At 69.2% G+C, this 57,671-nt stretch carries 49 protein-coding genes (2 of these 49 running past the window's edge); 25 read left to right on the top strand and 24 right to left on the bottom strand.

All coding sequences use genetic code 11. The features are described 5' to 3' along the window. The 4 genes in view from JRI60_RS03450 to JRI60_RS03465 are tightly spaced (at most 45 nt apart) and all read right to left on the bottom strand, a layout consistent with a single transcriptional unit that may run on beyond the window. Positions 1 to 32, bottom strand: partial view of an acyl carrier protein gene (locus tag JRI60_RS03450; RefSeq protein ID WP_204224445.1) — the start only. It extends 181 nt beyond the left edge of the window; 32 of the gene's 213 nt are visible here — the first part of the coding sequence; it begins with the start codon at positions 30 to 32; its stop codon lies off the left edge, out of view. 45 nt (positions 33 to 77) lie between these two features. Then, positions 78 to 1,088, bottom strand: coding sequence for an acyl-CoA desaturase (locus tag JRI60_RS03455; RefSeq protein ID WP_239470318.1), 1,011 nt, complete (start codon positions 1,086 to 1,088; stop codon positions 78 to 80). Beyond that, positions 1,085 to 2,032, bottom strand: coding sequence for an acyl-CoA desaturase (locus JRI60_RS03460; protein WP_204224446.1), 948 nt, complete (start codon positions 2,030 to 2,032; stop codon positions 1,085 to 1,087). The genes JRI60_RS03455 and JRI60_RS03460 overlap by 4 nt, the downstream gene beginning before the upstream one ends. After that, entirely contained in the window at positions 2,029 to 3,786 is a 1,758-nt protein-coding gene (locus JRI60_RS03465) for a fatty acyl-AMP ligase (protein ID WP_204224447.1), read from the bottom strand. The genes JRI60_RS03460 and JRI60_RS03465 overlap by 4 nt, the downstream gene beginning before the upstream one ends. A gap of 302 nt (positions 3,787 to 4,088) precedes the next feature. On the opposite strand from JRI60_RS03465, the gene JRI60_RS03470 reads away from it, so the two are divergent. Both JRI60_RS03470 and JRI60_RS03475 read left to right on the top strand, forming a co-directional pair. Beyond that, positions 4,089 to 4,634, top strand: coding sequence for a sterol desaturase family protein (locus JRI60_RS03470; RefSeq protein ID WP_239470749.1), 546 nt, complete (start codon positions 4,089 to 4,091; stop codon positions 4,632 to 4,634). A gap of 156 nt (positions 4,635 to 4,790) precedes the next feature. After that, entirely contained in the window at positions 4,791 to 6,092 is a 1,302-nt protein-coding gene (locus JRI60_RS03475) for a PQQ-dependent sugar dehydrogenase (RefSeq protein ID WP_204224449.1), read from the top strand. A gap of 130 nt (positions 6,093 to 6,222) precedes the next feature. On the opposite strand, the gene JRI60_RS03480 is transcribed toward JRI60_RS03475, so the two are convergent. Next, positions 6,223 to 7,725, bottom strand: coding sequence for a glycoside hydrolase (locus JRI60_RS03480; protein WP_204224450.1), 1,503 nt, complete (start codon positions 7,723 to 7,725; stop codon positions 6,223 to 6,225). 159 nt (positions 7,726 to 7,884) lie between these two features. Here JRI60_RS03480 and JRI60_RS03485 point away from each other — a divergent pair, with 159 nt between their 5' ends. Continuing rightward, on the top strand, positions 7,885 to 9,009 hold the full coding sequence (locus JRI60_RS03485) for an isoaspartyl peptidase/L-asparaginase family protein (RefSeq protein WP_204224451.1): 1,125 nt from the start codon (positions 7,885 to 7,887) through the stop codon (positions 9,007 to 9,009). Positions 9,010 to 9,198: 189 nt separating this feature from the next. After that, on the top strand, positions 9,199 to 11,706 hold the full coding sequence (locus JRI60_RS03490) for an alpha-amylase family glycosyl hydrolase (protein ID WP_204224452.1): 2,508 nt from the start codon (positions 9,199 to 9,201) through the stop codon (positions 11,704 to 11,706). Positions 11,707 to 11,721: 15 nt separating this feature from the next. Here the strand turns inward: JRI60_RS03490 and JRI60_RS03495 are convergent, their stop codons facing one another. Further along, positions 11,722 to 12,171 carry a thioredoxin family protein gene (locus tag JRI60_RS03495; protein WP_204224453.1) on the bottom strand — a complete coding sequence of 150 codons (450 nt, stop codon included), beginning with the start codon at positions 12,169 to 12,171 and terminating at the stop codon, positions 11,722 to 11,724. Positions 12,172 to 12,448: 277 nt separating this feature from the next. On the opposite strand from JRI60_RS03495, the gene JRI60_RS03500 reads away from it, so the two are divergent. Then, on the top strand, positions 12,449 to 13,741 hold the full coding sequence (locus JRI60_RS03500) for a universal stress protein (RefSeq protein ID WP_204224454.1): 1,293 nt from the start codon (positions 12,449 to 12,451) through the stop codon (positions 13,739 to 13,741). A gap of 24 nt (positions 13,742 to 13,765) precedes the next feature. On the opposite strand, the gene JRI60_RS03505 is transcribed toward JRI60_RS03500, so the two are convergent. The 5 genes from JRI60_RS03505 to JRI60_RS03525 all read right to left on the bottom strand — a co-directional run bounded on the left by JRI60_RS03505 (position 13,766) and on the right by JRI60_RS03525 (position 17,123). Then, a complete protein-coding gene (locus JRI60_RS03505) occupies positions 13,766 to 14,068 on the bottom strand; it encodes a DUF2087 domain-containing protein (RefSeq protein ID WP_204224455.1) in 303 nt (100 codons plus the stop codon). An 18-nt stretch (positions 14,069 to 14,086) separates the two neighbouring features. After that, on the bottom strand, positions 14,087 to 14,770 hold the full coding sequence (locus tag JRI60_RS03510; protein WP_204224456.1) for a hypothetical protein: 684 nt from the start codon (positions 14,768 to 14,770) through the stop codon (positions 14,087 to 14,089). 14 nt (positions 14,771 to 14,784) lie between these two features. Then, complete coding sequence (locus tag JRI60_RS03515) at positions 14,785 to 15,198, bottom strand: hypothetical protein (protein WP_204224457.1); 414 nt, start codon at positions 15,196 to 15,198, stop codon at positions 14,785 to 14,787. Between the two features lie 211 nt (positions 15,199 to 15,409). Then, the gene (locus JRI60_RS03520; RefSeq protein WP_204224458.1) at positions 15,410 to 16,069 is read right to left on the bottom strand and encodes a metallophosphoesterase; all 660 of its coding nucleotides are present in this window, start codon (positions 16,067 to 16,069) and stop codon (positions 15,410 to 15,412) included. A gap of 70 nt (positions 16,070 to 16,139) precedes the next feature. Then, entirely contained in the window at positions 16,140 to 17,123 is a 984-nt protein-coding gene (locus JRI60_RS03525; RefSeq protein ID WP_204224459.1) for a lysophospholipid acyltransferase family protein, read from the bottom strand. Positions 17,124 to 17,216: 93 nt separating this feature from the next. Here JRI60_RS03525 and JRI60_RS03530 point away from each other — a divergent pair, with 93 nt between their 5' ends. Together JRI60_RS03530 and JRI60_RS03535 are read left to right on the top strand one after the other, a co-directional pair. After that, the gene (locus JRI60_RS03530; RefSeq protein WP_204224460.1) at positions 17,217 to 19,958 is read left to right on the top strand and encodes a M1 family metallopeptidase; all 2,742 of its coding nucleotides are present in this window, start codon (positions 17,217 to 17,219) and stop codon (positions 19,956 to 19,958) included. A 144-nt stretch (positions 19,959 to 20,102) separates the two neighbouring features. Next, positions 20,103 to 20,336, top strand: a complete 234-nt coding sequence (locus JRI60_RS03535; protein ID WP_204224461.1) for a hypothetical protein — start codon at positions 20,103 to 20,105, stop codon at positions 20,334 to 20,336. A 9-nt stretch (positions 20,337 to 20,345) separates the two neighbouring features. On the opposite strand, the gene JRI60_RS03540 is transcribed toward JRI60_RS03535, so the two are convergent. Next, entirely contained in the window at positions 20,346 to 21,095 is a 750-nt protein-coding gene (locus JRI60_RS03540) for an enoyl-CoA hydratase (RefSeq protein ID WP_204224462.1), read from the bottom strand. A gap of 152 nt (positions 21,096 to 21,247) precedes the next feature. On the opposite strand from JRI60_RS03540, the gene JRI60_RS03545 reads away from it, so the two are divergent. Further along, positions 21,248 to 21,922, top strand: a complete 675-nt coding sequence (locus JRI60_RS03545; RefSeq protein ID WP_239470319.1) for a DUF1361 domain-containing protein — start codon at positions 21,248 to 21,250, stop codon at positions 21,920 to 21,922. Between the two features lie 30 nt (positions 21,923 to 21,952). Further along, positions 21,953 to 23,503, top strand: a complete 1,551-nt coding sequence (locus JRI60_RS03550; protein ID WP_204224464.1) for an ATP-binding protein — start codon at positions 21,953 to 21,955, stop codon at positions 23,501 to 23,503. A 3-nt stretch (positions 23,504 to 23,506) separates the two neighbouring features. On the opposite strand, the gene JRI60_RS03555 is transcribed toward JRI60_RS03550, so the two are convergent. Beyond that, the gene (locus tag JRI60_RS03555) at positions 23,507 to 24,421 is read right to left on the bottom strand and encodes a ribose-phosphate diphosphokinase (RefSeq protein ID WP_204224465.1); all 915 of its coding nucleotides are present in this window, start codon (positions 24,419 to 24,421) and stop codon (positions 23,507 to 23,509) included. A gap of 136 nt (positions 24,422 to 24,557) precedes the next feature. Here JRI60_RS03555 and JRI60_RS03560 point away from each other — a divergent pair, with 136 nt between their 5' ends. From JRI60_RS03560 to orn, 5 genes are all read left to right on the top strand, one after another. Continuing rightward, positions 24,558 to 26,435, top strand: a complete 1,878-nt coding sequence (locus tag JRI60_RS03560) for a hypothetical protein (protein WP_204224466.1) — start codon at positions 24,558 to 24,560, stop codon at positions 26,433 to 26,435. A 124-nt stretch (positions 26,436 to 26,559) separates the two neighbouring features. Further along, positions 26,560 to 27,255 (top strand): phosphoribosyltransferase, encoded by a 696-nt coding sequence (locus JRI60_RS03565; protein WP_204224467.1) that lies wholly within the window; start codon positions 26,560 to 26,562, stop codon positions 27,253 to 27,255. A gap of 19 nt (positions 27,256 to 27,274) precedes the next feature. Further along, complete coding sequence (locus JRI60_RS03570) at positions 27,275 to 27,949, top strand: dienelactone hydrolase family protein (protein ID WP_239470320.1); 675 nt, start codon at positions 27,275 to 27,277, stop codon at positions 27,947 to 27,949. 135 nt (positions 27,950 to 28,084) lie between these two features. Further along, positions 28,085 to 29,371 carry a bifunctional alpha/beta hydrolase/OsmC family protein gene (locus JRI60_RS03575; RefSeq protein ID WP_239470321.1) on the top strand — a complete coding sequence of 429 codons (1,287 nt, stop codon included), beginning with the start codon at positions 28,085 to 28,087 and terminating at the stop codon, positions 29,369 to 29,371. Between the two features lie 24 nt (positions 29,372 to 29,395). Continuing rightward, a complete protein-coding gene (gene orn, locus JRI60_RS03580) occupies positions 29,396 to 29,968 on the top strand; it encodes an oligoribonuclease (protein ID WP_204224470.1) in 573 nt (190 codons plus the stop codon). A 3-nt stretch (positions 29,969 to 29,971) separates the two neighbouring features. Here orn and JRI60_RS03585 read toward each other — a convergent pair whose 3' ends face one another. The 3 genes from JRI60_RS03585 to JRI60_RS03595 form a co-directional block, all read right to left on the bottom strand. Next, positions 29,972 to 30,328, bottom strand: a complete 357-nt coding sequence (locus JRI60_RS03585) for a response regulator (protein ID WP_204224471.1) — start codon at positions 30,326 to 30,328, stop codon at positions 29,972 to 29,974. Then, positions 30,325 to 31,854 carry an ATPase domain-containing protein gene (locus JRI60_RS03590; protein ID WP_204224472.1) on the bottom strand — a complete coding sequence of 510 codons (1,530 nt, stop codon included), beginning with the start codon at positions 31,852 to 31,854 and terminating at the stop codon, positions 30,325 to 30,327. Before JRI60_RS03590 ends, JRI60_RS03585 begins: the two co-directional genes overlap by 4 nt. Before the next feature lie 123 nt (positions 31,855 to 31,977). Then, positions 31,978 to 33,519, bottom strand: coding sequence for an AMP-binding protein (locus JRI60_RS03595; protein ID WP_204224473.1), 1,542 nt, complete (start codon positions 33,517 to 33,519; stop codon positions 31,978 to 31,980). A 98-nt stretch (positions 33,520 to 33,617) separates the two neighbouring features. Between JRI60_RS03595 and JRI60_RS03600 the strand changes: the two genes are divergently transcribed. The 4 genes from JRI60_RS03600 to JRI60_RS03615 all read left to right on the top strand — a co-directional run bounded on the left by JRI60_RS03600 (position 33,618) and on the right by JRI60_RS03615 (position 36,104). Further along, positions 33,618 to 33,836, top strand: coding sequence for a DUF3185 family protein (locus JRI60_RS03600; RefSeq protein WP_204224474.1), 219 nt, complete (start codon positions 33,618 to 33,620; stop codon positions 33,834 to 33,836). A gap of 175 nt (positions 33,837 to 34,011) precedes the next feature. Next, complete coding sequence (locus tag JRI60_RS03605; protein WP_204224475.1) at positions 34,012 to 35,100, top strand: GRAS family protein; 1,089 nt, start codon at positions 34,012 to 34,014, stop codon at positions 35,098 to 35,100. Continuing rightward, on the top strand, positions 35,097 to 35,594 hold the full coding sequence (locus tag JRI60_RS03610; RefSeq protein ID WP_239470322.1) for a CinA family protein: 498 nt from the start codon (positions 35,097 to 35,099) through the stop codon (positions 35,592 to 35,594). The genes JRI60_RS03605 and JRI60_RS03610 overlap by 4 nt, the downstream gene beginning before the upstream one ends. A gap of 120 nt (positions 35,595 to 35,714) precedes the next feature. Continuing rightward, on the top strand, positions 35,715 to 36,104 hold the full coding sequence (locus tag JRI60_RS03615) for an STAS/SEC14 domain-containing protein (protein WP_204224476.1): 390 nt from the start codon (positions 35,715 to 35,717) through the stop codon (positions 36,102 to 36,104). A 132-nt stretch (positions 36,105 to 36,236) separates the two neighbouring features. Here JRI60_RS03615 and JRI60_RS03620 read toward each other — a convergent pair whose 3' ends face one another. Next, complete coding sequence (locus JRI60_RS03620) at positions 36,237 to 37,802, bottom strand: S8 family peptidase (protein ID WP_239470323.1); 1,566 nt, start codon at positions 37,800 to 37,802, stop codon at positions 36,237 to 36,239. A 260-nt stretch (positions 37,803 to 38,062) separates the two neighbouring features. Further along, entirely contained in the window at positions 38,063 to 38,698 is a 636-nt protein-coding gene (locus tag JRI60_RS03625) for a hypothetical protein (RefSeq protein WP_204224478.1), read from the bottom strand. 179 nt (positions 38,699 to 38,877) lie between these two features. Here JRI60_RS03625 and JRI60_RS03630 point away from each other — a divergent pair, with 179 nt between their 5' ends. From JRI60_RS03630 to JRI60_RS03645, 4 genes are all read left to right on the top strand, one after another. After that, complete coding sequence (locus JRI60_RS03630) at positions 38,878 to 41,730, top strand: CRTAC1 family protein (protein WP_204224479.1); 2,853 nt, start codon at positions 38,878 to 38,880, stop codon at positions 41,728 to 41,730. Between the two features lie 7 nt (positions 41,731 to 41,737). After that, a complete protein-coding gene (locus JRI60_RS03635; protein WP_204224480.1) occupies positions 41,738 to 42,511 on the top strand; it encodes a hypothetical protein in 774 nt (257 codons plus the stop codon). Positions 42,512 to 42,630: 119 nt separating this feature from the next. Beyond that, entirely contained in the window at positions 42,631 to 44,439 is a 1,809-nt protein-coding gene (locus tag JRI60_RS03640) for a GH3 auxin-responsive promoter family protein (RefSeq protein ID WP_239470324.1), read from the top strand. Then, positions 44,436 to 45,623, top strand: coding sequence for an aromatic ring-hydroxylating oxygenase subunit alpha (locus JRI60_RS03645; RefSeq protein WP_204224481.1), 1,188 nt, complete (start codon positions 44,436 to 44,438; stop codon positions 45,621 to 45,623). Before JRI60_RS03640 ends, JRI60_RS03645 begins: the two co-directional genes overlap by 4 nt. A 12-nt stretch (positions 45,624 to 45,635) precedes the next feature. On the opposite strand, the gene JRI60_RS54335 is transcribed toward JRI60_RS03645, so the two are convergent. Next, positions 45,636 to 48,560: an ATP-binding protein gene (locus tag JRI60_RS54335; RefSeq protein WP_204224482.1), complete on the bottom strand. Its 2,925-nt coding sequence runs from the start codon at positions 48,558 to 48,560 to the stop codon at positions 45,636 to 45,638. A 142-nt stretch (positions 48,561 to 48,702) separates the two neighbouring features. Here JRI60_RS54335 and JRI60_RS03655 point away from each other — a divergent pair, with 142 nt between their 5' ends. Then, positions 48,703 to 50,064, top strand: coding sequence for an MFS transporter (locus tag JRI60_RS03655; RefSeq protein ID WP_239470325.1), 1,362 nt, complete (start codon positions 48,703 to 48,705; stop codon positions 50,062 to 50,064). Positions 50,065 to 50,244: 180 nt separating this feature from the next. Next, the gene (locus tag JRI60_RS03660) at positions 50,245 to 51,861 is read left to right on the top strand and encodes a sensor histidine kinase (protein ID WP_239470326.1); all 1,617 of its coding nucleotides are present in this window, start codon (positions 50,245 to 50,247) and stop codon (positions 51,859 to 51,861) included. A gap of 10 nt (positions 51,862 to 51,871) precedes the next feature. On the opposite strand, the gene JRI60_RS03665 is transcribed toward JRI60_RS03660, so the two are convergent. From JRI60_RS03665 to JRI60_RS03680, 4 genes are all read right to left on the bottom strand, one after another. Beyond that, positions 51,872 to 52,408, bottom strand: coding sequence for a VOC family protein (locus JRI60_RS03665; protein WP_204224484.1), 537 nt, complete (start codon positions 52,406 to 52,408; stop codon positions 51,872 to 51,874). A gap of 127 nt (positions 52,409 to 52,535) precedes the next feature. Continuing rightward, a complete protein-coding gene (locus tag JRI60_RS03670; RefSeq protein WP_204224485.1) occupies positions 52,536 to 53,210 on the bottom strand; it encodes a calcium-binding protein in 675 nt (224 codons plus the stop codon). 141 nt (positions 53,211 to 53,351) lie between these two features. Further along, positions 53,352 to 54,089 carry a glutathione S-transferase C-terminal domain-containing protein gene (locus tag JRI60_RS03675; protein ID WP_204224486.1) on the bottom strand — a complete coding sequence of 246 codons (738 nt, stop codon included), beginning with the start codon at positions 54,087 to 54,089 and terminating at the stop codon, positions 53,352 to 53,354. After that, positions 54,086 to 55,345, bottom strand: coding sequence for a saccharopine dehydrogenase family protein (locus JRI60_RS03680; RefSeq protein WP_204224487.1), 1,260 nt, complete (start codon positions 55,343 to 55,345; stop codon positions 54,086 to 54,088). The genes JRI60_RS03675 and JRI60_RS03680 overlap by 4 nt, the downstream gene beginning before the upstream one ends. Positions 55,346 to 55,546: 201 nt before the next feature. On the opposite strand from JRI60_RS03680, the gene JRI60_RS03685 reads away from it, so the two are divergent. Next, the gene (locus tag JRI60_RS03685; protein WP_239470327.1) at positions 55,547 to 57,196 is read left to right on the top strand and encodes a phosphatidylinositol-specific phospholipase C domain-containing protein; all 1,650 of its coding nucleotides are present in this window, start codon (positions 55,547 to 55,549) and stop codon (positions 57,194 to 57,196) included. A 42-nt stretch (positions 57,197 to 57,238) separates the two neighbouring features. On the opposite strand, the gene JRI60_RS03690 is transcribed toward JRI60_RS03685, so the two are convergent. Then, positions 57,239 to 57,671 carry the 3' end of a TIM44-like domain-containing protein gene (locus JRI60_RS03690; RefSeq protein WP_204224488.1) on the bottom strand. The gene runs 1,169 nt beyond the window's last position, so only the last 433 of its 1,602 coding nucleotides appear in the window; the start codon falls outside the window, past its right edge; its stop codon occupies positions 57,239 to 57,241.

Consider the following 57,671-nt stretch of genomic DNA (forward strand, 5'->3'; position numbering starts at 1 on the left):
ACCGCCAGGAGCTCCGACAGGTTCGAAATCATCCAATTCTCAATCATCTTGCCCGAAAGAGGAGTGCCTTCCATTGTTCAGTCCATCTCCATGTTCTCTGTGTCGTCAGACGCGCTGTCGGAGGTCTGGCTCGCGGCCCATCGCGCGCGCAGCGCCTCCCTGCTCGGAACCTTGACCTGCGATACGAGGCCCATCTTCTGCAACGCCCAGATCAGCCGGTAGCCCGGATCCAACTGCCACCACCTGAGCCCGGTCGCCGCCGAGCCGGGGAATGCATGGTGATTGTTGTGCCAGGCACCGCCCAGGGTGAATGGAGCCAGCCAGAAGTTGTTCGTGCTCCGCTCGGTGGTGTCATAGGCACGGTTGCCAATACTGTGCCCCAACGAGTTGACCGCATAGGTCAGGTGCTGCACCAGGAAGATTCGCACGGGGCCGCCCCACAGGAAGCAGAAGAACGCTCCCGACCAGGTGCCCGTCACCACTCCGCCGAGGACCGCCGGGAAGGCCAACCCGAGGGCGAGCCACCAGACATAGTGCCGGTTCAGGCGGACCATCAGCGGGTCGCGCATCAGGTCCTTGGCGAGCACGGCCGTATTCGTCAGCTCCAGGCGAAGCACCCACCCCAGGTGCGCGTGCCACATTCCCCGGAGCGTGCTCCACCGGCCCGGGGAAACAAGATGCGGCGAGTGGATGTCTCCGGGGCGATCACTGAACCGGTGATGCCTGCGGTGTGTGGCGACCCAGTAGATGGGAGGACCTTGCAGCGCCATCGAGCCCAACACCGTCAACAGGACCTTGATGGGCTTCGTCGCGGAGAAGGCCCGGTGCGACAGGAAGCGATGGTACCCGACCTCGATTCCCACCTGGGTGAGGAGCGCCATGCCGACGAGCAGCCCGGCTTCGAGCGGCTGGATGGGCCGTACCCAGAGAAGCGCGAGCGCCACGGCGGAGGCCAATGCCGGCAACGCGATGGCGAGCCAGATGCGCCGCTGGTGTGGCCCGCTCACCTTCCCCAGGGACACCTTGCCCGGCCTGGCGGCTCGGGGGCTCGGCACGACGTCCGCCGCGTCGACAGGCTGAAGGTTCATGGCTCGGGCACCGTCGGATGCGGGTCGGCCTCGAGCGACTTCTTCTTCTCCAGGATGCGGTCCTCCGAGGGGCGTCGCACATCCCATACGAGCCCCAGCCTCGCGAGCATATCGATCACCCCACCCCCGATGTCCCACTGCCACCACTCGAGCCCGAAGCGCGCCGAGCTCGGAAAGGCGTGATGATTGTTGTGCCACGACTCCCCGAGCGTCGGGATGGCCAGCCATGCATTGTTCCGGCTCTCCTCGCGCGTGTCGAAGCCGCGGCTGCCATAGCTGTGCGCGATGGAGTTGACGCTCCAGACAGCATGCGCCTCGAGAAACAGGCGGACCGGCCCCCCCCACAGGAAGCACTGCACCACCCCCGCCCAGTCCCTCCGCACGAGGCCTCCGATGAGCGCGGGCAACACGAGCCCCAGCAGCGCCCACAAGGGATACAACCTGCTCACCTTGTTGATGAGCTTGTTGCGCAAGAGGTCCGGCACATAGCGGCTCGGGTTTGGAATCTTGTGGTTGAACATCCAACCCACATGACTGTGCCACAGGCCTCGCAGCCGCCCCAGGGACTCCTCCCCCCGCATCCAGGGCGAGTGCGGATCCGGGCCCGTGTCGCTGTATTCGTGATGGCGTCTGTGCAGGCTCGCCCAGTAGAGCAGGGGGCCCTGTATCGCCATCGACCCCAGAATCACGAGCACGACCTGAACGGGAGCACTCGTTTGAAAGGCACGGTGGGTGAAATACCGGTGGTAGCCGACCGTCACGCCCAATCCACTCAAGAGCCACATCCCGAGCAGCAGGGCGACTTCCAGCCAGTCGAAGTACAGCACCGGCAGCAGCGCCAACGCCACGCACGTTCCCAGGGGAGGCAGGAGCAGCAGGGCCGTCACGTGGACCCAACGCCCGCGGAGCAGTCGAGGGCTCTCGATGGTTTCCACGTGGCTCATGGCTTGCCTCCCGCGGACCGCGCGGCCTGCAGCGGATGCTCCGTGGCGCTTCGCCCCGGCTGGCGCCGCACGGGCTCCCAGGCCTCGAGGTTCCCGGCCACCCACTGCTCCCGGCAGGCGCCGCGCCGGATCTTCCCGCTCGGCGTCCGAGGAACCTTTCCGGGAGCGACGAACCTGACCTCGTGGACCCGAACACCGTGGTCCTTGGTGACGGCCTCCTGGATGTCACCGCGGAGCTCGGCGTAGCTCTTGTCACCGATTTTCGCGCTCTCGATTTCATGCACGAGGACCAGGCGGGGCTCCGCCTCGCCTGACTCCACCAGGAAGGCGGCGCCCCCGTTGGGTCTCAGCGCGGCATGGCAACGCTGAGCGGTGAGCTCGATGTCCTGGGGAAAGACATTGCGGCCGCGAATCACCAGCACTTCCTTCAAGCGGCCCGTGACGAACAACTGCCCGCCGGCGAGGAAGCCCAGGTCTCCCGTGCGAAGGAACTCACCCTCGACAGTACCCTTGCACCGGGCTCGAAACACCGCCTGCGTCTCCGCTTCCCGTCCCCAATACCCCTGCGCGACACTCGGCCCGGACACCCATATCTCGCCAATCTGTTCGTCCACGCAGGGCTCCAGGGTTTCGGGATGGACGATCAAGACCCGCTGCCCGCGGGGAGTGCCGCAACTCACGACTTCCAGTCGAGGCCCCGCGGGCGTCTCCCCTTCGGCCGGAGGGGACGAGGGCATGACCCGAATCTCTGGCGGGCGCTCCCGGGTATTCCCCGCCACGAGCAGGGTCGACTCCGCCAGCCCGTAGCAGGGAAGGAAGGCCTCCGGGCGAAAGCCACAGGACCGGAACGTCTCGGCGAACCGCGCCAGGGTGCTCGCGCGCACCGTCTCGGCTCCGCTGAAGGCCACCCGCCAGTGGCTGAGATCCAGCCGGGCCCGCTGCTCGCTCGTCACCTTGCGAATACACAGGTCGTAGGCGAAGTTCGGGCCACCACTCACCGTGGCGCGCTCTTCCGAGAGGGTCTCCAGCCAGCGGAACGGCTGCTGGATGAAATCCATGGGAGAGAACAGCGTGACGGGAATCTGGCTATACAGGGGGCTCAAGATTCCTCCGATGAGGCCCATGTCATGATAGGGAGGCAGCCAGATGACGCCCCTGTCGCCACGGCTGTGGCCGAAGCACTGATGTATCTGCTCGAGGTTGTACAGCAGGTTGGAGTGACTGGCCTTGATGCCCTTGGGCGTGCCGGTGGAGCCCGACGTGTATTGAATCAGCGCAATGCTTTCGCCCGTCAGGTCCGGCTTGCGCCAGGCCGCGGCACGGTCCTCGGAGATCAGGTCCAGGTCGATCCACTTCAACCCGCCAGAGGGCTCCCGCAAGTGCAGGCGAAGCTTGTCGGTCCGCAGCTTCGAGGGCGCCAGGATGACCGTCGCACCGGAGTCCTCGATGACCATGTTCAAGCGCTCGAAGTCCGCCTCCCGGTGTGGCGGAGAGGCCGGAATGACAATCACCCCCGCATACAGGCACCCCATGAAACCGGCCAGGAACTCGGGACCGGGCGGCTGGAGCAGGATGACCCGCGTGCCCGGCTCCGCATGGGCTTGCAGCTCGGCCGCTATGGCCTCCGCCTGGTTCGCCAGGGTCCGGTACGAGAGCGTCCTGTGCTGCCCCGCGGAGTGCGACTTGAAACGATACCCCTCGAACCCGGGCAACCGAGTGGAGCGAGCGCACAACAACTCCACAATCGTAGTCACACCTTCTTCGACCGCATCAGTATCGAGCAAACTCGCATCCCTTCTGCAGGCGGCCAAGGACTATACGCCGCCATGCTTCCCGGGCAAACTAGGGACTTCTTTATTTTCGTGATGAGGAGGTGATTCGCGACATGGCTCTCAAGAAGGAGCTCCTCCAGCAGTCCGCCGGGCAGCAGGCGGCGTTGCACGTCGCACGGAGAACGAGCCCCGTGCGGCTGACCGAGGCCGCTCGTGAGTTCCTGCGCTACGGGAGCCCACGCATTTTGATAGGAGTGGTCATTTGCCTTTGGACCGTACGTGTCATGGTTGGCGGAGCGTCACTGAAGGATGGGCTCGTGGTGGCCTTGATCCTTGCCCTCTGGCCATTCCAGGAATGGTTCATTCACAATCTCGTGCTCCACGCCGCCATGCGAGAGGGCTCCACGAGCGGGCGCTCGACGTCGCGCCTCGCCAGGGTTCATAGGGAGCATCACCGTCAACCCTGGAGGCTCGACCTCGTTTTCATTCCGGCCTCCGTGTACCTGTACTCGCCTCTCACGCAGGGACTCTTGTGGTTCGCACTCTTCCCGAGGCCTCTCGCCGTCACGGCCCTGAGCGTCAGCTTCGCGCTCTCCCTGTTCTACGAGTGGATCCACTTCCTGATGCACACGCGGTATGTCCCCCGGAGCGGCTTCTGCCGGGGTCTCTGGCGCAACCACCGCCTCCATCACTTCAGGAACGAGAACTTCTGGTACGGCGTATCCGCCCTCTCCGGTGATCGGCTCTTCGGAACGGCCCCCGACCACCGGCAGACGGAGCGCTCGACCCTGTGCAAGTCGCTGGGCTCCTCGGCGGCGCGACTGGACTGAGGTTCTTTGACACCTTCTCTGCAGCTTGATGGCAAACCGTGTCTCCCCTGGTTATTTGAACAGCAAGGAGGCATACGAGCCTGCCCCCGCATGGACGCTGAACCCGCATCGTTCACCGCCCCCGTGCGGCCCCATCACCACCGTGGAGAGAATCACATGCGAACGTTGTCGATGACCTTCATCCTCGCCGCCCTCCTGTGGGGTTGTAGCCACCAGACCCCGGACCCCACGGGCGGCACGCCGCAGGAACCCGCCGACGCGGGTGTCACGCCGCAGGAACCCGCCGACGCGGGCGTCACACCGGAGGAACCCCTTCCCAGCGGACCCCCGGTCGATACGGATCCTCCGAACGTGCCCGAGTTCCAACCGGCCTTCCCCGGTCAGACGCGCGTCCCGGCCATCAAGACGAAGACGGCCTTCCAGGTCACCCAGATTGCCTCGGGCTTCAGGAATCCCTGGGCCATCGCCTTCCTGCCCGACCAGCGCATGCTGGTGACGGAGAAGCCCACCGGCGCGCTCTACATCGTCACGCCGCAAGGCGCGAAGTCCCCCGCGGTCTCGGGTCTGCCGCCCGTGGATGGCCGCAACCAGGGCGGTCTGCTCGACGTGGAGGTCGGTCCCGACTACGCCCAGAGCGGCCTCATCTACTGGACCTATTACGAGCCGCGCCAGGGCGGCAATGGTCTGGCGGTAGCGCGCGCCAAGCTCGTGGACGGCGCGCAGCCGCGCGTGGAGGGCGTGCAGGTCATCTTCCGGATGATGCCCACGCTCGAGTCGACGCTGCACGCGGGCGGACGGCTCGTGTTCACCCCCGACAACAAGCTGTTCGTCACCCTCGGTGAGCGCTCCATCCTCGAGGGCCGCGTCCAGGCGCGGGACGTGAAGAGCCACTTCGGCAAGGTGGTCCGCATCAATCCCGATGGAACGGTGCCCCAGGACAACCCCTACGTGAACACCCCGGGGGCCAAGCCGGAGATCTGGTCGGTGGGTCACCGCAACATCCTGTCGGCGGCGCTCGACAGCCAGAAGCGGCTGTGGATCGTGGAGATGGGGCCGCGCGGGGGTGACGAGCTCAACCGGCCGGAGGCCGGCAAGGACTACGGCTGGCCCACCATCGGCTACGGCGAGGAGTACAGCGGCGCTCCCATCCACCAGAGCCCCCAGGGCCCGGGCATGGAGCAGCCCGTGTACTACTGGGATCCGGTGATTGCCCCGTCGGGCATGGCGATCTACACCGGGGACCTCTTCCCCGAGTGGCGCAACAACGTCTTCATCGGCGGCCTGGCCAGCCAGGCGCTGGTGCGGCTCATGATGAGGAATGACCGCGTGGTGGGCGAGGAGCGGCTGCTCACGGATTTGAAGGTGCGCGTGCGCGAGGTGGTCCAGGGTCCCGAGGGAGCGCTCTACCTGCTCACCGACGCCACCGACGGCAAGCTGCTCAAGCTCACGCCGCGCTGACGTCCCTCGTCACTCGGACCCGCGCGCAGGCGGCGCGGGACGCGGGGGCGCGGCGGGAGGAGGCAATGGCCGCGCCCTCGCGGCAATTACACACGGTGGGGCCATACGTGATGCCACCCATCGACCACGGTCAGGGGGAGATGCCCTGGACCTCGAAGGTCTGGACGGTGTTGGCGGGGAACCACGACCAGAAGCGCTTCCCGCTCAGGTTCGTGTCGTTGTAGCGCGCGTACCGGTCTCCTCCGCTCGCGGTCACCGTGGCCCAACGGGTGATGGGGCCGCTGACCGTGCCGAACCGGGACAGGTCGTAGTCGATCCACTGGGCCGTTCCGAAGTTCACCGTCACCACGACCAGCTTGCGGGCCGTGGCGTCATGGGCGAACACGGTGTTGGGATCCGTGCCACCCAGGAGCGTCATGCCCGGCCGGATGTGCCGGCTGAACTGGGCCATGACGTACCACTTGGCATTGGGCGTTCCGATCCAGTTGTCACCGGGATTGGACTGGATCAGACCCCAGCCGCCACTGTCGAACGGCTGCCAGTAGACCCAGGCGCTCGGGTGGTACTCCCACAGGTCGCGCACGATGGAGTCCGCCATCGGCATGCCGCTGTCGTAGCCGTCCCCGTACTCGGAGACCCAGCGCCGCTTGCCGCTCGTGGCCGAGTAGAGGGGACCCCGGTTCGGTCCCCGGTAGGGTTCGAGGCCGCTGTAGCCGTGCACGTTGATCTGATTGACCAGCCCCTTCGTCGCCGTGTCGAAGGCGTTCCAGGTGCCGAGGGCCTGGTCCGGAGAGTTCTCATCCGAGGCGGCGATGCCCACGCTCTGGAGTCCCCGGTTGTTCAGCTCGGTCCGGAGCTGGGCGAGGACCTGGCGTTGTGTGGCGTTGTCGAAGTGACAGCCTTCCTGGTTCTTGGGGTACGTCCACCAGGATTCCGCCGGCTCGTTGAAGGGCTCGACGGTGGTGAAGTTCACGCCCCAGTGGTCCTTGGCGTACTTGACGACGGTGGCCAGATAGCGGGCGAAGTCTCCGTGGTTCCAGGACTGGAGGTTGTTACCGCCGCCGTTACTGCCCGCGGAGCTCTTGTTGTAGTTCATCCACCACATGGGTGAATTGGAGAACGCCTCGAAGACGTTCGCGCCGCGATCCCTCGCCTTCCACATCATGTTGCGCTGCGGGGCGTCGGCGTACCAGTCGAAGCTGGAAGAGGAAGGATCCGTGCTGTACCAGTCGAGCCAGTAGCCAGGGATGCGCCTGAAGTTCGGGAGGGTGCTCGTGGCGGGATAGACGGGAACGGTCGTCCCGACGGGCCGGGTGCCGTAGCCCCCGATGTTGTAGCGGACCACGTTCATCCCGAGCCCCGGCACGGAGTAGGTCCCCGCGTTGGTGGACAGGCTCACCGAGGCGTTGGTGGTGAAGACGGCATCCGCCAGGTCATCGCGGTCCCCGAAGGCATTGGCCCACCAGGCCAGGGAGCAGCCCCACCCCTGCCACGTGCCGAAGTTGCTGGAGGGATTGGGCGTGGCGACATAGTCGGCTCGCGCCTGTGTTCCTCCTCCGAACGTCAGGGCCGCGACGAGCGAGGCCGCGACACGGGTCGCCGCTACGAAGGACTTCCTTGCTTGAATCGACATGTCATCTCCCTGTGAGCCCGCCCGATTCTCGCCGATGCTCCCGCTCAGATGTTCACTTCACCGCGGTTCAGAGCCACTGGAATTCCGTGACCCGCCAGTGGCTCGGGCTCGGCATCTTGGAGGAGTGCGGCGGCGCGAGTTGGAGTAGACCCTTGCCCCATGCCCGTTCCGCTCCGCCGTGCCCTCTCCGCCGCAGCCCTGACGGCCCTGCTCCTGCCGCTCGGGTGCTCCACTTCCCTCTCCACCCGACGCGAGGATGAGAAGCGTATGAGCTCTAACGACGACGTTCCCAAGCCGGCCCCTCGTTGGGGCATCGTCATCCACGGTGGCGCGGGCGTCATCAAGCGCGAGGCCCTCTCCGCCGAGCGCGAGGCGGCCGTCCGCGCCGTCCTCACCGAGGCCCTCCAGGCGGGTCATTCCGTCCTCGCGAAGGGTGGCTCCAGCCTGGATGCCGTCACCGCCGCCATCCGCGTCATGGAGGACTCGCCCCTGTTCAACGCGGGCAAGGGTGCCGTCTTCACCCATGACGGGAAGAACGAGCTCGACGCCGCCATCATGAACGGGCGCACCCGCGAGGCCGGCGCCGTGGCGGGCCTGCGTCACGTGAAGAACCCCATCACGCTCGCCAGGGCCGTGATGGAGAAGTCCCCGCACGTGATGATGATCGGCGAGGGCGCCGAGGAGTTCGCGAAGCAGCAGGGCGTGGAACTCGTGCCCGAGAGCTACTTCTACACGGAGGAGCGCTGGGAGTCCCTGCAGCGTGCCCTGGAGGCGGAGAAGAAGCAGCAGCAGGCGCCGCCCGAGCAGGGCCAGCCCCGGGGGCCCTCCACCTTCTACGAGACTCCCGCCGGGAGCGACCACAAGTTCGGCACGGTGGGCGCGGTGGCGCTCGACCAGGCTGGCAATCTCGCCGCGGGCACCTCCACCGGTGGCATGACGAACAAGCGGTTCGGCCGCGTAGGCGATGCTCCCATCATCGGCGCCGGCACCTACGCCGATCCGCGCTGCGCCGTCTCCGCCACCGGGCATGGCGAGTACTTCATCCGCTACGGCGTGGCCCGCGACATCTGCGCCCGCGTCGAGTACCAGGAGCTGCCAGTGCTCGAGGCCGCCAACCAAGTCGTGCTGGACGTGCTGGTGAAGGCCGGTGGCGAGGGCGGTGTCATCGCCATGGATAGCCAGGGCAACATCGCCACGCCCTTCAACTCGGCGGGCATGTACCGCGGCTACATGGGGCCGGAGGGGACTCCCTCCGTCGCCATCTTCAAGGACAAGGAGGAGTGACGGAGCGGGGAAACCCGCACCTGAGCTCGGGCTGGTCTTCTCACCCGGCGGAAAAGACCGGGCACTGGCTGTGGACTGTCCTGCCCCCGCGTATGGTGAGGCGCGGAGTGAGCGCGGCTCGAACCGCACCCTCTCGACCGTGGACCAGGAGTACACATGCACCGGTGCCTTCGCTATTCATTGACCCCCTTGTTGGTCGGCCTGCTCGCGCTCGCTGGCTGTGATTCGCACGATGACCCCGATTCGGGTGCCGACGCCGGCTCGGACGCCGACGCCGGCTCGAACGCTGATGCCGGCTCGAACGCTGACGCCGGGTCCGTCGACACGACCCCCTTCATCCGGATCCACTACCGCCTCCAGGAGGGGGGAGATCCCAAGACGTGGGGTGTGCACTTCTGGGGAGCCGGCTCCACGTCTCCCGAGTGGGGGGCGCCGCGGCTGTTCGACAAGACGGACGACTTTGGCGCGTATACCGACGTGAAGGTCAGCGTGACGGCGGATACGGACGAGGCGCTGCTGGGCCTGATCCCCGTCCAGTGCTCGGGCGGCAATTGCAAGCGGGACATCGAGACGAGCGTGCGCTTCGTCGACCTCGCCAGGGACGCGGCCACTCCGAACATCGCCGAGTGTTGGATCACCCAGGGACAGGCCGTCCAGACGACGAAGCCCGCCTCGAGCAAGCCGTCGTTCAAGATCCTCCGCGCGAAGGACTTCATCGACCTGGGCAACGGCGGTGTCCGCCTGATGTTCCATGTGGCACCGGGCTCGACGGGCACGGTGCGGTACGGGGTGGCTCGGGACGCGCTGGACCAGGAAGTCACGTGGGCGGCGACCGACGACATCAACAAGAAGGGCCTGCTCCTCGGCCCGCTCGCCCCGGGAAAGACCGTCTATTACCAGATCCACTCGACCCTGCGGACCGCGACGGAGGTGCTGGAGGACGAGACGCCCGTGCTCGAGCTCCTGCCCCTCCGGTTCTCGACCGTCTCCGCCGCGGCCGACTGGGCGACGTGGGGCGGCAAGGGCATCATGTATCAGCTCATCGTCCGCACGTTCGCGGATGGTGGCGCGCCCAGGGTGGTCTCCGACTCCAGCGGGGAGAGTGGCATCGATCCCTCCACGCGGGATGGCGTGGGAGATCTCGTCGGCCTCAAGAGCATGCTGCCCTATCTCAAGCAGCTCGGAGTCGACGCCATCTGGATGACGCCCGTGTTCAAGGCGAAGAGCTACCACGGGTACGACACGACCGACTTCTATGACATCGATCCGGCGCTCGGCACGCGGAAGGACTTCACGGACCTCACGGCGGCCGCGGACGTCCTGGGCATCCACATCATCCTGGACCTCGTGCAGAACCACGTCGCCGACGTGAATCCCTGGTTCGTGGCGGGCTCGAATCCGAAGGACCCCCAGTTCGCGAAGTACCACGACTGGTTCGTCTGGTCGGATGAGCACTCGAACATGCTGGCCGACAAGCACCCCTGGGACGATGCGGCGCTCGTGTGGGCCTGCAAGAACTATATGTGCTACCACCAGATCTTCGGCACGGCGATGCCGGAGCTCAACTTCCGCAACCCGGAAGTGCGCGCCGAGATGAAGAAGATCGCCGAGTTCTGGGTCAAGCTCGGAGCGGACGGCTTCCGCCTCGACGCCTCGAAGCACATCGATCAGTTCGACGACAACCATGGCATCTCGCTCGCCACGCACGGCACGCACGTCTGGTGGAAGGAGTTCAACGCCTTCGTGAAGAAGGGCATCCCCCTCCCCGCCGGTGCTCCGCCGGTGCTCCTGGCCGGAGAGAACCGCTGGGACGAACCGCGCCTCATCGGGAACATGGTGCCGTACGCCAGCGACATGGATTCGCAGTTCGACTTCCCCTTCCGCGGGCTCGTCGGCAATTTCCTGCGCGGAGAGGTCGGTGACGATGCCGATTTCGTGAAGTACATCCAGACGCTCAATCAGGCGGCTGGCGATACGGCGGCGGGCGGCAATCCCAATCACTACTTCGAGCGCTTCCTGTCGAACCACGACCTGAACCGGCCGGCGACGGACATCGAGGAGGCCGGAGGCTTGGTCTTCGCGATGCAGAAGCAGGCGGCGACCATCGTCTTCACGGTGCCCGGGATGCCCGTCCTCTATTACGGCGAGGAGTTCGGCAAGAAGGGCAAGGCGGACAAGTTCCTCGGCAACGAGGGCTGGGTGCACGACGAGCTCGTCCGTGAGCCCATGAGCTGGTTCCAGAAGGTGAGCTTCACCGGCGACAAGCAGTCGTCGTGGGACATCGACTTCGCCCGGACGAACGCCGCCAACGCGGAGCTCGGGCTGCCGGCGGGGGTCTGCAAGGCGCCCAACCCGGAGTACCCCTACATCAAATACATGTCGGAGGATGACCCGCACTCGTGGGCCGCCCAGAAGGATGACCCGGACAGCCTCTTCAACTACTACAAGAAGCTCATCGCCATCAGGAAGGCGAACGCGCTCATCACCGACTCGAGCACCCGGTTCGTGACGGTCCAGAACACCGCCGAGACGTTCGAGTACACCCTGACCAAGGATGGCAAGTCCCTGACGGTGGTCCTCAACCGTCTGCCCGAGGCGCGGAAGATCTCCCGCACGTCGGAGGCCACGGACCTGCTCACCGGCGCGAAGGGCACGTCTTTCGATGTGCCCGAGTTCGGTGCGTTGATCCTCCAGTAGGCCCGCCAGAGGCCCTCACGCCGAGGCCCAGGGTCCTCCACCCTGGGCCTCGGACAGGGCCCAGCGCTCCAACTCCTGTTGCGGCATCAGCCCGCTGCGTCGCGTCACCTCGCGGCCGCCCGAGAAGACGACGAAGGTAGGAATGCCCCTCACGCCGAGCTGGGCGGAGGCCTGGGGGTTCTCATCGGTGTTCAGCTTCAGGACGAGCAGCCGCCCCGCCTGGGCGCGGCCCACGGCGGTGAGGATGGGCGCGGCGGCGCGGCACGGGCCACACCAGGGCGCCCACAAGTCCAACAGGACGGGCACGGGCGAGGCCTTCACCGCCCGCCACAGCGCCTCTCCATCCACCTCCTGGGGCGCGCCCGACAGGTCGAGCGGGCGCTGGCAGCGCCCGCAGGTGGGCTGGCCGGGGGGACGGGACTCGGGCACGCGGTTGAAGGCACCACAGGAAGAGCAACGGAACATGGGGACCTCCAGGCCTCTTCGTTGAAAGGTAGCGATGCCTGTATCGCAAGCGGGGGGCCGGGTCCGTCCGCTCGCGTGCCCTGGGGGCGGGCGCGCAGGCTTTGCGGTGCCCTCTCCGGGAACGCAGCTTTTACGTGGGATGAGCGGGGACGGAGGGGTGGAGCGGGGCTTGCACGTTCCACCCCCACGGAGGCCGCCGCTGGCTAGAGTGCCGGTCGACGAAGTGAACCGAAGTCCCCACGCCCCGCGAGGGCCCGAGTCCCCTGGAGCCGAAGCCATGTCCATCCTCTGTGCCACCCACTTCTCGGACGCCGCCCAGCGAGCGGCCACGGCCGCGGCGGAGCTCGCGCGGAAGATGGACGAGCCCCTCTTCCTGGTGCACGTGCTGCCGTCGGACCTGTCGAGGGCCTTCGGACAGCCGCTGGTGGACACGGCCCGGGCGGCCCTGGGCGACGAGGTGCGCCGGTTGGAGAAGCTGGGCGCGCGGGTGAGCCACCAGCTGCTGACGGGTGAGTCGGCGGTGGAGCTGGCGCGCTTCGCGGAGGAGAAGGGCGTGTCGCTGGTGGTGACGGCGTCGCCCACGAGCGCCTCGCCCTTCCTGGGGCTGGGTGGCACGGTGGATCGGCTGGCCACGGCGCTGCCGGTGCCGCTGCTGGTGGTGAGGGACGCGGAGCCCTTCGAGGCCTGGGTGAAGGGCGAGCGCCCGTTGAAGGTGATGCTGGGGGTGGACCGCTCGCAGACCTACATGGTGGCGCGCGACTGGGTGAGGGGCCTGCGGCGGTATGGCGCGGTGGAGGTGGTGGCGGCCCGGGTGTACTGGGCGAACGAGGAGTACGAGCGCTTCGGCCTGCCGCACCCGATGGTCTTCCAGCAGGTGACGCCGGAGCTGTACCGCGCGCTGGAGCAGGAGGTGCGCTCGCTGGTGACGCCGCTGGACGCGGAGGGCCAGCCGGTGCGGGTGCGGCTGGAGTCGGGCCTGGGGCGCATCGCGGACCACCTGGTGGCGATCGCCGCGGACGAGAAGGCGGACATGCTGGTGGTGGGCACGCACCAGCGGCGCGCGCTGGGCAAGCTGTGGAGCGTGTCGCACCACGCGCTGCGGCTGGCGAAGATGTCGGTGGTGAGCGTGCCGGTGATGACGGAGCGGAGCGCGGAGGGCGTGGTGCCCACGCTGCGCTCGGTGCTGGTGGCCACGGACTTCTCGGACGCGGGCAACCAGGCCATTCCGTATGCCTTCTCGATGCTGCCCGCGGGCGGCACGGTGCACGTGGTGCACGTGAGCGACAAGGTGGTGGACCGGGAGCGGGAGCAGGAGTTGCGGCAGCGGCTCCAGCAGTTGCTGCCCCGGGACGCGGAGGCCCATGGGCGCAAGGTGGAGCTGCTGGTGCTGTCGGACGGGAGCGCGGCCACGGCGATCCTCAAGGCGGCGGAACGGCTGAGCGTGGACGTCCTCTGCGTCGGGACGTACGGGGCCTCGGGGTTGAAGAAGGCGCTGATGGGCTCGGTGACGCAGGAGGTGATGGCGCGCGCCGACCGGCCCGTGCTGGTGGTGCGCCCGCCCAGGGCGTAGGCGTCGTCTGGCGTCGCGGTGGGCTCAGCCCCGGGGATTGTCCGTCCGGGGCACCTTCCAGTAGCGCCGGCCATCGGGCGAGCGATCGATGATGCGTGCGTCGTAGAGGTCGCGGCGCAGGAGCGCCCAGTCGCTGAAGGTGTGCAGGGCCTTGAGCAGGTCGTTCAGCTCGCGCTCACTCCATTCGGTCCCCTCGGGGAGACGGGCCGCCAGATAGTGCAGGGCCTCGAGCTGGTCGGTGCGCTTGGAGGGCCAGCCCTTCAACCGGCCCTCGGCATCGAGGTAGTGGGAGAGCTTCTTGGAGACGGAGACACTCGGGTCGTTCATGGCGGGGGGGTCCTCTCTTCAAGGCTTCTTCGGCTCCCGAGCGTCGAGTTCCGCTTCGATGGTGGCCAGCTCGGCTTCGGCCACGGCGGCACGAGCATCATGTGCGGCGGCCGATTCCGGATCCATCAAGCGCCAATAGGGGACGCTCCACTGCCAGGCGGACCGGACATGCTCTCGGGCGGGGCCTTGGAGGAGCTGCTGGCAGCGTGTGGAGTGTTGGAGGACGTGTTCGAGCACAGCGCGTACGGTGCCGTGTGAGTCCACCGCGTGCAGGATGGCCTGGTGTGCCTGAGAGAAGGTGGAGATGGCCTCATCCAGCTGACGTGCGAGCCTGGAACTGACCTCGGGCAGGGAGTGACATCCGAGTATTTCCTCGGGGATCGCGAAGTCACAGGACCGGGGTTCGGTTCCATCTCCCCATTCGGGCACGGGCGCTGTGGGCACGGCGAGCAGGTGCTGGGCGAGCTGCACGGCACGAGGCGCATGGTCCTCCGCATCGTGATTCGCCTGGATGTAGAGCTCGTACAGTTCGCTCCAGAGTTGGGTTGTCTTCTCCCTCGCTCCCAGATCGGCCTTTCGTACTCGGAGGCGCATGAGCAATTCCCCCAGGTCGGCGTCCAGCTCACGGAGCTGGAACTTCAGCTCGAACCAGGGCTCCTCGTTGGGGAGGTCGGGTAGCAGGGCTTCGACAGGTCGCCGCATGGCCAAGGCCGTTTCTAGAGGCAGGGCAACAACTCGCCGATCTCCTCGCCCATCATGCGGGCCACCATGGCGAGACGGGCTTCGATATCGGCGATCTGCTCGGGAGTGCGAGGGGGTTGGTTCCTGGCCTTGCCGAGAGAGGCCATGAGCTGATTGCGGCTGCGGCAGTTCTTCATCTTTTGTTGGATGTTCCTCACGGCCGTCTTGATTTCGCGCCACCAATGTCTGTGCGTCCGCTTGTTCGGGGGCTCTCCTGGTGGCACGCCACCCACCTGATCCAACTCGAGGATGAGCGCCAGATGTCGCGCGATGTGTATCAACTGGCTGTTGATGGATTCACCATCGATGGCCGTGGCCTGTGTGGCGGAGTCTTCCAGGTTGGCGATAGCTTGGGTGGCTTCTGCGGCGTCGCGGACCCTCTCGACCACCTGCCGGGTCGATGACGTCGTAGCAGGGCCGCAAGACTCCGCGGATGGGTACTTCCGGAGGCAGCACTCGTAGCTGTTGCCACACTCGAGCAGAGGGTGCTGTGCGGCCGACGGCAGGCACCACAAAAGCGCAGCCAGTAAGAGGATTCTTCGCATCGCGCACCTCTCCGCATAGCAGTAGAGAGCGCCCATGCCGTCTGGTGCAAGCCCGTCAGAGCTCCATGTACACCCGCTTCGCCTCCACCGAGTAGAAGCGGGCCTCGGGCAGCACGTACGCGGTGAGCCGCCGGCCGTAGACGCACCCCGAATCCAGCCCGATGGCGTGCGGATGGCGCTGCACCCCGCGCAGCGCGTCGTGGCCGAAGATGATGAGCTCGGGCCCCTTCCACAGGCTCGCCCATGGTGCTCCGTCCTCCAGCTTCTTCGACGGCTCTCCGTCCGGCGTGATGCTCCGCAGGTTGAGCATCAGCTCCGGCTTCTGCTCCTTCAGCGGTACTCCGGGCACCAGCCCCGCGTGCACCACCCGGACGTTCAGCTCCGGGATGTGCAGGTGCAGCGGCAGTGATTCGAGGTACTCCCAGTCCTCGTCCTCCAGCGTCTCCAGCACCTGCTTGTGCTCGCGCTTGAGCTTCTTTCCCTCGGGCATCTTCCCCGCCCGCCAGCGCAGCACGTGCTCGTCGTGGTTGCCTCGCACCGCCAGCAGCCTGCGTTTCCTCGCCCGGCGCACCACTCCCGCCGAGTCCGGTCCCTTCGCCACCAGGTCCCCCACCAGCACCACCCGGTCTCCCTTCCGGTAGCCGCACTCCTCCAGCAGCGCGTCGAGCTCCTCCGCGCAGCCGTGCACGTCTCCGATGAAGATGGTTCGCGTCATGGTGCTCGTGTCGGACGGGGACGACCCTCACCCTAGCCCTCTCCCAGGGGGAGAGGGGACATACACGGATTCAACCCTGGAGGCTGGGGGGGCCTTCCGGCGGGGGTTGCACCTTCCACCTCCGGTGCAGCCACAGCCACTGATCCGGGTAGCGCCGGATGTACTTCTCCAGCACCGCCGTCACCGCCGCCGTGTGCGCCGTGATGGCGTCCTGCTCGCTCACTCCCTCGGGCGGTGGAATGGGTCCCTCCACCTCCAGCCGCAGCCTGCGCCCGCTCGCGTCCCGTACTCCCATCACCACGAACACCGGCGCCCCCGTGCGCCGCGCCACCACCGCCATCGCCGGTGTCGTGGACGCCGGCCTCCCGAAGAAGGGCACGAACACCGCCGCCTTCGCCGGCAGCGCCTGGTCCAACAGCATCAGCACCGACTCGCCCAGCTTCACCGCCTCGTGCACCTGCGCGATGGCTCCCTTCGGGTAGATGAGCCCCACCCCCGCCTTCAGCCGGTTGTCCACGATGCGCATGTTCAGCGCCCCCTTCAGCGGGCGCACGAGCGCGTTCAACGGAATCCCTCGCTGGCACACCAGCTTCCCCGCACGCTCCCAGTTGCCGAAGTGCGCCGTCACGATGATCGCTCCCTGCCCCTTCGCGACCGTCTCCTTCAGCGCACCCCACGCCCCTCCCTGCACCTCCGGCTCCGCCCACCCCAGCTCCACGTGGTCCCTCTCGTCGATGGACTCGAGCACCACGCGCGTCATGGTGACGTAGGCCCCGAGGGCAATCCTCCGCCGCTCGGCCTCGCTCATGTCGGGGTACGCATGTCTCAGGTTCTCCAGGGCCACCCGGCGGCGGATGCCCAGGGAGAACGCCAGCCACCCCACGAAGCGGGCGAGCGCGTCGCGCGTGGACGCCGGCAGCGCGCACACCGCGTCCAGCAGCCGGTTGACGACCCACCCCACCACCGGCCCCGGGCGCTCGCCGAGCACCTGGGTGAGACGGGCGGGAGGAACGGGAAGGCGCGGAGACTCGGGAGCGGAGACAGGGGCGGACACGGCGGCACTCCACCTGGAAGCGGCAGGCCAGGCAAGGGGGCTTCCACCGCCCGGCGCTACCTTGCCCGCCCTTCCTGCGCTACATCCCCGCCCATGCCCAAGACGACCCGACGCGCTCCGCTCGTCCTCCTGGCCGCCCTGTCGGCCTGTGTCGCTCGCCAGCCCCTTCCCGCTCAGGACTCCGCCAGCGCTCCCCCAGCCCAGGCGGCGGCCCCGGCCGCTCCCGCCCGGCCCGAGCCCGTCTCGCCCTCGTTGCGCCTGCCAACGCGGGTCCGCCCCACCGGCTACACCGCCGAGCTCACCGTCGACCCCGCCGCTCCCACCTTCCAGGGCGTGGTGGACATCGACCTGGAGGTGAAGGAGGCCACCGATGTCCTCTGGCTTCACGGCCGCTACCTCACCGTGAAGGAGGCGACGCTCACCGTGGACGGCCGGTCCGTGGCCCTCACCCCGGCCAGGGGCAGCGGGGACTTCCTCGGCTTCGTGCCCGACTCCCCGCTGCGGCCCGGCGCCGCGCACCTGCGCATCGCCTACGAGGGCCAGGTCTCCGAGCGCGAGGTCATCGGCGCCTTCCGCACCCTGGAGGATGGGGCGTGGTACGCCTTCACCCAGTTCGAGCCGACCGGAGCGCGCCGCGTCTTCCCGTGCTTCGACGAGCCGGACTTCAAGGTGCCCTGGCAGCTCACCCTCCACGTGCCCGCGGGCAACGTGGCCGTCACCAACACCCCGCTGGTGAGCGAGTCGCCCCGCCCGGGCGGTGGTACCACCTGGCGCTTCGCCCGCACCCAGCCGCTGCCCAGCTACCTCATCGCCTTCGGCGTGGGCCCCTTCGACTTCCTGGAGGCGAGGCCCTCGGGGGAGAAGGCCGTGCGCACCCGCATCATCACCCCGCGCGGCCGCGCCGCCGAGGGCACCTATGCCGCGAGCGTGACGCCGGAGATCCTCGGTCACCTGGAGCGCTACTTCGGCATGCCCTACCCGTACGAGAAGCTGGACGTGCTGGCCGTGCCGCTCTTCGGCGGCGCCATGGAGCACCCGGGCCTGGTGACGTTCAACTCGGGGCTCATCCTGTCCAGGCCCACCGAGGACTCGCTCTGGAGGCAGCGCCGCTTCTACGACGTGCAGATGCACGAGCTGGCGCACCAGTGGTTCGGCGACCTCGTCACCATGGCGTGGTGGGACGACCTGTGGCTCAACGAGTCCTTCGCCACCTGGGCCGCGTCGCGCCTCGTCGAGGACTCCCGGCCCGCGTGGGACGCCTCCATCGAGCGCGTGCACACCCGCTCCCGGGCGCTGACCACCGACAGCCTGGTGACGGCGCGCCGCATCCGCCAGCCCATCGAGACCGAGGATGATGTCTTCAACGCCTTCGATGGCATCACCTATGGCAAGGGCGCCTCGGTGCTGGCCATGGCCGAGTCCTGGCTGGGCCGCGACGTCTTCCAGCGCGGCGTGCGGCGCTACGTGCGCGCCCATGCCCACGGCAACGCCACCGTGAAGGACTTCCTCGACGCCCTCTCGGCCGAGGCGGGCAAGGACGTGTCCGGCGTGCTGGGCTCCTTCCTGGACCAGGGCGGCGCGCCGCTCGTCACCACGCGGCTGGACTGCTCGGGCAAGGTGCCGGTGGTGAAGCTCTCGCAGCAGCGCTTCCTGCCGGTGGGCTCCGCGGGCGACGCGAGGCAGTTGTGGAAGGTGCCCCTGTGCGTGCGCTACGGCACGGGCCGGCAGTCGGCCCGGGCCTGCACCGTCATGGAGGGAGAGACGGCCGAGCTGGCCCTGACCGGGGCTCGCTCCTGCCCCACCTGGCTCCTGCCCAACGCGGAGGGCGCCGGCTACCTGCGCGCCTCCCTGGATGGACAGATGCTGGGCCGGCTCCTCTCCACCGAGAGCCGTCAGCTCACCCGCGCCGAGCGCGTGGCCCTGCTCGGGGACGTGCGGGCCCTGGTGAGCGCGGGAGCGCTGCCGGCCGCGGACGTGCTCGGCCTGCTGCCGGGGCTGGCCGCGGAGAAGGACCGCCAGGTGTTCCAGGCCTCGTTGGACCTGCTGAGCCTCCTCGAGCCCAGGCTTCTCTCCGATGCGCGCCAGGCGGACCGGGCGCGCTTCCTGCGCGACATCTATGGAGCTCGTGCCCGGGCGCTCGGCTTCACCCCGCGGGCCCACGAGGACGAGGACACCCGGCTGCTGCGCCCCGTGCTGCTGGACATCGCCGGCAAGCAGGGCGGGGAGCCGAAGCTGGTGGCCGAGGCCAGGCAGCTCACGGCGAAGTGGCTGGGGGACCGGGAGTCCCTCGCTCCCGAGCTGGTGGGCCCCACGCTGGGCATCGCCGCCGCGCATGGAGATGCCGCCCTGCACTCGAAGCTGATGACGGCGCTGCGCTCGGAGAAGGCACGCAAGACGCGGGACCAGCTCATCGGCGCGCTGGGCGAGTTCACCTCTCCCGAGCTGGTGCGAGAGAACCTGAAGCTGCTGCTGGATCCCTCCGGGGACCTGCGCGAGCTGGGGTCGCTGCTGCGCGCCGCGGCCGGGGACGTGCGCACGCGCGACGTGGCCTACGCCTTCGTGAAGGAGCACTACGAGGCGCTCGCCGCGCGCCTGCCGGAGGAGTACGTGGATGGGCTGACGCGGACGGCCAGCGAGTACTGCGACCCCGTGCACCGCCAGGATGCCGCCGCCTTCTTCAGCGAGCGCAGCGCACGCGCCGCCGGAGGCACCCGGACCCTCGCCCAGATGCTCGAGGGAATGGACTTGTGCATCGCCTTCAAGGCGGCGCAGGGCCCCGGCATCGAGTCCTTCCTCTCCTCGCCCAGGAAGGTGCGCGCCCCGGCCGGACGCTGAGGGCTGTCGTCCGCAAGACAGTCGAGTCTTTCCGGGTTTTGGGTGGAAAACAGAGCCCACGGTCAAGACCCGGCTGCCTTGACCGTCCCAGAGGGGGACCCCTAGCCTCTTCACCCGGAGTAGCGGTTCCCCTCGGAGGCGACGATGGCGCACGCGAAGGATGACGGCCTGTCTCCCGTGGTGGTTTCCCGGTTGTCCGCCGAGGAGGAGACGACCTCGGCGGAGGTGCCCGCGCGGCCCATCCTTCCGCGCACCCCGCCCCGGGTGTGGCCCCCGGTGTCGCCGGCGGACATGGGGCGGGTGGTGCGGCGGCTGAAGGTGGCCGAGCGCCCGCGTGAGCCGGAGCCTGAGGTGCCGCTGCGGAACACGGGCACGTGAGGGGCGGCGCTACTTCTTCTTGGAGAGGAAGGCGTTGAAGGCCTCGCGGGCCTCGGTCGAGCCGAGCCGCTGGACGAAGAGGGCGCCCTCGCGCGAGAGGGCCTCGTCCACGGTGGCGCGCACGGGCTCGCGCAGCAGGCGCTTGGTGAGGCGCAGCGACTCCACGGGCTTGGCGGCGAGCGCGGCGGCGCGCTTCTGGACGAGCTCGGCGAGGCCGGCCTCGGGCACCACCTGGTTGACGATGCCGGCGCGCAGGGCGGTGGCGGCGTCGAAGGGCTCGCCGAACATGAGGAGCTCGGAGGCGAGCGCCATGCCCGCCAGGCGGGGCAGCAGCACGCTGGAGGCACCCTCGGGGCTGAGGCCCAGGTTGACGAAGGGCATGCTGAAGACGGCGCGCTCGGAGGCGGCCACGTAGTCACAGTGCAGCAGCAGGGTGGTGCCGATGCCCACCGCCACGCCGTCCACGCCGGCCACCACGGGGCGGGTGTGGTGCGCGAGGGCGCGCAGGAAGCGGAACACGGGGCTGTCCTCGCCGGTGGGAGGCGTCTCGAGGAAGTCCTTGAGGTCGTTGCCCGCGGTGAAGGCGCCGCCCGCGCCGGTGAGCACCACCACGCGCACCGCGTCGTTCTTGTCGGCGTCGAGCAGGGCCCAGGCGGCCGCGTCGTACATCTCGCCGGTGAAGGCGTTCTTCTTCTGGGGCCGGTTGAAGGTGAGGGTGAGGATTCCCGCGTCGAGGTTCGTCAGCAGCGTGTCGGACATGGGAGGGAGATTAGCCGGAGCGGGGCTGGCCCGGGGCTTGCTTCGTTGCCCGGGTGGAAGCCTCGAGGCCCTGTCCTTATGTCTCCCCCTGTCCACACCTGTGGTTGCCGAGCCACGGCACGGTGCACCCGATGATGACCTTGCGCTCCCGAGTGTTGTCCCTCCTCCGACTCCACGGTTTGCTGCCGGTGCTGCTCAGCGGCACGGTGGCCGTCGTGATGCTCCAGGCCCGGCTCGAGTGGAGCGGGAGGATGAGCTTCATCTTCCTGGTGTGGAACCTGTTCCTCGCGTTCGTGCCGTATGGGCTCGCGCTGCTGGCGGGCCTGCTGCACGCGCGAGGGCTGGCGCGGTGGTGGAACCTGCTGCCGTTGGGGGTGGCGTGGCTGCTGTCGTTCCCCAACGCGCCGTACCTGGTGACGGACTTCATCCACCTGAAGCCCCGGCCGGGCGTGCCGATGTGGTTCGACGCGGCGATGCTGGCGAGCTTCGCGGCCAGCGGGTGGTTGATGGGGCTGCTGTCACTGGAGGTGTGGAAGCGGCTGTTGGAGGAGCGGTGGGGGAGGGCGGCGGCGTGGGGAGGGGTGCTGGCGGCTTCGGTGCTGTGCGGCTACGGCATCTACCTGGGGCGCTTCGAGCGGTGGAACAGCTGGCATGTGCTGAGCAGGCCGGGGTCGCTCTTCGAGGCGGTGCTCGGGCACCTGAGCGAGCCGCTGACGTACCGGTGGCTGGTGGGGACGACGCTCGTGTTCGCCGCGCTGGTGCTGCTCTCGTATCTGGCGTTCGAGACCCTGGTGACGAGGTGCCGGACGGCGCGGGTCCGGGCGTGAGCGTAGCCGGCGAGGTGTTACCTTGTTCCCATGCCTCGCTGGTTCAACACCGCTGGTCCCTGCCGAGCGGACCGCAATTACATGCTTCCCGCCTTGCGGCGCCTGCCGGAGGTGCTCCCTCTCATCGACCAGGAAAGCTACTTCGTTCTTCACGCTCCCCGGCAGGTGGGCAAGACGACGGCCCTGCGGGCACTTGCCGAGGAGCTCACCGCCTCTGGGCGGTACGCCGCGCTCCATTTCTCCTGTGAGAGCGGAGAGGTGGCAGGCGACGACTTCACTGCCGCCCAGCAGGCCATCCTGTCGCGCATCCGCCGGAGCGCCGAACTCTACCTGCCCGCTGAACTGCACCCACCTCCCTTCCCCGAGGCTCCCGACATCTCGCTTCTGGGCACGGCTCTCGCTGCCTGGGCACGCGCCTGTCCTCGGCGCCTGGTGCTCTTCTTCGATGAAATCGACGCCCTGCGTGGCCAGAGCCTCCTGAGTGTACTGCGCCAGCTCCGCGACGGCTTCTCCGACCGCCCCACCGGCTTCCCCACTTCCGTCATCCTGTGTGGCCTGCGTGACGTGCGTGATTACAAGGTGACCTCTGGCGATCGCGGCCATCTGGGCACCTCCAGCCCCTTCAACATCAAGGTCGAGTCGCTCACCCTGCGCAATTTCACGCGCGACGAGGTGGCCGAGCTGTACCAGCAGCACACCGACGACACTGGCCAGGTGTTCCTCCCCGAGGCCGTGGATCGAGCCTTCTATTGGACGCAGGGTCAGCCCTGGCTGGTCAACGCGCTGGCGCGGCAGATGGTGGAGCAACTGGTGACGGATCGGAATCAGCCCCTCACCGCCGCCCATGTGGACGTCGCCAAGGAGATCCTCCTGCGACGTCAGGACACGCACCTGGACAGCCTTGCCGAGCGCCTGCGCGAGCCTCGCGTGCGGCGCATCCTCGAGCCCATGCTCGCCGGCATTGCCCTGGGCGACGTGCCCGAGGATGACCTGCGCTTCGTCCAGGATCTGGGTCTGGTGCGCATGGCGTCGACCGGGGGCATGGAAGTGGCCAACCCGCTCTACCGGGAGATCATCCCGCGGGTGTTGGCGAACACGGCGATGGCCTCGCTACCCCGGCTGCCCGCGACATGGCTGCGGGCCGACGGTCGGCTCGACATGGAGCGCCTCATGGAGGCGTTCCTCGCCTTCTGGCGACAGCACGGCCAGCCGCTGCTGGGAACCGCGCCCTATCATGAGATCTCTCCCCACCTGGTGCTCATGGCCTTCCTGCACCGGGTGGCCAATGGCGGCGGCACGCTGGAGCGCGAGTACGCCATCGGTACGGGGCGCATGGACCTGTGCCTGCGCTACGGGCCAGACACGCTGGCCCTGGAGCTGAAGGTGTGGCGCGATGGAGAGAAGGACCCGCTGGAGGAGGGGCTGGCCCAGCTCGACGGCTACCTGGCCGGGCTGGGGCTCGAGAGCGGGTGGCTCGTCATCTTCGATCGGCGCGGCGGCCAGCCGCCCATGGCCGAGCGCACCCGAGCCACCCCCGCCACGACCCCCGCGGGCCGACAGGTAACGGTGGTTCGGGCCTGACCGTCAGTGCCCGTTGCCCGTGACGCGGCGGATGGCGTCGGCGAGCAGCGGGGCGAGGCTCACCACCTCGTGGTGGAAGGGCAGCTCCCTGTGGGGCACCACGCTGTCGGTGGAGATGAGGCGGCGGATGGGCACCTTGCTCAGCCGCTCCACCGCGGGACCCACCAGCAGCGCATGGGTGGCCACCACCGTAATCTCATCCGCGCAACCCGCCTCGCGCACCGCCTCCGCCGTGGCCGCGATGGTGCCTCCCGTGGAGATGAGGTCGTCCACGATGATGGGCCGCAGCCCCTTCACCTCACCCACCAGTCCCCGCACACTCACGTCGGCACCGCTCGTCCGGCTCTTGTGGACGATGGCCAGCGGCAGCCCCAGCTGGCGCGCGTACCGCTCCGCCAGCTTCACCGCGCCCAGGTCCGGCGACACCACCACCGCGCCCGGGCCCGCGAGCGGACGCACGGCCTCGGCCAGCAGGGTGCCCGCGTTGAGGTGCTCCAGCGGCATGGCGAAGCAGCCCTCCAGCGAGGGCGTGTGCAGGTTCACCGCCACCAGCCGCTCGAAGTGTCCGCGCTCCAGCAGGTCCGCCACCAGCTTTCCGCCGAGCGCCTCGCCGGTGCTCGTGCGCCGGTCCTGTCGCGCGTAGCCGAAGTAGGGCAGCGCCGCCATGAGCCGCTTCGCGCCCCCTCGCCAGCACGCGTCCGCCATCAACAGCAGCTCCAGCAGGTTCTCTCCCACCGGCGGCACCGTGGGTTGGATGAGACACACGTCGCGGCCTCGCACGTCCTCCTGGAGCTCCACGTGCAGCTCGCCATCCGGGAAGCGCTCGAGGTTGCACTTGCCGAGGGGACGTCCGAGGGCTCGGGCGAGCGACTCGCCGAGCGGGCGGTTGGCGGTGCCGCTGAAGACGGTCAGGTCCATGCATCTCTCCGCGCGTCCCGTGGGGCCGGGCCGGCCGCTCCGGGTGGTTCGCATCATCCCTCATTCCGCAGGCGCTGACCCGGGGGATTCGTCCCATTGACTTCCCCCGTCCGCGCGCGGGAGGTTCGGGGCCCTCGTGCGCCCGCCCGTCGTCGGACTCCTTCGTGCCCTCCTCGCCGTCGTGCTCGGGGGGCTGCTGGTGCGTGGCCTCTCCAGCTTCGCGCCGGGGAGCGCCCATGTGGGCCTCTTCGACGCCGACATGGCCATCCCCGTGGTGATGGCCAATGGCTCCTCCGGCCACCGGCTCTTCGACGCCTATTATTTCGGGCAGGACCGTTTCGGCGCCTGGCCCTACCTGCTCGCGCGGCTGGCGCGAGGGGTGCTCGGCTTCGACTGGACGGCCTCGCGGCTCTTCTGGGCGCATGCGACGGCGGCGCTCCTGGCCGGGGTGCCCCTGGCGCTCCTCTCCCGGCGCGCGGGCCTGGTGGCCGCGGCCGCCTGCGCGCTCGTGGCCGTGACGAATCCCTCCGTCTTCCACAGCTTCCTCAACCTCAGCCAGCCCTATGCGTGGCAGGTGCTGGCGATGTGTGGCGCGTGGGCGGTGCTGCACTCGCTGCTCCTGACGCCGGAGCGTCCCGGCGGGCGGCTCGTGGTGCTCGCGGTGCTGTCCTTCCTCGCGGTGTGGATGTCCCCCACGAGTGGCCCGCTCCTGGTGCTGCTGCTCGGGGTGGAGCTGCTGGCCCTGCGAGGCCCGGAGTCCTGGCGCGAGCGGCTGTGGCGCGCCGTGCCCGTGGGGCTGATGGTGGCCGCGGGCATGGCGGGTGAGCGGACGCTGCGCTGGCGCTACCACCGCACCGTGCGGCGCGCCTTCGGCACCGACTTCCAGACGGAGGTGCACCTGGACGTGGGGCACCTGCTCGACAACGCGCGCGCCCTGGCGGCCGTGTGGGCGCGGGATGGCTGGAAGCTCGCGCTGGGGCTGACGGTGGTGGGGGTGGGGGCCTGCCTCGTGCTGCGGGTGAGGGCCTGGCGAGGCGCGCGGGCCGTCCAGGTGCCGGAGGGCTGGGAGGCGCTGACGCTGGCCTCGGGGGCGGCGGCGGTGGCCCTGGCCAACTTCGCCCTCTGCGCGGCGGTGAACCACGTCCGCAACAACCTCTACCACGAGCGCTACCTCACGCTCTCGCACCTCTTCCTCGCGATGGCCGCGGCGCTCGTGGTGCTCGCGGGAGCGCAGGCGCTGCTGGCGCGCACGCGGGCCTCGGAGGTGGGAGGGCCCCTGTTCGCGCTGGGGCTGCTGGGGGCCGCGCACCTGGGGATGCCCGCGCCGGCGCCGCTGCCCGAGGAGCGGGTGCTGGAGGACACGGCGCGCGCGCTGCAGCCGGAGCACGGACAGCGCATCCTGCTCGGGGGCTACTGGCACACCTACCCGTACGCGGCGCTCGCGCGGCCCGGGTCGGTGGTGGCGGTGCCCGTCGAGTGGGACTACCAGCGCACGCGCTTCGACTGGGCGCGGCTGCGCGCGGCGGACGAGGTGGTGGTCAACCACGCGGAGCTCGAGGCCTTCGGTCCGGCGGACGCGCCACACGCGCTCATCGGCCAGCTCGGGGTGCTGCTGCGCCTGGTGCGCACCGCGAGCCCGCGCGAGGGCTTCTCCCTCTACGCCCGCGCGGACCGGGAGGCCCTGCCGGTGAAGCTCGAGCCCTCTGCGTCGGAGTGGAACCTGTGTGACGTCTCGGCGCGCGCCAGGGTGCGCTTCGAGAGCACCGGGCCGGTGACGGTGCTGGTGCGGAGCATGGGCGTACGTCCGGGTGCACGGACACCGCGGGCCCTGCTCGCCGGACGGGAATCACCGGTGGAGGTGCTCCCGGACTTCTACCGGGTGCGTGTGGAGGCGCCAGTGGGGAAGGACATTCCCCTGGAGCTCGGCGTCGGCACGGGAATGGCCGGAGACGCACCGGGATGCCGGGTGCAAGACGTCTTCGTGCTGCCCGGGTCCACGTCCGCGACGCGCTGAGCACCGGGGGCCGGGCGGAGCGGATCCGAGAGAACGGCCGGGCCCTCGCAGGGGCGTCGGGAGCCAATGGCGTGCGCCATGCTTCTCCTAGACGAGGGACGCGTGTGTCCACCGGGAGGAGCCCATGCGCTTTCGAGACAGAAAGGACGGGGGCTGTCAGTTGGCGGCCCTGCTGAAGGGATACCGGGACGAGTCTCCCCTGGTGCTCGGTCTACCGCGAGGCGGAGTCCCGGTGGCCTACGAGGTCGCCCGCACGCTGGGGGCGCCGTTGGACGTGTGGGTGGTGCGCAAGGTGGGAGCGCCGGGGCAGCCGGAGCTGGGGCTGGGGGCGGTGGCCGAGGGGGGAGCGCTCTTCCTGGACCGGGGAATGATCCGGTCGCTGGGCTACTCCGAGACGGAGGTGATGCAGGTGGCCGAGCGAGAGGCGGAGGAAGTGTCGGTCCGCATCGCGCGCTTCCGCGGCCCGCATCCGGCGCCGGACCTCGAGGGACGTACGGTCCTCCTGGTGGACGACGGCGTGGCCACGGGTGGCACGATGCGAGCGGCCATCCGGGCGCTGAGGGAGAGGCGCCCACGGAAGATCGTGCTCGCGGTGCCGGTGGGCGCGGTGGAGTCACTGGACTCGCTGAGCGCCGAGGTGGACGACGTGGTCTGCGCGCATCCAGCCGAGTTCATGATGGCGGTGGGCGAGTTCTACGAGGACTTCCGTCAGACGTCGGACGAGGAGGTGCAGCGATTGCTGGCGCGGGCGCGCGAGGAGCGCCAGGGGGCGAGCGGCCCCGACGCGGTGATGGATGCCGGGGACAATTGGTGGGTGTGAGCGCGAGAGGAGGAGCGACATGGCCGTGGAGCGGGAAGTCGAGGTGGTGGCCGGGGATGTGAGGCTCGGAGGGACGCTCGCCGTTCCGGAGGGTGCACGGGGGCTGGTCATCTTCGCGCACGGCAGTGGGAGCAGCCGGCACAGTCCGCGCAACCGGTACGTGGCGTATTCGCTGCGGATGGCGGGGTTGGGGACGCTGCTGTTCGACCTGCTGACGGAGGAAGAGGAGGAGGAGGACGAGGTGACGGCGGCGCTGCGCTTCGACATCGACTTCCTGGCGAGGCGGTTGGGAGAGGTGACGGACTGGGTGTTGGGGCATCCGGAGCTGGGACGGATGCGGGTGGGCTACTTCGGGTCGAGTACGGGGGCGGCGGCGGCGCTGGTGGCGGCGGCGGAGCGCCCGAAGACGATCGCGGCGGTGGTGTCGAGGGGAGGGAGGCCGGATCTGGCGGGGGGGGCGTTGGAGCGGGTGGTGGCACCGACGCTGTTCATCGTGGGAGGAGCGGACGACGTGGTGTTGGAGCTGAACCAGCGGGCGATGGAGAGGCTGGGGGGGCCGAAGGAGCTGGAGGTGATCGCGGGTGCGACGCACCTCTTCGAGGAGCGAGGGGCGTTGGAGCGGGTGGCGGAGGTAGCGGCGGGCTGGTTCACGCGCATCCTGGGGGTGCCACAGGAGCTCGAGACGAGACCCTGACCCAAACCCCCTCTCCCTTCGGGAGAGGGACGGGGTGAGGGTATCTCGGGCCCCAGGTTCTCTCCGTGTCAACCCCCTCTCCCTCTGGGAGAGGGCTGGGGTGAGGGTCATCACATGGAGCCCCGTACACAAGAAGTGAGCTTCCGAGGAGCCCGGGGTCGGAAGCTGGAAGCGAGACTGGACCTTCCGGCGCGCAAGCCGGTGGCGTACGTGCTGTTCACGCACTGCTTCACGTGCGGAGGAGAGCTCTTCCCGGCGAGGGCCATCAGCCAGGCGCTAACGGAGCACGGGCTGGGGGTGCTGCGCTTCGATTTCACGGAAGCGGAAGCGGAAGCCCACGCCGAGCCCCAGCACGACTTCACGGACGTGGGAGACGTGCGAGCGGCGGTGGACTACCTGCGTAAGAGCCACGAGGCGCCGAGGCTGCTCATCGGGCACAGCCTGGGAGGCACGGCGGTGCTGCGAGTGGCGAGCGAGATACCCGAGGTCAAAGCGGTGGCGACGCTCGGAGCGCCCTTCACTCCGAGCCAGGTGCACGGGTTGCTGGCGCCGGTGCTCAGGGAGGCGGAGCGGGAGGGAGAGACGCGGGTGCGGCTGGGGGCGGGGGCGATGCGCATCTCGAGGCACTTCCTGGAGGAGCTGTCCGAGGAGCGGATGGAGGAATGCGTGGGTCAGCCGGGGCGGGCGCTGCTGGTGATGCACGCGCCGGCGGATGGGGTGGTGGGGATGGGGAACGCGCGGCGAATCTACGAGGCGGCGAGACAGCCCAAGAGCTTCGTGGCGTTGGAGGGAGCGGACCACCTGTTGAGCGGGCCGGAGGATGCGCGCTTCGTGGCGGCGGTGCTGGGGGCGTGGGCGGGGAGGTACGTGGGGGCGAGGGAGGTGGAGGAGCAGCGCGAGTCCCAGCCGGAGCTGTCGCAGGGGAAGGTAGAGGTGAGCGAGGCGGGGGAGGGTGCCTTCGCGCAGGACATCCGGGTGGGGAGGCACCGGCTGAGGGCGGACGAGCCGACGGCGTACGGGGGTTTGGACACGGGCCCATCGCCCTACGGGCTGCTGGCGGCGGCGCTGGGGGCGTGCACGGCGATGACGTTGCGCCTGTACGCGCGGAAAAAGGGGTGGCCGCTGGAGCGCGTGTCGGTGACGCTGAACCACGGCAAGGTGCACGCCGAGGACTGCCAGCACTGCGAGACGAAGGAGGGGATGGTGGACCGGATCGACCGGAGGGTGAAGCTGGAGGGGCCGCTGAGCGAGGATCAACGGAGGAGGCTGTTGGAGATCGCGGACCGCTGTCCGGTGCACCGCTCGCTGGAGTCGGAGATCGACGTGCACACGCTGCTGGAGGAGGATGAGACCCCCACCAGCACCACCACCCCTCTCCCTCCGGGAGAGGGACGGGGTGAGGGTATCGCGTCACCGTTCTGAAAACCCGGGTTAGACTGAGCTCCCATGCCGGCACCAACGCCTCCCCCCTGTTTCGTGTGGCTCGACCTGGAGATGACCGGGCTGGACCCGGACGAGTCCGCCATCATCGAGATTGGCGTCATCATCACGGGCCCGGACCTGGTGCCGAAGGCGGAGCTGGAGCGGGTCATCTGGCAGCCGGAGGAGGTGCTGGCGCGGATGGAGCCGGTGGTGAAGGACATGCACACGCGCAACGGGCTGCTGAAGCGGGTGCGCGAGTCGCCGACGTCGCTGCGGATGGCGGAGCGGGACGTGACGGCGCTGGTGGCGCAGCACTGCGGGCTGGGGGAGGGGGTGCTGTGTGGCAACTCCATCCACACGGACCGGCGCTTCCTGGTGAAGTACATGCCGATGCTGGACCGGTACCTGCACTACCGGCAGGTGGACGTGACGAGCATCAAGGTGCTGGGCAACGCGTGGTTCCCGGACATGGTGCCGCTGAAGAAGACGTCGTCGGGGCACACGGCGCTGGCGGACCTGCGCGCGAGCATCGCGGAGCTGACGCACTACCGCACGCACCTGTTCCGCGCGGCGACGGGGAGTCAGGGAGGCACCTGAGCCTCAGTGCCCCCGGTTCAGCTCCGCGGACACGGTCTCCAGCAGGTCATCCAGCTCGAAGGGCTTGGCCAGGAAGCGGCTGCCCTGCAGCTCCGACTTGGACACGCGCCCGGCGCTCATCACCACCACGGGAATCCCCCGCAGGTTGGGATCCTCCTTGAGCCGGCGCAGCATCTCCTGGCCGTCCATCACCGGCATCATCAGGTCCAACAGGATGAGGTCCGGCCGGGACTCGTGCACGTGCTTGAGTCCCTCGGCCCCGTTGGCGGCGGTGGCCACCTCGTACCCCTCCACGGACAGGATGTCCGTGAGGGCCTCCAGGATGGCCACCTCGTCGTCCACGATGAGGAGCTTGCTCATGCACGGCTCCGCTTGCGGACGGGCGTGCGCCGGTCCAGCTTCTTGCGCCGGGGGGATTTCTTCTTCACGTCCATCGGCCGGGCCTGTCCGGTGAGGATGGACTCGGCGCTCTCGAAGGTGTCCGCCACGTCGATGCCCTGGGTCGAGATGGAGAACTCGCGCAGCGAGGACTCGTAGTCGCTCTCTCTCATCTTGAGGATGGACAGTATCCGGTACAGCTGGGAGCGCAGTTCCACATATCGGAGGAACACGAGGTTGTCGACGGCTCCTTCCGCTCCCTCCAGATTCGGCGCCAGCCGGGGTTCGAAGAGCACGTGGGTCTGCTGGGTCATCAGCGAGGTGACGCCGCGCGCGCGCAACTCGTTGAGCAGCGCGGTGAGGAAGCCGGGCATCCGCTGGGGGGCGAGCGTCCCCTGGAGGAGCGGTTCCAGCCCATCGATGACGAGCCGCCGTACCCGGTGGCGTTCCACCAGCCCCAGCAACTCGTGTACCAGTGCGTCCGGGAGCGTCTCCACGGGGGCCCGTGTCTCCACCACCAGCCGGTCCGTCCCCACCCACGGCTGCATCTCCAGGCCCACGGCGGCGGCCTTCGCCAGCAGCCGCGAGCGCGTCTCCATGAAGCCGAAGTACAGGCCGGGCTCTTGCTCCCTCGCTCCGTCCACGAGGAAGTGCAGCCCCAGCAGCGTCTTGCCGCTTCCCGGCGTGCCGAGCAGCAGTGTGGACGAGCGCTCCCTCAGCCCGCCCGCCAGCATCTGGTCCAGCCACGGCAGCCCGAAGCCCAGTCTGTGCCCGGACTCCGGAGCCTCCTCGGGCTGGCGGTGGTAGAGGGCCTCGACGCGCGGGTGGACGCTGAACCCATGTTCGTTGATCTCGAAGGTGTGCCGGCCGGTGAGATGGGGCCCGCCGCGCAGCTTCATCACCTCCAGCGCGCGCACCGCCTTGAGCCCCACCGGCTGCAACTCCAGCGACAGCACCCCGTCCACCATGGCGAACTGGGGATCCGCCGGATCCTCCTGCCGGTGGGTGAGCACCAACGTGGTGCAGCCGGTCAGTGCGTTGTGTACCCCCAGGGCGTGGAGGAACTCGCGGAAGGCCAGCTCCGTGTCCGCGCTCTCCCGCGCCGCCAGCAGCCCGTCCACCACCAGCACCGTGGCCTGATGCTCACGCACCGCGCGGTAGAGCAGCCTCGCCAGCCCGTCCAGCCCCTCGGCCTTCAGGGTGGCGTAGCCGCTCACGTAGTGGAGCGACTGGCCGATGACCTCGCGGCGGAAGAAGCGCATGCCGCGCAGGTGCGTCATCATCCGCTCATGTGATTCGGACAGCAGGGTGACGAAGACGGCGTGGCCGCCGGCCAGCACGTGCGAGAAGCAGAACTGGTTGCCGAGGATGGTCTTCCCCGTCCCCGGTGCGCCGGTGACCATATAGGTCCCACCATGGAGCCACCCGCCGTGCAGGATGGTGTCCAGGCCGGCGGACCCGGTGGGCACCCGGCGCGTGGGCTCCTCGGACTGCGCGGCTTCGTTCACGCTCGCCACTCTGGTCTCGCCACTCCTCTCCCGAGCGGGACACTACCGACCCTGGCCACGTTCCGAGGACTTTTCCGCCGGGAGTGTCGGAAGGTGCCCGAACGTCCCCGGGACTGTCGGTTTCTAGACAGTGGGCTGGAGCCGCTCGCGCAGCACGTGCTTCTGCACCTTCCCGAGCGCGTTGCGGGGAAGGGCCTCGGCGAAGACGACGCGGCGGGGTTTCTTGAAGCTGGCGAGCCGGTCCTTGCACCAGTCCACCAGCGCGGAGGCCTCGGGGGTGGCGCCGGGGCGGGGCACGACGACGGCCACCACCTGCTCGCCGAAGTCCGGGTCCGGCAGGCCCAACACCGCCACCTCGGCTACGGCCGGGTGCGTGGCGAGCACCTCCTCCACCTCGCGGGGGTACACGTTGAAGCCGCCGCTGATGATGAGCTCGCGGGCGCGGCCGGTGATATGGAAGTAGCCGTCGCCGTCCCTCAGGCCGAGGTCCCCGGTGCGGAACCAGCCCTCGAGGTCGAACGCCTCGGCGGTGGCGTCCGGGCGCTGCCAGTAGCCGGCGAAGACGTGGGGGCCGCGGACTTCAATCTCCCCCGTCTCGCCCGCGGGCAGGGGCTGGCGGGTGCGCACGTCCACCACGCGCGCCTCCTGGCCGGGGTAGGGCATGCCCACGGTGCCGGGGCGCCGCTCGCCCTCGTAGGGGTTGGTGGTGTTCATGATGGTCTCCGTCATCCCGTAGCGCTCGAGGATGCGCTGGCCGAACGTCTCCTCCACGTCGTGGAAGAGCTGGGGGCTGAGGGGGGCGGAGCCGGAGACGAGCAGCCGCAGCGGACGCGGGCGGAGGCCGGTGCGGCGGGCCTCCTCGACGAGCCGGCCGTACATGGTGGGCACGCCGAAGAACATCGTCAGCGAGGCATCGTCACACAGGGAGGCGAGCGCCTCGGAGGCGACGAAGCGGCGGCGCAGGTCCACGCTGCCGCCGGAGGAGAGCGTGCCGTGCAGGCCCACCATGAGGCCGTGGGTGTGGAAGAGGGGCAGGGCGAGCAGCAGCCTGTCGCGCTCCGTCCAGCGCCAGGCCTCGGTGACGGCGCGCACGTTGGAGAGCAGGTTGCGGTGCAGCAGCATGGCGCCCTTGGAGCGGCCGGTGGTGCCGGAGGTGTAGCCGAGCACCGCGAGCTGCTCGCCCCCGGGCAGGGGCGGCGACGCGTGGGCGTCTCCCTCGGCCAGGAGCGCCTCCAGGTCGACGGTGGGCCAGGGCACGGGAGCGGAGAGGGGCTCCACGGTGACGAGCCACTCCAGCGCGGGCAGCCAGGCCCGGAGGGGCGCGAGCTCGGTGGCGCCCGCGGCTCCGGTGACGCAGGCACGTGCTCCAGAATCCGAGAGGATGTGGCTCAGCTCCACCTGGCGGTACTGGGTGTTGACGAGGACGACGACGCCCCCGGCGTACTGCGTGCCCAGGTAGGCGATGACGAAGTCGGGGCTGTTCTCCAGGAAGAGGGCCACGCGCTCACCGGACTTCAGCCCCCGGCGCTGGAGGGCGCTGGCGAAGGCGGTGACGTGGCCGGCGAGCTGGCCGGCGGTGAAGCGCCGCTGCTCGAAGTCCAGGACGGGCCGCTCGGGGGCCTGGTGGGCGCGGACGAGGAAGGTCTCGAGGAGGGAGGACGCCATGTGCGGGCAAGCTACTTCCCAGCGGCCCGTTCCGCACTAACCTGCGCGCGGTGCGCCGGGACACCCCGGCCCCATCAACACCATCGAGAGGAAACGCCGTGGGGATCGTCCGCATCCTGGGATTCATGCTCGTCGTCGCCGGCACCGTGTTCCTGGTGAGCGCCTACCGCGCCACCGGCTCCGTCTCGGAGCGCGCCATGGAGACCCTCACCGGGCGCTACACCGAGCGCACCCAGCGCGACCTGGCCATCGGCGGCGCGGGCGTGGTGGGCGGCATCCTGCTCATCGCCTTTGGCGGAGGCCGGCGTCGCCGTTGACGCACCCGCGTCACACGCTCCACCTCGCCACTCCATCCCATCAGGTGTGATCCATCCCCGGTTCAGGGGGTCAATCCTCCCTGAGAGGTCCAACCTTACCCGGGATGGACGAATCCCCCGAAATCATGAGAATCCTTGAGAGTGGTCAGGGAGGGGGGAAGGCAAGGAGGGAGTCGTGCGCTCGGAGAAATTCTCGCTGCTCACTCGGGCTCTGGAGGAGCTCCAGGAAGGGCAGTTGTCCTCGGCCCGGCGCTCGCTGGGGGCACTCACGCGGAGGTTGGACGTGGAGGGAGTCGCCGAGGACATGCAGTACTTCCTCTTCGCCACGGCGCTGGCCCGGCGGGCGGGCGTCGGCGACGTGCAGCAGATGAACCTCTACCTGCGGCGCTTCGAGCTGCCGCAGATCTCCCTCTTCAACCTGCTCGGCGAGCGGCTGCCGCTGGTGTCCGTGGCGCGGGACATCGCGAACGGGTGGATCTGCGAGCTGCTCGCGGGCCACGAGGAGGCCACGCTGTTCGACGTGGGGCTGGGGACGGGGCGGCAGGAGGTGGCGCTGCTGCGCAAGCTGAAGGCGACGGGCGCCGCGCCCCGGCGGCTCACCGTGGTGGGGTTGGATCCGGACGGAGACAGCCTGGAGCAGGCGGAGACGGTCCTCACGGCGACCGCCCGGGAGCTGGGCTTCGAGCTGCGCTTCCGGCGCATCGCCAAGGTCGTCGAGGCGCTCGGCGAGAACGAGTGGAATGCCCTGCGGGACTGTCCCGGGCCGCGCGTGGTGCATGCGGCCTTCGCCCTCCACCACATCGCCGCGGGAGTGGACCGACAGGAGCTCTTCCACCGGCTGCGCGCGCTGGAGCCCGCGGGCGTGGTGCTGTGCGAGCCGAACTCGGACCACGCCACCGAGTCGCTGAGCCAGCGCTTCCACAACGTGTGGCGCCACCTCTTCTTCGTCTTCTCGCTGGTGGACGAGCTGGGCCTGCCACGGCAGGAGCGCAACGGCATCAAGCTCTTCTTCGGACGCGAGGTGGAGGACATCCTCGGCGTGGTGGATGACTCCCAGCGCTACGAGCGCCACGAGCGCATGGAGACCTGGCTGGGCCGGCTGCGCGCGGCGGGCTTCTTCCCGGAGGGGAGGGCCCGGGGGCTCGAGGGGACGACCCGGCATCCCGCGCTCGCCATCCGCGAGGCGCCGGGCGTCGTGGGCCTGGGCTACCGGGAGGAGACCATCGTGTCCCTCATTCGCGCCGTTCCCGGGACGGCGGCGTGAAGCTGGAGCCCGGATTGGAGGAGCGGGCCCGGAGGGTGCTGGAGGCGTGCCGGAGCGCCGGGGTGCGCCTGGCCCTCGCCGAGGCCAGCACGGGCGGATTGATCGCCGCCTGTCTCACGGACATCCCGGGTGCCTCGGCCGTGCTGGAGCGCGGCTTCGTCCCCTATTCGAACGAGGCCAAGACGGAGCAGCTGGGGGTGCCGGTGGAGCGGATGGTCGCCCATGGGGCCGTCAGCGAAGAGGTGGCGCGCGCGCTCGCCGAGGGGGCGCTGGCCCGCTCTCCGGCGGACCTCGCCCTGGGCGAGACGGGCATCGCCGGCCCCACGGGCGGCTCGGTGGCCAAGCCCGTGGGACTCGTCTACCTCGCCGTGGCGCGGCGGGGCGGCTCCACCCTCTGCGAGCGCCATGTCTTCCCCGGGGACCGGGCGGCGATCCGCCGAGCCTCGGCGGCCCGTGGATTGGATCTGTTGCTTACTCTACTGGAGGGGGACTGAGCACCCGACATGACAGGTGCGATCGTCCGCATCCCATCTGCCGGGAATGGTAATCTGCTCTCTCTCCAGGGATTTCCCCCACCCCCCACCGTGCACCCCCCGCGCGGAAGGAGATCTTTCGTGTACAGGCTCGACGTCGACAGTCAGGAAGCGCTCATCGAGTTCGCCCTGGACGGCCTCATCCGCAAGGAGGAGATGGAGAGGTTCGTGGAGGAGCTGCGGGCCGCGACCCAGCAGCTCACGGGGCGGGAGATAAAAATCAAGGCGGACCTGCGCACCTTCCGGCCCTCCGCGCCGGAGGTGGCGGAGATGATCCGCGCGGTGCAGGAGTTCGGCCTTCGCTCCGGGGTGAAGCGGGTGGCGGAGATGGTGGAGAGCCAGGTGGTCGCCCTGCAGCTCAACCGGGTGGCGCGCGAGAGCGGCACGGACAAGATCCTCCGCCGGTTCGCCGACGACAACGCGGCGCTGCGCTGGCTGCTCTACGGCGAGGAGGAGTTGCTCTCGGCCTGAGCACCCTCCGGGCGCGTTCTCCGCCAACTGGTCTGAGAGTCGGACCAGTTCGCGAGAAGCGCGCCCGGAAGGGCCGGTGCCGTGAGTGACGGCCCCGCGGTCCGGTGAGGAACCGCGAGGCCCGGGTGAGGCTCAGCGCGCGAGGAGCTGGGGAATGGCCTCGCGCAGGTTGGGCAGGGAGCCGATCCGCTTCGTGCTGGAGGCCTGCGGCGTGCCGGTGGTGCGCAGCAGGTCGCGCAGGGCGCGGGGAGGGATGGGGCCCAGGCCGGCGGCGTTGGCGGCGCCCTGGAGGGAGGCCACCGCGCCCACCACGATGGGGGCGGCGCTGGAGGTGCCGCCGAAGCTGGCCGTGTACCACTGGTTCTCGCCGGAGTCGAAGAGGTCTCCGAAGCCCAGCGTCACGACCTTCTCGCCCCAGGCGTGCACGTCCACGCGGCTGCCGTGGTTGCTCCAGCACATGGGAGCGCGGGTGGTGGCGGTGCTGGCGGCCACGAAGATGGCGCCCGAGTCACGCACCGAGCGGTCGAAGGCGCCGCGATACACGGGGCTGTCCAGGTTGGCACTACCGTTGCCAGCGGCCTCCACGACGTGCACGCCGTTGGCGGTGGCCTGGGCGATGGCGTCGAAGTTGGCCTGCCAGTACTCCATGGGGACGTAGTTGCACTGGGCGGTGTTGCAGGTGCAGTTCTTGTTGGCGCGAGGCCCCAGGGCCTGCAGCTCCACCAGCACGACACCCCCCTTGCCCGCGGCGATGGCCGCGTGGGTGATGGCGCTGGCGACGGTCTGGGTGGCGACGCCCTGGTGGCCCACCCGCGCCTGGTGGGCGATGCCGGTGACGCCGTAGCCGTTGCGCGCGCCCGCCATCACGCCCAGCACCGCGGTGCCGTGGTCGCGCCAGTCCGAGTCGTCGAACTCGGTGCCGCCCACGTAGAAGAAGTTCGGCAGGTCCTCGTGCTGGTCGTTCCAGGCCCCTTCCACGTCGACGATCCTCACGCCGGTGCCGTCGCCGCCGCTCACCGTCCAGGCGTAGCGCGCGTCGATGCCGACGGGAGCCGCGTTCAAGTAACCCTGCTGGCTGTCATACGGGGAAGTGGTGGAAGACTGCGTGCTCGGCCCGTTGCGCGGGCGCCGCCTGGCCGGACGGAAGTCCAGCATGGCGGGCTCGGGCATGGGCTCGGCGTAGGCGATCTCCACGCTGTCGAGCGCGTTGAGCTGCATCACCAGGCTGTTCACCTCCCCGGCGCGGACCGCGCCCTGCAGCGGCACCTCGTAGTAGAGGTCCAGGTCCGCCATCTCCTTGCCGGTGCGGTCCTCGGCGTTGCGCTTGTGGTCGGCCAGCGCCAGCTCGTTCTCGCGGAAGAGCCGTCCCACCTGGCCCCTGCGCGGGACGCGCTCCAACACCGAGTGGGCGGTGGTGAGGTCCGCCAGCACGCGTCCATCGGACAGGCCCCAGCGCTTCATCCGGCGCCGCTCGTGCTCACCGCGCTCCGAGGAGAGCGCTTTCATCCGTCCGCCGCGCAGGCGCACCCGGGTGCCCTCCTGGAACTTCACCACCAGTCGCTGGACTGGCGTCTCCGCGTCGAGCTCGGGGTTGGTGGGTTTGATGGTAGGGAGTCGCGGCTCCAGCACCTTGACGCCGCTGGCGTGTGCGGCGGGGGCCAGGAGCAGACCCAGGCCCAGCATGAGCGTGCGAGTCACGCGGGAATTGAGACAAGTCGCCTTCATCGTCCGTCCTTCGTGGGGGTGAAGGGGGAGAAGTACGGCCACGACGACGGGCCACGGGTAGGGGAATGCCCGAAGCCTCCCCACCGCCATCGCGCTCTCAGCCTGCCACGCTGGTATTCCACACCCGGGCGGGCCTTCAGGTTCCTATATATTTACATTGAAGACGTTATTAGCAGAGATTCTGCGTCTCGGGAATATGGCCATGAAGTCCGATTTTTCAGTTCTGGCCGGATTTAGAGGACGAAGCCGAGTGCTACGCACAACAGTGCGGCGAGGCCCGTGTACAGCGGGACGTTGCACAGGAAGGTGATGCGGTTGATGCGGCGGAAGCGGGCCTGCTCCTCGTCGGCGAACCAGATGCCGTCTTCACCCGTGGTGTGTCCGCGCACGGCCTGGAAGAAGAGCGTCGCGTAGAGCACCTCGATGAAGAGGCTCACCAGCACGAGCGCCACGAGCGACAGCGCCCAGAGGTCCAGGTGCGAGAGGGGGCCGGTGTGGTGCACGTGGAACCAGGAGAGGCCCGCGAGGAGCAGGAGGATGCACAGCACGTCGTGGCCGATGCCGTAGGGCGGCTTCCAGTTGTGGGAGACGTAGAGCATGTAGAGCTCGGCGATGCCGCGCACCCACATGCAGGCGCCGAAGCCGCCGAGCACCCGACGCAGCTCCGGATGTACGGCGGAGTCGAGGGCGACGAGCGGACAGAGGAGGAACCAGAGGAAGACGGCGTAGAGGAGCCAGGCCAGCTTGGGCGGCGAGATGCGGCCGCCGAGGGACCGCCGCACGTTCTGCCTGCGCCAGAAGAGGAAGCCGAGCAACGCGGACAGGCCCAACAGGGCCAGGATGAGGACGCGGGTGTGGGGCGAGAGCATCAGGAACGGCGCGTCGAGGGTGTGCCCGGAGTTTGCAGTCAGGACCGGGCTGATGGAAGACGACAGGAGAAGCACGGAGATGGTGGGCAGGCGTCTGGGGAGACATGCAAGCTCTCCGCCCTTCCTGGACAGGGGAGAGGGGGCGGGGCACTCTCGGCGAGCGCTCGGAGGCGCATCCCATGAGAGCTGAGCAGGCAGTGGCACACCCGGCGCCGGTGGGCACCGTGGTGCACACGACGCCCCGTGTCGAGCGCTGGGGTTGGGTGTGGCCCCGCTGGAATGACCCGCGCATCCCGTTCGCGGCCATCCTCACCTTGTATGGGGTGTTGGGCTTCTCCTTCTTCGGCTTCAACCGCAGCCCGTGGCAGATGGCCGCCATCGTGGTGAGCGGCAGCGCGCTGGACGCGGGGCTGGGCTGGCTGCTGCGGCGCGAGAAGGTGGTGCCGCTGAGTGGCTACATCTCCTGCTGCTCGCTGGCGCTGCTGCTCAACTACTCGCACTCGAGCTGGCTGCTGCTCCTGCCGGTGTGGCTCACCATTGGCTCCAAGTACGTGCTGACGTTCGAGGGCCGCCACGTCTTCAACCCGTCCATGTTCGGCGTGGCCACCTCGCTGCTGCTCACGCGCGAGCTGATAACGGCGGCGCCGGCCTACCAATGGGCCAATGGAGAGGTGGCGCTCTCGGCGTTCATCGTCATGGCGGCGCTGGTGCTCTTCTTCTTCCGGGTGGGCCGCACGTGGCTGGTGCTGAGCTTCCTCGGCTTCTACGCACTGCAGACGGGTCTGCGGGCGTACATCCTGCGCCACCACCTGCCGCCCGAGGTGCTCTTCCTGGGCACGCTCGGGGCACCGGCCTTCTTCATCTTCACCTTCTATATGATTACGGACCCGGGCACGTCGCCGAAGACGGCGCGTGCGCAGGTGCTCCTGGCGCTCGCGCTCACGCTGGTGGACCTGGTGCTCCACCTGAAGGAGAGCGTCTTCACCTTCTTCTACGCGGCCCTCACGTGCGCGACGGCGCGCTTCCTGTTCCTGCACGGGCGCGCGTTGTGGCGGAGGGGGCCTCGCGCGTACTTCGCGGGACTCTTCTCGCCGGGGCCGTTGAAGCGGCTGGCGGCGGTGGGAGGGCTCGGGGCGGTGATGGCCGCGGGCTACGCGCTCGCCGTGTCGCCGGGGGCGCTGAACCGCCCGCTGCCCTTCCACCTGGAGCGCCTGGAGGCCTCGCACACGGGGCTCGGCTCCACCATGGGGGATGTGCTGACGCGGGTGGATCCGCGCGTGCTGCACGTGTCCAAGTGGGTGTTGAGCGTGGGGGACGCGGTGGCCACCGGGGACTTCGATGGGGATGGGAAGCTGGACCTCTTCCTCACGAACGCGCTCAAGTCGGACGCGGACCGTGCGGCCCTCTTCCGCAACCTGGGGGACCTGCGCTTCGAGCGCGTGAAGGTGCCGGCCCTGGAGCACATCGCCGCGAGCATCACCACCGAGGGCGCCGCCGCCGGTGGCACCTTCGTGGACTACGACGGTGACGGGGACCAGGACCTGGCCATCGCCGTGGCGTGGGGGCCCTCGAAGCTGCTGCGCAACCTGCTGCGCGAGACGGGCAGCGCCACCTTCGAGGACGTCACCACGCGGGCCGGGGTGGGGGACCACTCGGTGAGCATGGCCGTCACGATGCTCGACTACGACCGGGATGGGCACCTGGACCTCTTCGTGGCCAACGCGCTCACCACGCACCTGCCGGACTACGCCACGCCCACGCCGTTCAACTTCTTCCGGCTGCCGCCGCCCGAGTACCCCGGGGACCGGCGCATGCTCCGCTTCATGCACAACGGCTGGCACAACGCCGACAACGGCGGCCTCAACGTGCTCTACCGGGGCCGGGGGGATGGCACCTTCGAGAAGCTGGACTCGGTGGCGATGGGGTTGAAGGAGACGCGCTGGTCGCTCGCCGTCAGCACGGTGGACCTGAACCAGGACGGGTGGACGGATCTCTACATCGCCAACGACTTCGGCCCGGACGAGGTCTACCTCAACGAGCAGGGCAGACACTTCCGCCGCGTCGTGGGGAAGCTCTTCGGGGAGATTGGCAAGGACACGTACAAGGGGATGAACGCCTCGGTGGCGGACTTCGACCGCAACGGGTGGCTGGACGTGTACGTGTCCAACGTGCACCACTCGCTGCAGGCCGAGGGCAGTCTGCTGTGGATGGTGTCGGCGGGGAAGGAGCCGTTCGTCCCCGAGCTCAAGGACGAGGCGACGTTCCGCGGGGCGCTCAATGAGAGGCGCTTCGGGTGGGGCGCGGCGGCGGGGGACCTCGACAACGACGGATGGCCCGACATCGTACAGGCCAACGGGCACCTCGATGACCGGCTGGACCACCTGTATGACTCGGGGCGCAAGGACTACTGGTACGTCAACCACAAGCTGATGCAGTCCGGTCCCGAGGTCCACACGTACGCGGACAAGTGGGGCGACATCCGCGGGCGCACCATCTACCCGAACGAGGCGCGCCGCGCGTACCTGAACCTGGGGGACGAGGACCCCGGACACTTCGTGGACGTGGCGAAGGAGCTGGGCATCGACGAGCCGGACAACTCGCGTGGCGTGCTGCTCGCGGACCTGGACGACGATGGCGACCTGGACGCCGTCATCACCAACCAGCACGGGCCGGTGTCGGTGTACCGCAACACCCTGCGCGAGGGGACGGCGAAGGACGCGGCGCACTTCGTGGGCCTCACGCTGGTGGGAGAGGGGCAGCGGACGAGCCGGAGCGCCGTGGGCACGCGTGTGGTCGTGTCCTACGACGAGGGAGGCAAGCACGTGGAGCAGGTGCGGGAGGTGGGGCTGATGGGGGGCCTCAGCGCCTCGGCGGATCCACGCCTGCACTTCGGGCTCGGGAGGCACGCGGGCCCGGTGACGGTCACGCTCCACTGGTATGGCGGCGAGGTGCAGACCGTGCAGCTCGAGGCCGACCGCTACCACGTCATCCAGCAGCCCGCCGTCACCGTGGGTCTGCGGGGCAGCCGATAGGAGTCCGATGTTCTCCGCCTTGAAGGGTGCCACCGTCTCGCGCGAGTCGCTCACCGAGCACCAGCGCGCGCAGATGCTGGCGTTGATGCAGGTGTGCTACGCGGGTGTCAGCGCCGAGCGCTTCTCGCGGGACCTGGACGAGAAGCAGTACGTCATCCTCCTGTCGGCGCGGCGTACGGGCGAGCTGGTGGGCTTCAGCACCCTGCGGGTCGCGGAGGAGCGGGTGGATGGGAGGCCGGTGGAGGTCGTCTTCTCGGGCGACACGGTCATCCACCCGGATTACTGGGGACAGAAGGAGCTGCAGGTGCGCTTCGGGCGCTTCATGCTCGCGCGCAAGCTGCGCCGCCCCCTGCGACCCCTGCACTGGCTGTTGTTGAGCGCGGGCTACAAGACATACCTGCTGGCGGTGAACCACTTCCCGCGCACGGTGCCGCGCCACGACTGGGAGGCACCAGTCGAGCGCGTGTCGTTCCTGCGAGCGCTGGCCGTGCGGTGGTTCGGGACGCAGTACGACGAGGGGAAGGGGACGGTGAGATTCACGGGGGCGCACTACCGGGTGAGGGACGGGGTATCGCCGATCGATCGGGAAGCGGCGGCCCATCCGCACATCGGATTCTTCGCGAGGAGCAACCCGGGGCACGTGGAGGGGGAGGAGCTGGTGTGCCTGGCGGAGATCCGCGCGAGGGATCTGATGTGGGCGCTGTGTGAGCTGAGCATGAAGCAGGTGCGACTGTGGACACGGCGGGGTCTTCGACTGATTGGAGTGAGGGCCAGGGCATGACCGAGCGCAAAACCCCTCTCCCTCCGGGAGAGGGACGGGGTGAGGGTATCTCGTTCCTCGGGTTGAACCCGTGCATGTCCCCTCTCCCTCTGGGAGAGGGCTAGGGTGAGGGTCTTCCCATGTCCGTGTCCGAGTTCCTGGACTCGGTGGGAACCGTGCTGACCTCGAGCCGGATGCTCGCGGGGCTGATGGCGGCACAATCCCCGTCGGCGCTGCTGTTCCGCCGAGCGCTCACCCATCCCGAGCGGGCGCAGGCCGAGTGCCTGTCCCGAGTCCTGCGAACCGTCAGGGACACGAATCAATCCGCGCGCATCCCCGGCTTCACGCGCATCCGTACCGCGCGCGAGTTCCAGGACGCGGTACCCCAGTCCACCCCGGACTCGGTGCTGGCGGACCTCGAGGCGCTCAAGGCCGGCGCGCCGCGAGTCCTCACCCGCGAGCCGGTGGTTCGCTTCGAGCCCTCCGGAGGCTCCTCGGGAGCCTCCAAATACGTCCCGGTCACGAGGGGGCTGCTCGACGAGTTCCACCGCGCGCTCGCGCCCATGTTGTTCGACCTGCTGTCCTCGCGCCCCGCCGTCCGCGAGGGCCCGAGCTACTGGTCCATCTCGCCCATCGGGCGCAAGAAGGGGCGCACCCCGGGGGGCATTCCGGTGGGCAGCGTGGAGGACTCCGCGTACTTCCCACGGTTTTTGCAACCGTTGCTCTCGCGCGTGTTCGCCGTGCCCGGAGCGGTGGCCCAGTTGCCCGATGTCGAGTCGTGCAGGTATGTGACGCTGTGGTTCCTCGTGGCGTGTGAGGACCTGGCGCTCTTGAGCGTGTGGAACCCGAGCTTCCTCACGCTGTTGATGGATGCACTGGAACGGCATGGGGAACGGTTGGCGGAGGATCTGGAGCTCGGGGTGTGCCGGCCTCCTCGGGGACTCGGTGGGGCTCGCGGTGGGCGGGACGGTGACGGAGACCCTCACCCCGACCCTCTCCCGGAGGGAGAGGGAGGCGTAGACCCTCACCCTGACCCTCTCCCAGAGGGAGAGGGGATTGACTCGGTGCTTTCACGGATGCGGTTTGCACCTCGTCCCGAGCGGGCTCGCTTGCTTCGGACGGCGCTCCGCTCCGGACTCCAGGGACGCATGCTCTGGCCCCGGCTCTCGCTCCTCAGCATGTGGACCGATGCCCAGGCCGCGCACTCCGTCGGCCCCGCCTGCCACCGCTTCCAGGGCGTCGAGGTCCAGGGCAAGGGTCTGCTCGCCACCGAGGGGGTCGTCTCGCTTCCTCTCTTCGACGCCCCCGCCCCCGTGCTCGCCGTCCGCAGCCACTTCTTCGAGTTCCTCGACCCCGAGCACCCCGAGGCGCGTCCCCGCCTCGCGCACGAGCTGGAGCGGGGACGGACCTACTCCGTGCTCCTCTCCACCTCTGGAGGCCTGCTGCGCTACCGGCTCGGAGACCTCGTCCGGGTCGAGGGCTTCCACCACGCCACGCCCTGTGTCCGCTTCATGGGCCGCGCGGATTCCGTGTGCGACCTCGTGGGCGAGAAGCTCGCCGCCACCCGCGTCTCCACCGTGCTCGATGCCTTGCTGCCCACGGTGCTCGGAGGCCGGCGCCCGCCCTTCGCGATGATGGCCCCCGAGTGGGAGGCCCAGGCCGCTCCGGCCTACCGGCTCTTCCTGGAGACCGATGCGCCCGACGTGCACCTCGAGGAGGCCGCCCGTGCCATCGAGCGTGCCCTCTGCGAGGGCTATCACTACCGCTACGCGCGGGAGCTCGGCCAGCTCGGGCCCCTGCGCGCCATCCGCGTCACCGAGGGCTCCCGCCGTTACGAGGCCCGGTGCATCGCGCTCGGCCAGCGCGCGGGCGACATCAAGCCGACGGAGCTTCATCGCCAGGCCGGGTGGACCGCCTGGTTCTCCCAGCAGGGAGCGAGGCGCCCATGAGGAATCCGCACGACTCGCAGAACCTCGCGCTCGTCACGACACCCGCGGTGGAGCTCGAGGCGGAGGCCGACCTCACCCGCTGCGGTGCCCTCAAGGACTTCTGGTACGTCGCCTGTCTCTCCACCGAGCTCATTGCGAAGAAGCCCCTGGCGCGCACCCTGTTCGGCACCCAGCTCGTCCTCTTCCGTGACGAGCACGGCCGGCCCGCGGCCCTGCGAGACCGCTGCCTGCACCGCAACGCGCGCCTGTCCGCCGGAGACGTCTTCCACGGCCGAATCGGCTGCCCGTACCACGGCTGGGTGTATGACGCGTCGGGAGCGGTGGTCGAGGTTCCCTCGCTCGGGCCGCAGCAGTGCGGCGAGGCGCTGGACGCCCAGGGCCACGCACGCGCGGGACTGAAGGTACGCCCGTGCGATCTCGGGAAGCTGCGGCGCTTCGACACGCTGGAGCAGGACGGGCTCGTCTACGTCTTCATGGGCGGGGACTCCTCGCGAGCGCGCCGCCCCGCCTTCCGCGTGCCCTATTGGGGCCACCCCGAGTGGACTGTCTACTTCATGGTGACGCGCTTCCCCAACGGGGTGACGAACCTGGCGGAGAACTTCATGGACGTGCCGCACACGGTCTTCGTCCACGAGGGCTGGTTCCGCGAGGTGGCGCGCAAGCGGGTGCCCGCCACGGTGAAGCGCTTCGACGGCAGCGTGCTCGTCACCTACGGACAGGAGCAGGACACCGTCACGGGGCTCGGCCGCCTCTTCAATCCGGGCGGCCTGCCCATGGTCCACACCGACCACTACTTCATCCCCAACGTCACTCGCGTGGATTACATGTGGGGGGACCGCAGCGGCTTCGCCATCAACTCGCAGATAACGCCCATTGGTCCCACCGACAGCCTCGTCTACACGGCCATCAGCTACCGGCTCCCCTACGACCTGCCGCGTGCACTCGTGGCGAGAGCGCTCAGGCCGCTGGTGAAGTGGTACACCACGCAGGTCATCCGGCAGGACGTGGACATCATGAAGGTGCAGCGCGAGGGGTTGCTCAACGGCTCCGGTGGCGGCGTCTTCTCCGGCACCGAGGCGGATCTGCTCCACGCGGACATCGAGGCCTATCGTCGCTGGCTGCTGGAGGGCGGGCTCGGCCCTGGTCCCGGTGACGAGGAGCGCGACATCGTCTTCTGGATTTGAGCCGCGCGTCCCCTATGCGCCCAAGCGGGCGGCGCGACACGGGAGCCGCACCGTGAAGGTCGAGCCCTGATCGACCACCGAGGTGACGGACACCTCGCCGCCGTACACCTTGACGATGCGCTGCACCGTGGCCAGTCCGATGCCGTGCCCCGAGGCCTTCGCTTCCGGGGCCCGGTAGAAGGGCTCGAAGATGTGCCGCAGCGCTCCAGGCGCGATGCCGGGCCCCGTGTCCTTCACCACCAGCGCGCACTGGTCTCCCGACCTCTGGGTGGAGACCTCCACCCGCCTGACGGGCCGGCCCTCCATGAACTTGAGGGCGTTGGACACCAGGTTGAGGAGGACGACGTAGAGGAGCCCCCGAGGTAGCGCCACCTTCACGTCGTCCACGCCGATGATGTCCAGGTCCGCCTGGATCTGTTCTCGCAGCCCGCTCAAGTCCTCCACCACGTCCGCGGCGACGGCTGTCACGGAGGTGGCGCCTCCGGAGGACGCCACCGCTCCACCCGCGAGCGAGAAGGCCAGCATGCCGTCGAGCAGGTTGTAGGCCCGGCGGGTGACGCGCTCCAGCCGCTCTCCGGCCCGCTTCGCCCGCTCGTCGGACGTGGCACGCACCTGCGCTCCAATCATGGACAGCGGAGACAGCAGGTTGCGCAGGTCATGGGCGATCCTCCCGGCGAAGGCGTCCAGGTCCGCGCGGGCCCGCGCCGTCTTCACCGTGCCCTCCACGCGTGCGAGCAGCTCGCGGGCGGAGAAGGGCTTCACCAGGTAGTCGCTGGCGCCGGCTCCGAGTCCCTCCACGGTGGCCTCCTCCCCGGCGCGGGCCGACAGGAGGATGACGGGCACACCGGCCGTGCGCGCATCCGCCTTCAGCTCGCGCAGCAGGCCGAAGCCGTCCAGCCCCGGCATCATCACGTCCGACAGCACCACGTCGGGGGGCCGCGCCCGGGTGGCTTCCAGGGCGGCCCGGCCATCCGCGACGGCCTCGACCGTGTAGCCCCCCTCCTCCAGGAGACGCCGCACGTGGTTGCGCATGTCCGCGTTGTCCTCCGCCAGCAGCACGCGGCCGCTCATCGGCGTGGGGCGTGTCCCGGCGCGCGGCGTGGAGTCGCTCCCCGCGTCCAGCCATCCCTCCGCCTCCTCGACGAAGGCCGCGGCGCGCACCGCCGTGGGGTCCTTCGTCCGGGCCGCCCCCAGTCGCTCCTGGGACAGGTGGGCATTGCCGGTGGGAAGGGAGACGAAGAAGGTGCTTCCCTGACCGACGGCACTCTCCACGCGCACACTGCCCCCGTGCAGCTTCACCAGCTCCTCCACCAGCGCGAGACCGATGCCGCTGCCCTCGATGCTGCGCCCCGGCGCGCCGCTCACCCGGTGGAAGCGCTCGAAGACGCGCGGCAGCTCCTCCTCGGGAATGCCCGTGCCGGTGTCCACCACCACCAGCTCCACCGTCCCGCCCAGCCACCGCAGGGAGACGCGCACCTCTCCGGTGAAGGTGAACTTGAAGGCGTTGGACATGAGGTTGAGGACGATCTTCTCCCAGGCCTCCCGGTCCACCCACACGGCCTCGGGCAGGGAAGGGCAGTCCACCACCAGCCGCAGGCCCGCGCGCTTCATGAGGGCCTCGAAGCTGCTGGCGAGGCCGGCCGTCAGCGCGGACAGGTCCGTCAGCTCGAAGGAGGTGTGCATCCGCCCCGCGCTCAGGCGGCCGAAGTCCAGCAACGCGTTGATGAGCTTCAAGAGGCGCTGGGCGCCGCGATGGGCCGTCTCCACGCGCTCGCGCTGGGTGTCGGGCAGCACGTCGGCGGTGTCCCCGAGGGCGTCCTCCAGCGGGCCCAGCATGAGGGTCAGGGGCGTGCGCAGCTCGTGGGAGATGCTGGTGAAGAAGTCCGTCTTGGCCCTGTCCAGCTCCGCCAGGGCCTCGGCCCGGCGCCGCTCCTCCTCGGCCCGGCGAGCGCTGGCGATGGCCGTGCCCACCTGGGCCGCCACCAGCGTGAGGAAGTTCTGGTACTCCGCGTCCAGGGCCCGGCGCGGGCTGATGCCGACCACCAGGACCCCGGCCGCCGTTTCCTCACCCTCCTTGCCCACCGGGAGGACCCGCGCGGTGTGGGGGGCCTCGGGCCAGGGGCCTCCCGACAGAGGGCCCGCGCGCGCGGGCACGTCGGTGAGCGTGTGCGCCTCGCCGGTGCGGGCGACGGCGCCCAGCGGCCAGGGGACACCCGTGTCCTCCCCCTCGCGCGAGGACACCCGCTCGGGCGCCGCGGGGCTCGTGTCCTCCAACCCCACGGTGGCCACCCGGCGCAGGAGTCCCTCGCGCGTGTCGGTGAGATAGAGGAGGGCGAAGGGCACGTCGTGACGGTGGCCCTCCAGCACGCGCGCGGCCTCGCGGCACGCCGCCTCCGCGGTGGGCTGGCCCGAGGTGGCCTCGCTCAGCTCCTTCAGCGCGCGCAGGCGCCGCTCGCCCACCACCTGGCCCGTCGTCTCCGTCACCGCGAGGAAGATGCCGCCCACGCCTCCCGTCTCGTCCCGGATGGGGCTGTGCGAGAGGGTGAAGTACGCCTCCTCGATGAAGCCCTTGCGGTTGGGCAGGAAGAGCTGGTTCTCGTACCAGGTGGCCTCGCCCGCGAGCACCCGCTCGAACATCGGCTCCAGCACGTCCCAGATCTCCGCCCACCAGGGGTGGGCCGCCTGGCCCAGGGCGCCCGGGTGCTTGGAGCCGAGGCTCGGCGCGTAGGCATCGTTGTAGAACTGGGTCAGCTCCGGTCCCCAGTGGATCATCATCGGGAAGCGCGAGTTGAGGAGGATGGAGACGGAGGTGCGCAGGGACTGCGGCCAGCTCTCCACGGGCCCCACGGGCGTGCTGGACCAGTCGAGGGCGCGCATGCGTGCCCCCATCATCCCGCCCCCGGACAGCACGTCCGCCACGGCGCCCGGGTCCTTCATTCGATGGGTTCTCTCGTCCGCGCGCTCCAGTCCATGAAAGCGGCCGTACCAGGAGGGACGTGGTGGCCGGAACGGGCAAGTGCGCCGCACCAGTGATTGGTCAACACGCGGCGGAGACGTTCCCGGAGTTTGATATAGAGCAGTGCGATTCCGGCACCGCATCGAACAGGGCAAGCCCTTGAACACGTCCAGCGTCGCGTCCTCGTCCCCCGAGTCGCCGGCGGCCACCGCCGAGCGCGGCGTCCAGCAGCGGCTGCTCTCCATCTTCGGCGGTTCGGTCGGCAACCTGATCGAGTGGTACGACTTCTACATCTACTCGGCCTTCTCGCTGTACTTCGCGAAGGCCTTCTTCCCGAGCGACAACCCCGTGGTGGAGCAGCTCAACACGGCCGGGGTCTTCGCGCTCGGCTTCCTCATCCGTCCGGTGGGCGGCTGGGTGATGGGCCTCTACGCGGACCTGCGAGGGCGCCGCGCGGCGCTGACGTTGTCGGTCACGCTGATGTGCCTGGGCTCGCTCATCATCGCCCTGTGCCCCACCTATGAGCGCATTGGCGTGCTGGCGCCCACCGTGCTGCTGCTCGCGCGGCTGCTGCAGGGGCTGTCGCTGGGCGGTGAGTACGGCACCAGCGCCACCTATCTCAGCGAGGTCGCCACCTCGCGCCACCGCGGTTTCTACAGCTCCTTCCAGTACGTCACGCTCATCATGGGCCAGCTGCTCGCGACGGTGACGCTGCTGGTGCTGCAGCGGCTGGTGCTCACCGGCCCGGAGCTGGAGGCCTGGGGCTGGCGCATCCCCTTCCTGTGCGGCGCCGCGCTGGCCGTCTTCGGCTTCTACATGCGCCGCAACATGGTGGAGACGGAGGCCTTCCAGGCGGAGGCAGCGAAGAAGGCGGAGCACCGGCCCATGCGCGAGCTGCTGCGCCACCCGAAGGAGATCGCCATCGTGGTCGGGCTGACCATGGGTGGCACGCTCGCCTTCTACACGTACACCGTCTACATGCAGAAGTTCCTGGTCAACTCGGTGGGGCTGACGCGAGACCAGTCCACGCTCATCTCCGTCTCGTCGCTGTTCCTCTACATGCTGTTGCAGCCGGTGTTCGGCCTCATCTCCGACAAGGTGGGCCGCAGGCCCGTGCTCATCTGGTTCGGCGCGATGGGGACGCTGTGCACCGTGCCGCTGCTGACGGAGCTGACTCGGACGCGGGACGCCTTCACGGCCTTCCTGCTGGTGCTGGCGGCGCTCGTCATCCTCTCGGGCTACACCTCCATCAACGCCGTGGTGAAGGCCGAGCTGTTCCCGGCGAGCATCCGCGCCCTGGGCGTGGGTCTGCCCTATGCGCTCACCGTCTCCATCTTCGGCGGCACGGCCGAATACGTGGGCACGTGGCTCAAGCTGGCTGGCCACGAGCGCTGGTTCTTCTGGTACGTGACCGGCTGCATCCTGTGCTCGCTGCTCGTCTACGCCTTCATGCGGGACACGCGCAGGCAGAGCCGCTTCGACTGACGGTGGATTTCAGTGAGGGGCGCACTCCTCCGCCCTGAATGCAACTGGGACTCGAGGGCAACGCCACTGTGTTGAAGGACACACCTCTCGAGTGTCGTCTGGCTCACAGAAGGTCCCGGGGCCGCTGCCGCATGCGGGGTTGTGATGCACATCCAGCAGCGCATGCTTCCCCCAGGTCTCTTGTACGAAGAGAAGCGCCTGCAGGCGCTGCAGCGCTACGGCATCCTCGATACCGCACCCGAAGCGGAGTACGACGACATCGTCCAGCTCGCCGCGCGGCTGTGCGATGCCCCCATCGCGCTCATCAGCCTGGTGGACCGTGATCGGCAGTGGTTCAAGGCGAACGTGGGGCTGCCCGGCGTGACGGAGACGGAGCGCTGCATCTCCTTCTGCACCTTCGCCATCGAGCGAGAGCACGTGCTGGTCATCGAGGACGCCACGAAGGACGCGCGCTTCGCCTCCTGCCCGCTCGTCACCGGGGCGCCCTTCATCCGCTTCTACGCCGGCGCTCCCATCCAGACGGAGGATGGCTACCACCTGGGCACCCTGTGCGTGATCGACCGGGAGGCCCGCCCGCTCACCGACGAGCAGCGCCGCGGCCTGCTCGCGCTCAAGCGCCAGGTGGAGCTGCTGCTGCGGCTGCGCTTCCAGGTGAAGCAGGCCGAGGAGCGCAACCGTCAGCTCCTGCGGAGCTCCAACGATGCCGTCTTCGTGCTCGACGAGCTGGGACGCGTGGTGGAGCTCAACCCGGTGGCGGAGCGGCTGCTGGGACTCGGGAGCGCCCAGGTGCTCGGCTCCTTCATCGATGCGCTCGCCCCGGAGGACGAGCGCGAGTCCCTGCGCCGAGCGCTCCAGCAACTGCGCGCTCGGGGCACGGTGCGCATGGAGAACCAGGGGTTGAGAGCCGCCCGGGGCGAGCGCGTGGCGCTGGACATCGCGGCCTCGCTCCAGGAGGTGGGCCACGCGCGGCGCCTGCTGCTCGTGGGGCACGACCTGACCGAGAAGCGGCGGCTGGAGCAGCAGAGCATCCAGAATGATCGGCTCGCCTCGGTGGGGGCGCTGGCGGCGGGCATCGCGCATGAAATCAACAACCCCATCGCCTACGTGCTCTCCAACCTGTCCTTCCTGGAGGGCTGGCGCGATGACCTGGAGCGGCAGCTGGTGGCGTCGCCCGGCTTCCAGTCGCACGTGACGGACCTGCTCGTCGAGGCCCGCGAGGTCATCTCCGAGTCGCTCGACGGCTGCAAGCGCATCCGGGACATCGTGCGGGACATGCGCTACTTCTCGCACGCTCCGGACGAGTCGCTCGCGCCGGTGGACATCAACGCGAGCCTGGACTTCGTGCTGCGCATGGCCCAGAGCGAGCTCAAGGGCACCGCCCACCTGGAGAAGGACTACGACGTGGCGCTGCCGGTGGTGTTCGCCAACGAGAGCCGGCTCAGCCAGGTGTTCCTCAACCTGATCATCAACGCCATCCAGGCCATGCCGTCCGGCTCCCCGCAGCGCAACACCCTGCGCGTGCGCACCGCGCGCGAGGGCGAGCACGTGCGCATCGACATCTCGGACACCGGCCACGGGATTCCTCCCGAGGTGCTGCCGAAGATCTTCGATCCGTTCTTCACCACCAAGCCGGCCGGCTCGGGCACCGGACTCGGCCTGTCCATCAGCCACTCGCTCGTCCAGAAGATGGGGGGCGAGCTGCGCGTGCGGAGCGAGCAGGGCAGCGGCACCACCTTCTCGCTGGTGCTGCCCACGGGCGAGCGCGCGTTGGAGGTACCGACCGCGCTGGCCTCGTGAGTGGAGACGCTCAGCGGCGGCGCTTCGGGGTCTCGCCGCGCTTCGCCACCTTCGCGCTGACCTTCTTCGCGGCACTCTTGGCCTTGGCCGCCACCTTCTTCGCGGCACCCTTGGCCTTGGCCGCCACCTTCTTCGCGGCGTTCTTCGTCTTGGCCGCTGCCTTCTTCGCGGCCTTGCGCGGAGCCGGCGCGGTGCGCTTCTGGTACTTCGGCTCGTAGAGCTGGACGCGCACGCCACCCGGCATCGTGAAGTACGTCACGAAGCCGTAGCCGTGATCCTGGACGTCCTGATCGAAGGTGACGCCACGCGACTTCAGGTCCGACACCGTGCCCTGGATGTCGTCGCAGTAGAACGACACGTCGTGCGTGCCGGACGGCGGGCGTCCGGACTCGTCGACCGGATGGACGCCGAGGTCCGCCTCCGGCAGGTCGAAGATGAGCCAACCCTCACCGACGTCCGTGTGAGGCAGCCGAAGCTTGTCGCGCAGGAACGCGCGCATCCCATCGGGATCGGACGTGTAGAACAACCCATGCAGGCCGCGGATCATGAACCCCTCCTCGCGCGAGATGCGCTGGGCGTCTCCGCTAGCATGCGACCTCGAGTGGCTTCAAGCGGCCGGCGAGCCCGAGCCACGGAGTGCCTCGGGTCCCGCCATGCTCCACCGGGGGTGGGGCTCACTCGTCATTTTCACCATCGAACGGTCCGGCCTGACGGGTCTGCACGCCTTCGCAGTCCACCAACTGGTCGAAGTTGTCGGCCGTGACGCTGTCCACACCGGGTCCGCAGTTCACCTGGTCCCTGTTTCCGTCCTGGCTGAGGATGTTGTCGTTGCCAGGACCCCCGTTGAGCGTATCGATGCCGTTGCCGCCATTGAGGGAATCATTGCCGTTGCCGCCGTCGAGGGTGTCGTTGCCGCCGCCACCCTTGAGGTTGTCAGCAGCATCGCCCCCGATGAGCGTATCGTCCGCGGCCTTCCCGATGACCGTCAGGGGGATGGAGAGCGGGCCGAGCGGCCGCAGGTTGTCATCCAGGTTCCTGAGGTTGGCGTTGATGGCGCTCAGGGAGACGTTGCTCGAGCTGGCGCACTGCGCGGTGAACCGGCCAACGGACCTGCACCCCGGGCCCACCGCCGTGAGGGGAACGGCGTCACTGATTTGATAGAGCCTGCCCGGGGTGAGCTCCTGGATGGTGACCTGGTTGAACTCGCCCGGGTTGGCCTGGAAGTCGATCATCTGCTGCCCCCTGGGGCCGGGTTGCAGCTGGACCGTGGCGGCCCGTGCGGCGGCTGGCAATGCCAGCCCTCCGAACACCAGTGCCACCTTCCATGGGGTTGCGCCTCGCCGTTTCATGTCTGCCTCGGATGTTCTTGGAAGGCGCCATGCCTTCACCAGGCATTACGGACGGCACTGCCGCGTGGATGCGGGCGGTCCGCTCGGAGCATCTGGCTCGAAGGATGCTCCGCCGGTCGCCGCTCACCCGGCCTCGTTCACTCAGGGCCGACGGTGCTTCGCGTAGAGGTCGTCCCGCCACGCGAGCAGCTCCGGGAACCGCGTGGCGAGGTCCGCGTGGCTCCAGAGCTCTCGCGTGCCCGGGCCCAGCGGCAGGTAGGCATCGTCCACCGGGCGCACGAACTGGAGCATCACCGCCGCGGTGATGTCCGCGTAGGTGAAGCGGTCTCGCAGATAGGCACGGCCGCCGAGGGCGGCGCGCAGCTGCTCGAACGCGGGGATGACGGTCGCGGAGATGGCGGCGTCCACGTCGGCCGGAGCGTGGTGCTTGCGGGCGAGGAAGCGCGCGGCCATCGTGGCGGACGGGGCGAACAGGCCGCGAGCCCACGCGGGCAGGAACGAGGGCAGACTCTCCGCCTGGGCCCGCCGGTTGCGAGGCAGCCGTGCCACCACGTACGCACGGGCCACGCCGAGCACCCGCTCACTCACGTCCTCCCAGCGCGCGATGGTCTCGGAGGCGTCAGCCGGGAAGAGCGGTTCTCCCCGCCCCATTTCCTCCGCGCGCCGGGCGATGGCGAACGAGCCCGTGAGGGGGCCCGCCTCATCGAGCAACAGCGGAACGGAAGGGCGCACCCCGGGTTGCGTGTGCCTGCGCAACCACGGCTCACCGAGGAGCGGAATGTGCTCGCGGTATCGGTAGGAGACGCGATGGTGGTCCAGGGCCCAGCGGGCCTTCTCCGTCCAGCCCGAATAGCTGAGTCCAACGAATGTGCGCGTCATGACCGGGGCGCCTGCTCCTGGACCTCGAACGTCATGCCCGCCCGCCGCAGGCGCTCGACGAGCTTCATGCCCATGCTCGAGGCGGGGGTGAGGACACCGCCCTTGGCGGGAACCTCATCGAACGCGAGGCAGAGGGCGGACTCGGCGAGCATCCGCGCCGTCGCCGCGTAGCCGGGGTCTCCCTTGGCGGCGACCTTTCCCTCCAGCCGCACGGGACGCCCGCTCTTCGCGGACGTGCCCTCGCCGAGGAGCCGCACCTCGAAGAAGCCCCGCTCGCGCTCCTCGGCCGAGGGGCCCTCGCCGGGAGCGGGCAGCACCCTCTGCTCGAGCTGGCGCCGCAGCGCGGGCACGCTCATGGCGGCCATGAAGGAGCCTAGCCCCGCCGTCAGTCCCGCGGCGGCGAGCATCCCCTTCGCACCGGGCGGGAAGCTGGACACCTCGGAGTAGAGGAAGTCCTGGCCCCAGGGGTAGCCGAGCAGGGCGTTGGAGCGCCGCACCACGCGCGTGTTGACGGCGGCCATCACGAAGGGCGCCGTCCACCGCCCGAGCTCCGGGCTGTAGCGCACGCTCAGCTGGTCACGCTCCTCGGGGCGGCCCCACCGCGGCTCGGGGTCGAGCGCGTGGGGATTGCCGAGCACCCGGCGGATGGCGGGGTCCGCCGCGGCCTCGGTGAAGGACTGGAGCATGCTCGCCACGGTGCCCCCGCTGAAGCCGCCGCGCATCTTCGTCGTGTGGAAGCGGATGCGCTCGCAGTGCCCGCCGTGCTGCTCGCGCATGTACTCCTGAACCATGAGCACGCCCAGGTCCGAGGGGATGGAGTCGAAGCCGCAGGTGTGCACGATGCGCGCGCCCGTCTCGCGGGCCCGCTCGTGGTGGGCGTCGATCGTCCGGCGCATCCACTGCACCTCGCCCGTCAGGTCGCAGTAGTCCGTGCCCGCGCGGACGCACGCGGCCACCAGCTCGTTGCCGTATTTCGCGTAGGGGCCCACCGTGGAGATGACCACGCGGGTGCGTGCCACCAGCGCGTCCAGCGAGGCCGCGTCCTTCGCATCCCCGAGCAGGACGGGGAGCTCGGCGCAGGCGGGACCGAGCGTGGCGCGGATCTGCTCGAGCCGGGCGCGGTCCCGGCCGGCGAGCGCCCAGCGCGCGCGGTGGGTGTCCTGGGTCCGGGCGAGGTACTCGGCGACGAGGCGGCCGGTGAAACCGGTGGCGCCCCACAGGATGATGTCGAACTCGGCCTTCGAGGCTTTGGGCATATGGGCGGAAGGGCTAGCAGGAGCGCGCTTTCTTCGCCATGCACATGTCATCGAATTCAGAAAAGGCGTGATTATCGGCTATTGCTGAATTCATGGGAGGGCTTCGTGATAATTCGCGGGCGGTCATCCACCTCGTTCAGTGAGGGATTCATCGTGCCATCCAGTCGCTCATTCCTTGTTCATCCCGCCGTCCTGAGCCTCTTGCTCACCCTGCTCATGCCGGTGCGCTTCGCCGCCGCGCATGGCCGGTACTTCAACGACGCCAGCTCCGTGGGAGTGAATCATCCCAACTGGATGCGCTGGATTCCGGATGGCACGAGTCTCGCGGCGCTCTCGCTTCCAGGCACCCATGACACCATGGCCAATGAGACGGAGTGGTACGTGACCGTCTTCGAGCGGGCCTGGGTCCTGACCCAGAGCATGGAGCTGCGCCCCCAGTTGGACGCGGGCATCCGCGTCCTGGACATCCGCGCCCGCCACATCGGGGATCGCTTCACCATCCATCACGACAGCTATCACCTGATGGCGAACTTCGATGGTGTGTTGGGGACGGCGATCCAGTTCTTGAGGGACAACCCGACCGAGACCGTGCTGATGCGCGTGAAGAAGGAGTACAACGAGGAGAGCACCACCCGCTCCTTCGCCTCCACCTTCGAGTGGTACCGCGATCAGCCCGCCTATTCACCGTACATCTGGCGAGGCACCACCATCCCCAAGCTGGGCGATGTCCGGGGGAAGATCGTCATCATCGATGACTTCGCCGGGGGCACCTATGGAATCAGCTGGGGCAGCCTCGCGCTACAGGACGCCTGGACGGAGACCAACACCACCACGAAGTGGAACCTGGTGCGCGACCACCTCGAGGCCACCGACGCGGGCGACCCGAACAAGCTGTACGTCAACTTCCTGAGTGCCTCCGGCGCGGGAGGCACCCCTCGGGCCATCGCGGGCGCCGTCAATCAAGAGGCCCTCCACTACCTCATGGGAGGTAACGTCCAGCGTACGGGCGTGCTGATGATGGACTTCCCGGGGGCGGGATTGATCGACGCCATCATCGCCCACGACTTCCGTCTGGCCACCAGCGGGTTCTCCGTGGGGAGCGACTTCGCGAGCGCCTTCAACAACGTCGCCTACGGCTTCCACAGCGAGGGAGATGATGAGGCGCGGGACCGGGTCATCGAGGCCAGGAGCTTCCTGTCCCATGTGCTGCCCGGGGTGAACTGGCACGTGCTGGTGTCGGGCACGTCTGGCTCGGACAACTGGGGCTACACGGTCCAGCATCACGGGCTGTACCAGAAGTCGGACTGGGTCGACGGCTACTGCCACGTGGCGTTCGGCACGGTGTCGAGCGACAGCACGGTCAGCGACAGCTTGCTGGCGAGCTATGTCGATGGAGCCATTGGCGGCTTGAGCGGCAACGCGGAGCAGCGGGCGGCCCAGCTGGGCTCGCTGGTGCGGGCGCGCTTTCCCTTCCAGGTCTGGAGTGTCCTGGTCAAGCGGGCCCCGGGAGGCTTCGACAACTGGGCCTACAGCGTGGGGGGGACGCAGTACCAGCGCTGGTCCGGAGACTACGCCTACGCGGTGTGGGGCTATGCACCCCAGGCGGGCGTCTACCTGTACGAGCACGCGGGCTATCAGGGAGACATCCGTCACCTGACGGGGTCGGTCGGCTCGCTCGACACCTTCAACGACCGGACCTCCTCCATCCGCATCGTCGGGAACTACCGCGCCAACATCTGGGAGCACAACGACTTGACCGGAGCGGGGCTGTACGTGCCGCAGACCCGGGATGATCTCGTCAGCCAGGGGTGGAACGATCGGATCTCCTCGGTCGAGGTCTGGCGCTACTGAGCACGCGCGCCACTGCTCGACCGAGGAGGCCTTCCACGGAGCTCAGCCCTGGTAGGACTCGTCCTGCTCGATGCGGCTGAGCACCCAGTCGAAGTCGCCGGACGTCACCCGGGCCGAGCAGTGCGTGCAGTTGCCCGCCATGTTGATGGACAGCGGTGCGCCGCACGAGGGGCACCGCTTGTCCGCGCTCGGCCTGCCCTTGGCCGACGTGCCGCGAATGAGCGTCCAGTATTCGCTGTACTGGCGCTCGCGCGACCGGCTGCCGGACACCTGCTTCCCGTCCGAGTCCCGCACCGTGTAGTCCAGGCTCGTGGCGAACATGCGCACCGTGATGGAGTGGTAGTACTTGTCACTCACCACCCGGGCCAGCTCCACGCAGGTGATGCGCGCGTTCTCGGTGATGTTGCGCAGCCCCGCCTGCTTGTAGGCGTCCATCCAGTAGAGCTGCGACTGGAAGAGGCTGTCGCTCACGTAG

Source organism: Archangium violaceum (genome assembly GCF_016887565.1).
In the GTDB taxonomy this organism is placed as follows: Bacteria; Myxococcota; Myxococcia; order Myxococcales; family Myxococcaceae; genus Archangium; species Archangium violaceum_B.

Coding starts and splice junctions, on each gene's coding strand:
- JRI60_RS03565 (WP_204224467.1), top strand. CDS start 26,560: ATGCGCTTTCGAGACAGAAAGGACGGGGGCTGTCAGTTGGCGGCCCTG.
- JRI60_RS03570 (WP_239470320.1), top strand. CDS start 27,275: ATGGCCGTGGAGCGGGAAGTCGAGGTGGTGGCCGGGGATGTGAGGCTC.
- JRI60_RS03505 (WP_204224455.1), bottom strand. CDS start 14,068: ATGAACGACCCGAGTGTCTCCGTCTCCAAGAAGCTCTCCCACTACCTC.
- JRI60_RS03470 (WP_239470749.1), top strand. CDS start 4,089: ATGGTTGGCGGAGCGTCACTGAAGGATGGGCTCGTGGTGGCCTTGATC.
- JRI60_RS03540 (WP_204224462.1), bottom strand. CDS start 21,095: ATGTCCGACACGCTGCTGACGAACCTCGACGCGGGAATCCTCACCCTC.
- JRI60_RS03675 (WP_204224486.1), bottom strand. CDS start 54,089: ATGACGCGCACATTCGTTGGACTCAGCTATTCGGGCTGGACGGAGAAG.
- JRI60_RS03480 (WP_204224450.1), bottom strand. CDS start 7,725: ATGTCGATTCAAGCAAGGAAGTCCTTCGTAGCGGCGACCCGTGTCGCG.
- JRI60_RS03535 (WP_204224461.1), top strand. CDS start 20,103: ATGGCGCACGCGAAGGATGACGGCCTGTCTCCCGTGGTGGTTTCCCGG.
- JRI60_RS03585 (WP_204224471.1), bottom strand. CDS start 30,328: ATGAGCAAGCTCCTCATCGTGGACGACGAGGTGGCCATCCTGGAGGCC.
- JRI60_RS03455 (WP_239470318.1), bottom strand. CDS start 1,088: ATGAACCTTCAGCCTGTCGACGCGGCGGACGTCGTGCCGAGCCCCCGA.
- JRI60_RS03510 (WP_204224456.1), bottom strand. CDS start 14,770: ATGCGGCGACCTGTCGAAGCCCTGCTACCCGACCTCCCCAACGAGGAG.
- JRI60_RS03460 (WP_204224446.1), bottom strand. CDS start 2,032: ATGAGCCACGTGGAAACCATCGAGAGCCCTCGACTGCTCCGCGGGCGT.
- JRI60_RS03555 (WP_204224465.1), bottom strand. CDS start 24,421: ATGGACCTGACCGTCTTCAGCGGCACCGCCAACCGCCCGCTCGGCGAG.
- JRI60_RS03645 (WP_204224481.1), top strand. CDS start 44,436: ATGAGGAATCCGCACGACTCGCAGAACCTCGCGCTCGTCACGACACCC.
- JRI60_RS03530 (WP_204224460.1), top strand. CDS start 17,217: ATGCCCAAGACGACCCGACGCGCTCCGCTCGTCCTCCTGGCCGCCCTG.
- JRI60_RS03640 (WP_239470324.1), top strand. CDS start 42,631: ATGTCCGTGTCCGAGTTCCTGGACTCGGTGGGAACCGTGCTGACCTCG.
- JRI60_RS03550 (WP_204224464.1), top strand. CDS start 21,953: ATGCCTCGCTGGTTCAACACCGCTGGTCCCTGCCGAGCGGACCGCAAT.
- JRI60_RS03680 (WP_204224487.1), bottom strand. CDS start 55,345: ATGCCCAAAGCCTCGAAGGCCGAGTTCGACATCATCCTGTGGGGCGCC.
- JRI60_RS03475 (WP_204224449.1), top strand. CDS start 4,791: ATGCGAACGTTGTCGATGACCTTCATCCTCGCCGCCCTCCTGTGGGGT.
- JRI60_RS03635 (WP_204224480.1), top strand. CDS start 41,738: ATGTTCTCCGCCTTGAAGGGTGCCACCGTCTCGCGCGAGTCGCTCACC.
- JRI60_RS03485 (WP_204224451.1), top strand. CDS start 7,885: ATGCCCGTTCCGCTCCGCCGTGCCCTCTCCGCCGCAGCCCTGACGGCC.
- JRI60_RS03495 (WP_204224453.1), bottom strand. CDS start 12,171: ATGTTCCGTTGCTCTTCCTGTGGTGCCTTCAACCGCGTGCCCGAGTCC.
- JRI60_RS03670 (WP_204224485.1), bottom strand. CDS start 53,210: ATGAAACGGCGAGGCGCAACCCCATGGAAGGTGGCACTGGTGTTCGGA.
- JRI60_RS03630 (WP_204224479.1), top strand. CDS start 38,878: ATGAGAGCTGAGCAGGCAGTGGCACACCCGGCGCCGGTGGGCACCGTG.
- JRI60_RS03665 (WP_204224484.1), bottom strand. CDS start 52,408: ATGATCCGCGGCCTGCATGGGTTGTTCTACACGTCCGATCCCGATGGG.
- JRI60_RS03500 (WP_204224454.1), top strand. CDS start 12,449: ATGTCCATCCTCTGTGCCACCCACTTCTCGGACGCCGCCCAGCGAGCG.
- JRI60_RS03625 (WP_204224478.1), bottom strand. CDS start 38,698: ATGCTCTCGCCCCACACCCGCGTCCTCATCCTGGCCCTGTTGGGCCTG.
- JRI60_RS03520 (WP_204224458.1), bottom strand. CDS start 16,069: ATGACGCGAACCATCTTCATCGGAGACGTGCACGGCTGCGCGGAGGAG.
- orn (WP_204224470.1), top strand. CDS start 29,396: ATGCCGGCACCAACGCCTCCCCCCTGTTTCGTGTGGCTCGACCTGGAG.
- JRI60_RS03595 (WP_204224473.1), bottom strand. CDS start 33,519: ATGGCGTCCTCCCTCCTCGAGACCTTCCTCGTCCGCGCCCACCAGGCC.
- JRI60_RS54335 (WP_204224482.1), bottom strand. CDS start 48,560: ATGAAGGACCCGGGCGCCGTGGCGGACGTGCTGTCCGGGGGCGGGATG.